The following is a 56,568-nucleotide window of genomic DNA, read 5'->3' as shown; positions in this document are numbered from 1 at the left end:
CGGCAAACACGATAACCTGAGGCGCACTGATCTGTGGACGGGCGTCCCCCCGCCATCCTGCATACCAGACTGCAAGATCCTCAAGCCGACCAAGCGCGCCGGGGGGTTTGGTCAATTGTCCATTTCGCTCGGCCGCGCCCTGCACCGCTGCGGCATCTGGGCCCGGAGCTCCCGCCAGGACAGCACGGAACGTGTTCAAATCATTCAGTTCAGGCAGCATGAAAGCCTCATTGCATCAGAGTGGTCCTGCGTGTTTAACCGAAGGATCGAAACCAACAAGACCCCGAAAGGCACGGGCGTGCATAAAAACGACACCAAACCGTTTTCCCTGTGGGATGTTCCGCTGGCCCTGGTGCTGTTGACCCGCCTGCCCCTGCCCCGTTTGCCCAAAGCCGTTTTTGCCCGGCAGGCACAATCGGTATGGGCGTTTCCACTGGTTGGGCTGGTCGTTGGCGGGTTGGCATGCCTGACCGGTTGGCTGGCGATGGGGCTTCAACTGCCCCCGTTTGTGGCGGCTTCATTACTGGTTTCAGCGCTGATCCTGATGACCGGGGCAATGCACGAAGATGGTCTGGCTGATACGTTCGACGGGCTTTGGGGCGGTTTCACCGCTGAACGGCGGCTGGAGATCATGAAGGACAGCCAGATTGGAACTTACGGCGTGCTCGCTTTGGTGATGTCGCAGCTTTTACGAGTATCCGCGATTTCTACCATACTTGTCACTGGTCCGATCTGGATGGTGGTTGCGGCTTGTGTATTTTCCCGCGCATTGATGCCAGCACTGATGGTACTTCTTCCAAACGCCAGAACGTCGGGCCTGAGCCATTCGGTTGGTACCCCCGGCGCAGGATCAGCCTGTATCGCTGTGGGCATCGCGATTCTGGTCGCTTTCAGCTTGTGCGGAAGTCTGGCGCTTAACGCGATAGTCTTCGCGACTTTGGTCGTTGCCGTTTTGGGGCTCGTCGCGAAAACCAAGATCGGCGGTCAAACCGGAGATATTCTGGGAGCGTCGCAGCAATTGGCGGAAATCACGTTTCTGCTTACACTCAGCGCCCAGACCTAACGCGACCCCCCTGTTTCAATTCGCAACGTATCGCCGCAATGTTTGCAATGCACGGCGTCTGGGTCGTGCCGGTACAGCCCGCAGCTGGGGCATTTGTGACGGACCTTCTGTGGCGCGAAAATTGCTTGCGCCAGCCGGACGAACAGTGCCACGCCAACGACCATAATGAAGACAGAAAACAGCTTGCCACCCGGTGTGACCAAAGTGATGTCGCCAAACCCGGTCGTCGTGAGCGTCGCCATGGTAAAATACAGCGCATCTACGTAGGGCGTTTGCGCGTCTTCTGGTATAAAAAACACCAAAACGGCCGTCGAGGTGGCAAAGACAAAGACCAGCAGGTTGATCGCTGCGATAACAGCGTCCTCGTGCGTGCGGAAAAAACGGCTGTCGCGCCGCAAATCCCAGAGCAGGTGATATGAATGGATCAGACGCAGGGCGCGTAATATCCGCAGGAAAGCCAGGTTGCCTGTCAAAAACGGATCAAGCACCAGCGAGAGGACGACTACGATATCCGCCACGGTGTAAATCTGGCGCAACAGCTTCCAGCGGTCTTTTGAAATCCAGAGCCGCGCAGAGAAATCCAGAAAAATCAGCACGCCGACCAGTTGACTTGCAACGGTCAAACCTGACCCATGCGGGATGTGGGCCGTCGCGACAAAGAAAATGATTGTCGCCACGTCGAATAGGATCAGCGCATACCTAAACCAAACCGAAACAGGGTCGTGCCCGATATACAGGTATTTCACAGTCTGCTTCATGTCTGTCCGGTAATCCGCTGCGTACACAGTGAAATTAGCGCCACTTGAACAAATCACCAAGCCACGAAAAAGGCCGCCCCAAATTCGGAGCGGCCCGTTTTGTCAAAGTACCTTCGATCAGGCAGCGCGTGAGGTCAGAACTTCGTCCACCTGCTTGGCGGCAGACACCTCGCCAGCGCCTGAAACAGCCGCGACCTCACGGGTCAGACGTTCCAAAGCGGCTTCGTACAGCTGACGCTCGGAATAGCTCTGCTCGCGTTGATCATCGGTGCGGTGCAGGTCACGGACAACTTCGGCGATCGAGATCAGATCGCCCGAGTTGATCTTCTGTTCATATTCCTGCGCGCGACGGGACCACATGGCGCGCTTAACCTTGGCTTTGCCCTTCAGCGTTTTCATCGCCTGGCTGATCACATCGGGCGAGCTGAGCGACCGCAGACCGGATTCGGTCGCCTTGTTAGTCGGCACGCGCAACGTCATCTTGTCTTTCTCAAATGAGATGACGAACAGCTCGAGCGTGAATCCCGCGACATCCTGTTCCTCGATCGAAATAATCTGACCCACGCCATGGGCGGGGTAGACAACATAGTCGTTCGGGCGGAACTCGAGCTTTTTCGACTTTGTCATTCAGTTTTTTCCTTGCTTGCGGACGGGACACGGACAACAAAAACACCACATGCGGGGACTGTCTCAGCCCCGTCAGGCGGCGATATTGTCACAAATTCAATACTCCAAAGTGAGCATACTTACGGAGCGCATCCCAATCTCGGTCATCATGTGGGGTGGAGTATATCACAAAATTACGACTCCCGAAAGTTTACCTTACGGGAATTTTTCATATTTAACCTGCGTTCAACAGGTTGTGCCGTGATCTTTATGTCAAAACAGGCCGTGTGGAACGAATCACTCAGCCGCCTTCTCCGGGCGCTTCCGAGAAATACTTCTCCATTTTACCCTCTTCACCGTCACGCTCCTCTGCGTCGGGCAGCGGGTCTTTCTTGGTGACGATCACCGGCCATTGTTCGGAATACTTGCGATTGAACTCGACCCACTCCTCCATACCCGGCTCGGTATCGGGGCGGATTGCATCGGCGGGGCACTCGGGCTCGCACACTCCGCAGTCAATGCATTCGTCAGGATGAATGACCAGCGTGTTTTCACCTTCGTAGAAACAGTCCACCGGACACACTTCGACACAGTCGGTGTATTTGCAGGCGATACAGTTTTCGGTGACTACATAGGTCATGGTCGGATTCCTGTTTGCGGTTTGAGCGACTAGCTAATTCAGTCTGGCCCGCTCTTCAAGACAGGATCAGTGATCTTCCGGGCGAGAAAGATCAATAGCGCGTCGATCTTTCTTGGTTGGCCAACCTTTTCCCTCGAAACCTGGATTTACAAGAGGCGCTTCCTGCTTTTCGGTCATATCAAAGTACAGAGTTTGCGCCTCGGGCGCCGGACCGCGGCGTTCCCCCAGTTTTTCCACACGTATGACGCGGACGATGCGACCCTGCGAGAAGGTCAGAACGTCACCGGGGGCCACGGCCTGCGCCGGTTTCAGCACCCGGTTTCCATTCAGCCGGACATGGCCGCCACTGACCTGTTTGGCGGCAAGGCTGCGGGTCTTGAAGAACCGCGCCTGCCACAACCATTTATCGATCCGCAGTTTGGCCTCGGCCATCTTGCGTCAATTACCGTCCTTCAGACCCATAAGCGCTGCGGCGAACGGGTTGTCGGGATCAATGGCCTTTTCTTTTTTCGGTGGCCGTGACGAGAAGGTCTTGGCCCCTTGCGGCTTTCCGCCCTTCTTGCCGTGCGGTTTGCCACGGCCCTCCTGCGGTTTGCCCCGCGGTTTCCCCTTGCCCTGCCCCGGCTCGCGGCGCGGACCACGGTTCGGCTGACGCTGACGACCCCAGGTGAAGGTGTAAAACACTTCGACCTCGGGTTCATCCGACGCAGGTTCCGCGACCTGACCTTCTGCGACAGCCTCGGCTGCCGTCTCGGTGCTTTCGGTGGCCTCGGCTGCCTCCTCTGCGGGCGCGGCGACCTCTTCTGATGCCGCGTCAGGTGCTGGCGTCTCGTCGATAACGGCTTGTTCAGCCGCCTCTGTCACAGGCTGCTCAACCGGTTCCGGTTTGACCTTGCCACGCTCGCCGCGTTCGGCTTTGTAACCCAGCCCTTGCATCAGGTCAGCAAACTGTTCAAGCGTCATACCAGTGATCGACAGCATATCCGGCTTGGCTTCGAACCCGCCACGGCTGTCTTCCGCACGAAGCATATCGGCCAGACGTTCCAGCATGTCGATACGGATCGATCGGTCGCCCGCATCGCGGTAGCCGCACATGGTGTCGTAACCCTGCGGTGCATCCTTGGCGACCGGCACAGTCACCAACCCAGGAGGCGGTGCTTCGGGGAATTCCTGCAAACCGCCATACAGCGCCCACAGCACCAGACGCAGACGCGTCGGTGCGGGCTTCAGCAAGAGCGGCATGAAGATGGTGAACTGGCCAAACCGGATACCATGCTTGCGTAATGCGCCACGTGCGTCCTGATCCAGATCCTTGACCTCTTGCGCGACGCCGGCGCGCGGCAGTACGCCCAGCGCCTCGACCATGCGGAAGGCAAACCCTTTCGCCAGCCCGTTGAGCTCCTCGTCGCGCGACAGATTCAGCAGCGGCTCGAACAGCGCAGCGATCTTGCGGTCGATGAAATGCTGCAACCGGCGCCGCACCTTCTGTTCGACATCCGGACCGGCGGCCTCGTCCACAAAAACCTCGACCACAGGCTTGAGAGGTTCGGACCCGGCAACCAGTTTGCCAACGGCATACTCGCCCCACATCAGGCCGCCCTGATCGGTGAAATCAATTTCGGTATCGGGCGCATTGTAGAAGCGATCGGCACGCAGATGGAATTGCGGCGCGAGTGCTTGCAGGGATGCCGATTTGAGCGCTTTCGCCTCGGTTCCTTGCGCGCTTTTGTCCGGACTAAACCGGAACCCTTCCAGACGACCGACGAATTCTCCTTCGACGGTCACTTCACCCTTGTCATTTACTTCGGCCAAAAGGGCCTCCTTCTGTTTGAGCCGCCGCAACAAAACCGATGTACGCCGGTCCACAAATCTTTGAGTCAGACGCTCATGAAGTGCGTCAGACAGTCTGTCTTCTACAGTGCGCGTTTCGTCACGCCAATGTGATTCGTCACGCACCCAACCGTTTCGTTGCGCAACATATGTCCAGGTGCGAATATATGCCAACCTTTTGGATAACGCATCGATATCCCCATGGGTTTGGTCAATCCGCCGTATCTGCCGGGCCATGAAATCATCGGGAATACTGCCGCGTTCGTGCAGGTGGCCATAGATCACTTCCAACAGGCTTGCGTGCTCTGCATGGCTGATGCCGCGAAAATCAGGGATTCTGCACACATCCCACAGCAATCGAATGGATGGACCGTCACTTGCGCGGGCGACAATCTCGGCCTGTTGTGACAGCGATTTCAACACATTCAGGTCATCAGCAGGGCGGGCTTTGATCAGGTGTTCGTCATTTGGACTGACTTCAAGCGAGTTGATCAGTGCGTCAATCGAACCAAACCGGAGAGCGGCATTCCGCCAGTTCAGCTTTTTCATCGGCGTGAACCGGCTGTCCATGATCGCCTGCGCGACACCTTCGTCCAGCGGCGGTGCCTCTCCGGTCACGCCAAAGGTGCCGTCCGACATCCCGCGCCCGGCCCGACCGGCGATCTGGGCCAGCTCATTTGGGGCCAGCGGACGCATCCGCCGCCCGTCGAATTTGGTCAGGGATGAAAAGGCAACGTGGTTAACATCCAGGTTCAGGCCCATGCCGATAGCATCTGTGGCGACCAGGTAATCAACCTCACCATTTTGATAAAGCTCCACCTGAGCATTCCGCGTCCGCGGGCTGAGGGCACCCATGACCACCGCCGCGCCACCTTTCAGGCGGCGCAGAAGCTCCGCGATGGCATACACATTTTCGACCGAAAATCCGACAATAGCGCTGCGGGGCGGCATCCGGCTGAGTTTCTTCGAACCGGAATAGACCAGCTGCGACATCCGTTCGCGCCGGACAAACTGCGCCTCGGGCACCAGCGCGGCAATCGGGCCACGCATGGTGTCAGAGCCAAGAAAAAGCGTCTCGTTTGTTCCGCGCGACCGAAGCAGGCGATCCGTGAAGACATGGCCGCGCTCGGGATCGGCACACAGCTGGATTTCATCAATCGCCACGAAATCCGCACCCATACCTTCGGGCATCGCCTCGACCGTGCAGACCCAATACTGGGTCCGGGGGGGTACGATCCGCTCTTCACCGGTGACAAGCGCAACAATCGACGGCCCGCGGATGGCGACGATCTTATCGTAGACCTCGCGCGCAAGCAGACGCAGCGGCAGACCGATGACACCTGTTCGGTATCCCAGCATCCGTTCGATTGCATAGTGGGTTTTACCTGTGTTCGTAGGGCCCAGAACGGCCACTATTCGGGATGACCCGCTCACCTTTGCCCCCTGCCCGGACCTTATAGCGCTGCGCCGTCGATCTGCGGCTTCAGTCGATTCACCGCATTGGTTACTTCTTCGTGGTGGGGATGTATAGCCAATGCTCGTGAATAGGCGTCGTAGGCTTTGTCAGGTTGTCCGATAACCTCAAAGATCAGGCCCAGACCATAGATTGCCTCGTAATTGTTGGGGTTCAGGGTCAGGGCATGTTCCAGATCGGCTGCGGCCATGCCAAACCGTTCGATCCCGAAAAGGGCCGAAGCGCGCAGGTGCCAGCCTTCAGCGAATTCGGGCGCATGATCCGTCAGGGCGGTCAGGTGTTCCAATGCCGCACCTACGTCGCCGTCATCCAGCGCTTCACGGCCACGCTCTAGCAGCAGATCAGCCGATGCTGAACCGGACTGCGCCCACAGGGCTTGCAACTGCCGATCCAAAGCGATGGCCTGATCGGGCGTCGATTGGGCAAGTTGTTGCAGCAATTCGCCCTCGTTCCGCGAATCCGCCTGTTGCGCGAGGCAAGTGGAGGAAATCGTGACTAGGACAAAAAGTGCCGCGACGATACCTTTGAGATTGTGGATTGCAATGCTCATAACAATAATCAGTGTAGCGTTGCGACCGGGGATGTCCATTCACGGCGCACTAACAATATGAGGAAAAACATGAGCGAGATACTTGAAAAGGCAGCTGCCGCGCTGAATGAAAAACTGGAAGGCGGCGCGTTTGATGCCTCGGCCAAGTTTGATATCGCCGATTTGGGTGCCATTGTCCTGGATTCCAACGGCGCGCGGGTCAGCGACGATGACGCTGATGTCACCCTAAGCGCTGATGCCGACACGTTCGAACAAATCCTCAGCGGTGAATTGAACCCGACAGGTGCGTTCATGTCCGGCAAGCTGAGCATTGATGGCGACATGGGTGTTGCCATGAAACTTGCATCGGTACTGGCCTGATGGAGTTCTCGCCGGCCCCTTTGTTTGAAGACGTGGCCGGCGGCCCCGCCGGTGGAAAGGCCCACTGGTTGATAACGTCGGATCAAAAACGCATTCGCGTTGCTCACTGGCTTCCGGACGGAAAGGTACATGGCACTGTCATGATGTTTCCTGGACGCACGGAATACATTGAGAAATACGGCACTACTGCCAGCGAATTCACCGAGCGTGGGTTCGCCATGCTGGCCGTCGACTGGCGCGGTCAGGGTCTTGCAGATCGATTGCTGGACGATGCTCGGGTCGGACATGTCGATCATTTCACCGATTACCAGCAGGACGTTCAGGTCACTCTGAAACTTGCAAGCGCGCTGGATCTGCCAAAACCATGGTACGTGGTCGGGCATTCGATGGGCGGTGCAATCGGGTTGCGTGCCGTCATCGAGAAAGGATGTTTTGCCGCTTGCGCGTTCACGGGCCCAATGTGGGGAATTTTCTTCACTCCGGTCATGAAACCCCTAAGCCGCGTTACGGCCTATTGGGGCACAGCGCTTGGCCTGGGCGAACGAACGCCCCCCACCACAACACTCAAAAGCTATGTCCTGTCGCAACCTTTCGAGGGAAACATGCTGACCCGCGACCCGGACATGTACCGGATGATGCAGGATCAGTTGAATGCACACCCAGAACTCGCGCTTGGTGCCCCTTCAAATCTGTGGCTGCGCGAGTCGCTGGATGAATGTGCTTGGTTAATGGAGCAGACCGCCCCTCAGACACCCTGCCTGACATTTCTGGGCAGCCATGAGCAAATCGTTGACCGCAAGGCAATTCGTGCGCGCATGGCCAATTGGCCCAACGGAACGCTGATCGAAATTCCGGATGGTGAACACGAGGTACTAATGGAAGCACCCGAGGTTCGGGGGCCGGTGCTGGACAAGATTGCGGCGCATTTTCTGGCCAATCAGGCCAATGGCGCACCCGAGCTGGTTTCCTCGTAAACCCTTTCACCTTTGGGATTGGCCGCTTGTGATCCGGGCGCGCCAGCCCTAGATGTTTGCAAAAGCAGTCTACTAAAGGTGATCCATGCGCGACCTTCCTTACCCTGTCCGTGACGCGAACGCAATCGGTGGCTCCGGCAATCTGGGCAATCTTCCGGAATGGGATCTGAGCGATCTCTACACCTCGGAAAACGCACCCGAATTAGCGCGCGATCTGGATTGGCTGGAAGGCGAATGTGCCGCATTTGCTGCCGATTACGAAGGCAAGCTGGCCGATCTGGAGGCCGCAGACCTGCTGACCTGTGTGCATCGCAACGAAAAGATCAACGCCATCGCCGGGCGTGTCATGTCCTTTGCAGGTCTGCGCTACTACCAACTGACCACAGACGCAGAGCGCGCCAAATTCCTGTCGGATATGCAGGAAAAGATCACGATCTTCACCACTCCGCTTGTGTTCTTCACGCTCGAGATCAACCGGATCGAAGACGATGTTCTGAAAGCTCATTTTGCGGCCAACACGGATCTCGCCCGCTACGAACCTGTGTTCCGTCGCATCCGTGCAATGAAGCCCTACCAACTGTCTGACGAGCTGGAAAAATTCCTTCATGATCTGGGGGTTATCGGCGACGCGTGGGAACGTCTGTTCGACGAAACGATTGCCGGACTGGCATTTCATGTCGACGGTGAAGAACTGAACATCGAAGGCACCCTGAATCTGCTGACGGAACAGGACCGCGCGAAACGTGAGGCCGCGGCGCGTGAACTGGCATCGGTTTTTCAGGACAACATCAAAACCTTCGCCCGCGTTCACAACACGCAGGCCAAAGAGAAAGAAATCGTTGATCGCTGGCGCAAGATGCCGACCGCTCAGACCGGGCGTCACCTGTCGAACGATGTCGAGCCAGAAGTGGTCGAGGCCCTGCGTGAGGCGGTCGTGGCCGCCTATCCCAAACTCAGCCATCGCTATTATGAGCTGAAGCGCAAGTGGCTTGGACTGGACGTCATGCAGGTCTGGGACCGCAACGCGCCCCTGCCCATGGAAGACACGCGTATCGTGAATTGGGAAGAGGCCAAAAAGACGGTGATGAACGCGTATGATGCCTTTGATCCCCGCATGGGCGAAATCGCGGCGCCTTTCTTCTCAAAAGGATGGATCGACGCGGCGGTGAAACCGGGCAAAGCGCCGGGGGCCTTCGCCCATCCGACAGTTACGGATGTCCACCCCTATGTGATGCTCAACTATCTGGGCAAGCCGCGCGATGTGATGACGCTTGCTCATGAACTGGGTCACGGCGTCCATCAGGTGCTGGCCGCAGGCCAGGGCGAGATGCTGTCATCCACCCCGCTGACGCTGGCGGAAACCGCCTCGGTCTTTGGTGAGATGCTGACCTTCCGCAAGATGCTGGAACAGGCCGAAACCCCGGAACAGCGAAAGGTTCTGCTGGCTGGCAAAGTCGAAGATATGATCAACACGGTGGTCCGACAAATCGCCTTCTACGACTTTGAATGCAAGCTGCACGCTGCCCGACGTGAGGGCGAGCTGACCCCGGATGACATCAACGCCCTTTGGATGAGTGTACAGGCCGAAAGCCTTGGCCCCGCATTTGAATTCATGGACGGGTACGAGACCTTCTGGGCATACATCCCGCACTTCGTTCACTCGCCCTTTTACGTCTATGCCTATGCCTTCGGCGACGGCCTCGTGAATGCGCTTTATTCTGTTTACGAAAGCGGCGCGGATGGGTTTGAGGACAAGTATTTCGACATGCTGCGCGCTGGTGGTTCGATGCACCACAAGGAACTGCTGGCCCCGTTCGGTCTGGACGCCAGCGACCCCAAGTTCTGGGACAAGGGCCTGTCGATGATCTCAGGCTTTATCGACGAGTTGGAGGCGATGGAGGGCTGAGACGCCCTCGACAGAGGGCGGCGACATCTGCCTTGCGGAAAAAACCTGCCATGCCCGGCAATGTCGCGCCCAAGGAGCTCCTGAATGCCCGCTAAGCGGAGACAGCCGCTCTTCACTGAAATCAGATGAAGGCCCGCTTCGCAGGGAACCGATGCACGTCCCAGCTTGACGTCATGTTGTTTTGCTTAGCAAGTGGCATGATAAATAGGGCGAAGAGCAGATGGAAAGCACGATAACCACTTCAACCAATGGAAACAGTTGGGAGATTGTTCCGGCCAACACCTTTGCAGGAATTATACTTGGGGTGTTGTTCATCTACTTGTTTTTTCGCCACCTCATGTTCGTACTCATGTTAATGGATTTAATTCTGGGTTGGCTGCGAAAGTTCAACTGGTTCCCAAAGAAAGGGAAGCGCGGGAAGACATTCATTCATTGGGTCATCGCGTTGGCGCTGTTTTTGGGATTATTGTCAGTGGCAGGTTCTGCAGGTTGGTTGGAGTTCATTCCTCAATAGCTGCCATTCATACGCAGCGCGGCATCGGTAACTCTGGGCTCTTAGAAGCCAAACCCGAACTCACTTCAACTGGCTGTCTTTTGACCCACGCCGATTGACGCCGCCACGCGCTTTGAACGCGCCATCGCGTTCCTGCTGGCACTCAAGGCACAGCTTCACGCCCGGCAAAGCAACGCGGCGTTTTTCAGGGATCGGCTCTTCGCATTCGGCGCAATGAGTCAGGCTTTCACCTACAGGCCGCTTTTGCGCCTGCATCCGCGCCAGCTCATCCGAAATCGACGCTTCGATCTGTTCGTTTACTGCGCCGTCGCGCGCCCAGCCTCCGGCCATGGGTCTTCTCCTGCTAAACGTACGCAAAAGGATAGCCGAGCCCGCGCAAAGGGCAAGTTACAGCGAAACTGCACCCGCGAACACACGATCAATCACCTCTTGCGTCCCCCGAGAAAACTCCAGCGGACAGGGATACTCTACCCCTTCCCTGACCGAGCGGCAGAAGGCCTCGACCTGAAGCTTGTAATGGTCCGCTCCGGGGAACCGGGTAACCAGTACCTCAAGCCCCGGGCGATGCAACTCGACCCGGGCTTCACCAAACACACGCGCATTAAACGGTGTTGTCAGGCGGATCAGGCCATTGTCCCCGTGAAACACCATTTCCTGATGGGGATGCATCCGAATGGACACGTAGCTTGAGTAGGTAAAACTGGGGAACTGCGCGCGAATTTCGGTGAAGATGTCGATTTCATCCTGCCAACGGATGGCTGACTGTATCGCCACAGGTTCCTGCCCCGTAGCAAACCGGGCGCCGCCGATCACGTAAACACCGATGTCACGCAATCCGCCGCCGCCCGTTTCAGCACGGTTTCGAATATTCTGGGTATCTGCCCGATTGTCGAAGCTGAACGCCCCGGTTACATGCACCAGATTTCCGATTGCGCCATCCGCAATCAGTTTGCGTGCCAATTGCCATTGGGGGTGGTGCACGATCATATACGCCTCGGCAGCAAGCAGGCCGCTTTCGTCGCGCTTTTGGATCAATGCGTCAAACTCATCCGCCTTCATTGTCATCGGCTTTTCGCAGAGCACATGTTTGCCGGCATCCAGCGCTTTCAGGCTCCATTCCACATGAAGGTGGTTCGGCAGTGGAATGTAGACCGCGTCGATACCGGGGTCTGCCAACAGCGCATCATAGCTGTCGAACATGTTCAGGTCGGGACAGAAAGACAAAAAAGGTTCAGCCTTTACCGCATCCGACGTCGCCAGCGCAGCCAATCGCGCCCCGTTGGAGGCATGTATCGCCGGTGCCATGTATTCACGCGCGAATTTCGCGGCTCCCAACACGCCAAACTGAACCGGTTTTTGCATAACGCTCTCCATAGATATTCGAACCCCAAAGGGTTCGTTCCCCTGCGAGGTCCGCAGGATCGACCTGTCACACCGTCATCGAAATGAAACGCGTCTTTGCCCTACCATAGCTTTGACCCTGCGGCCATTCTTTTGGCTTCACAGTCAGGATAGCGGCCTCAGACGATCAACTGGTAATGAGTCGTCAGGATGCGCCGGGCATGTGCGCGTAGAGGAGGTTTCTTCGCACAAATGCAAAAAACCAGCCCGCAGCTATTGCAGCAGGCTGGTATCGTGGTCAGCTGACACCCAGCATCCCTTTTTCACGCGCAAGATCCCGCATTTTCCTTTGCAGTTTCTCGAACGCGCGAACTTCGATCTGTCGGATCCGCTCGCGGCTGACATTATATTGGGCGCTGAGGTCTTCCAGCGTCACCGGCTGATCCAGCAACCTGCGCTGAGTCAGGATATCCTTTTCACGGTCGTTCAACACGTCAAGCGCCGCAGCCAGCAACTCGCGACGCGCTTCCAGCTCATCGCGCGCCTCATAATCTCCGGCCTGGTCGGCATCTTCATCCTCAAGCCAATCCTGCCATTGCATCGTGCCTTCGCCTTCGGACCCGACCGTGGCGTTCAGAGACGCGTCCCCGCCGGACATGCGGCGGTTCATGCTGATCACTTCCTCTTCGGTCACACCCAGATCATTGGCGATTTGCGCGACATTTTCCGGACGCAAGTCGCCCTCTTCCAGGGCGCCGATGCGCGCTTTGGCTTTGCGCAGGTTAAAGAACAGCTTTTTCTGCGCCGAGGTTGTGCCCAGTTTAACCAGCGACCACGACCGCAGGATATATTCCTGAATCGAGGCGCGAATCCACCACATGGCATATGTGGCCAGACGGAAGCCTTTTTCAGGGTCAAAACGTTTGACCGCCTGCATCAGGCCCACATTGGCTTCGGAAATCACTTCGGCTTGCGGCAAACCGTAGCCGCGATATCCCATGGCAATCTTGGCCGCCAGCCGCAGGTGCGATGTCACCATCTTATGCGCGGCTTCTGTGTCCTGCTCTTCGACCCAGCGCTTGGCCAGCATATATTCTTCTTCCGGCTCAAGCAGGGGGAACTTGCGAATCTCCTGCATATAGCGGTTCAGGCCGCCCTCGGGCGTCGGCGCGGGGAGATTTGCGTAATTTGCCATTATGATGTCCCTCCGACAAATGTTTAAGTCTTTAACATAGGATATGGGTAAAGAACCCATCCTGTTCAAGAGGTGCTGCTAACAGTCTGAAATTAATCTTTCATGAAGGAAAGATAAGAAACTCTTACTCACAGGACTTTGCTTATTGTGTCAGCGGCGCGCGAAGCGCGGCAATCAGGTTCTCCATGTCTTGCGGCAGTTCGGCCTCAAACCGCAGGTGTTCGCCCGTCACCGGGTGCTCGAACCCCAATACGGCGGCGTGAAGCGCCTGCCGGGGAAAGTCGTACACGCATTCGGCAGCGGCGGGCGTAAACGCCCTGGTGGCCAGTTTCCGCTTGCCACCATAGATCGGATCCCCGACAAGCCCATGCCCGGCATGGGTCATATGAACACGGATCTGGTGCGTTCGCCCGGTCTCGAGCCAGCATTCGATCAGAGCAAGACCAGCAGGCGTGCCAAATGTTTCAACTACCCGCGTGCGTGTCACCGCGTGACGCCCGCCATGAAACAACACCGCCTGCCTTTGACGGTCGGTCTTGTGCCGCGCAAGCTGGGTGGTCACACGCATGATGTTTCCCGGCTCAAAGCTCACCCCTTTGACGCCTCGCAGACGGGGATCACTTGCATCCGGAACCCCGTAACACACAGCGCGGTAATAGCGTTCGACACTATGTGCTGCGAAATGTTCGGCCAGCCCGTGATGTGCGGCGTCTGATTTGGCGACCACCAGAAGACCGCTGGTTTCCTTGTCGATCCGGTGAACGATACCGGGGCGTTTCACCCCCCCAACACCTGACAAAGCCTCACCGCAATGGTGTAGCAAAGCGTTGACCAGCGTACCCCCGGGCGAGCCCGGCGCGGGGTGCACCACCATGCCTGCTGGCTTGTTGACGACGATCACGTCTGCGTCTTCGAAAACAACTTCAAGCGGGATGTCTTCTGCGCCGATGTGGCTGTCTTCAGCCTCGGCCACAGTTATGACGACCTGCGCCCCTTCGGACACTTTGGCCTTTGGGTCCTGCATCCGGGTTCCGTCGATCCGAACTGCGCCATCCTCGATCAGGCGCGCCAGCCGCGTGCGCGACAGGTTTTCACCGTCTGGCACATCCCGCGAAAGCGCCTTATCAAGGCGAGGCGGCGGATCGGCCGCGATCTGAAACTCAATCTGGCGGGTGCCCATGACTGTCCCTTCCGAACCCCAAGAACCGCAGGAAACCCCGCAGCTGCGATTGCTGCGGCGGATGGTCATGCTGCTGACCGCGGTGATGATTGGCGGGGTTCTAGTGACATTCGCCCTGATTGTCATCCGCCTATCGGACCGCACACCCACCTTGCCGGATCAGATCGACTTACCCGATGGTGCGCGGGCACAGGCCCTGACCATCGGGTCCAACTGGTATGCGGTCGTGACCGACGACAACCGCGTCCTGATCTTTGACAAGACGACAGGAAAGCTGCGTCAGGAAATCGCCGTCGAGTAACCGGATCAGTTCGGGAACAGACGGGTACCGACCCAGGCCTCACCCATCTGCACATCCAGTTCGGGCGTACGCATCTTACGTTTTCCGCCAAACGGGCAGAGCGTGATTTCGCCCAGATAAATCTTGTCGCCAATTACATAGAGGTCCACCCGCGCAAATTCGACACGTTGCCCGACGGCTTCGGCGATTGCGACCATATCGTCAAACACCTTTGGCTTGGGCTCGGTGTCATCGCTTGTCTGGAAATACAGCTCTTTCGGGATGAAGTTGAAATCCCGGTCGTGGATCATCTGCACATGTCCCCGAGAGCGGTCCCGGTCGACCTGAACAATCTGGACCTTTCCGGCGACAACCCAGAATTTCCAATCGATGTTGTCCTGACCTTCAGCCGCCAGATCCTCTTCAAGGAAATAGCGCGTTTCGATCGTGGAATACCACCATTCTGCCGCCCAAAACCCGTGGGGAATGGGTTTATTGTTCCAATTGGCAAGCTTTTCCTGGGCCAGGTTGCGGTCTTCTGTGTTCATGGGCCAGGTGACCCTATGGTTTTGCCCCTGCCCGTTATTGCATTTGAGCCAATAGCTGCCCGGCTCGAGGTCGAGGTCTTCCGGCAACTCAGGCGAAGATGAGACCCAATAGCGCTTCACCGGTGTAACAAGGTTCCTGGCTGGTTCCGGGATATAGTTCTCCGCCGTCAATCTGTCTGCCGGCGACACTTCAGGCATCTCGCCAAACATCTTCATGACCAGGAGTTTTTCTGTAAGCGTCTTCGGCGCACTCAAGTCTGGCAAACGGCGGTGCGCTTCAGAAAACTTAAAGATAGATAGCATCAGCGCATTCAGACGCGCCGGGTCGTTGGCAAAGTGGTCCCAACCACGCAGAAAGCCGTCGCGCGACTGATCCTGTGCTCTGTAAAGACCAAGATTTTGGATTTTATCCAACTCGAGCTGCGCGAATTTGAGGTACTCTTCGCGTTCGGATAACAAAGCAACGGACATCAATCCGCCAGTCGCTGCACTGATCTCTTCTTTCGTCGTCGTTAAGTCAGGAAGCACATCGGGGAAACTAACAGGCTTCGGCGCCCTTCTGCCGCCACGTGGCAGTGGTGCGTCGGTGGGTCTGATCCCCAAGCTGCGCAGCCTGCGGTCCAGGAATGAATAACGTTTTACACCCTTTGCAATCCACCAACGCATCCGCCGCCCCCATAGATGGACGGCTAGCGTTTCATCCTTGAGGTACTTATCGCGAAATTCCCGTGCATGAATGTCGTTCGCCTGACCCGTTTGCCGAAACGGCAAAGGGTAAAAGACCGGAGGTGGACTGGCATGCCCTATCTCGCCATGATGCTGTAAAAACCATGTCATGACCTCTGGTCCATAAACACTGTGCGCCTGATCCGAGGCATGAGGCAACTCACCAGCCTTTTTCAGGCGTTCCAGCTTTTCGCGTTCCTCACCTTCTACCCACGGGCGGATCGGGAATGGATCAAGGCTGTATTCCGTATATGCCTTCAAAGCAGGGCTATCGGATGGCAACCGCATGATCGCGTTGCAAATCGTGGTGCGATTGAAGAAACCAAACACGTGATCCGCTTTCGGGATAGGCTTCAAAGCAACGACATCTGTGTCGCACCAGAGGAAATCGGTTTTTTGCATCAGTTGCAGCCTGAATATGTCAGACTGCGGGACCGGTGTTTTGAACTGGTTGTTCATGATGAACTGCTGCGGTTCGTGAATCTCGTTCGCCGAAACCAGTTCGATACCTTCGGGTACGTTTTCGACCTCGCCATAGTGGAACAGCACGACCCTGTGTCCGTTCGCAACAAAGGACAAAAGGCACATCTGTTCCAGAAAACTGAGAGGACCTTCCAACCAGAGCATTCCGATTGTAGGAAGAGTGCTTTCCGCAGCCATATGCTGTTTCTCCGAAGGCAAGTCTTTCAGGACTCGGGCAGATTTTCGCTAGAGGACGGTTGAGTGTCCGCCGAAAGGCGCGCGTGCAATCCGCGGTCTTTTGCAACAAATTCAACAGCCGGCTTATTAAGAAGCGTCTGGTAAAGCGCATTGTACTCTGGCTGTTTGAGAAGGTCTTCGATCAACGCCTTGTGCCACAGGAATGCTTTTCGGTGCAGCCGTGCAAGCCGTTCGTCGGACTGAAATTCTGCCATAACCGCGTCAACGTCCTCCTTGTACCTGAGGATCGTCTCATCCGTCGCGCCACCCCGGTTCCAGCGGTCCCAGTATTCCGTTCCCAGCGTCTGCGAGGAGTGGTTGGCCCGCCCACGGCTGCGCTTGGCCAAATAGGCTTGTGTGGAGCGGACCGCGTAGTGATTGATCTGTGCAATCTCAAATCCAAAAGGCGGTGCAACATGGTTCCCAAAGGGTGCGGGTTCTTTCGCGTGCCCCCCGGGAACAGACCGGAATACACCTGCCTGAAACTCGGACTTGGGATGCGGGTTGTGCAACCCATAGCGGAGATAGACGTCGCCCTGCCGGAAAAGCGATTTGACGAACCGGCGCCCCGCCCCGCCCTGTTCATACTCCAACTCACCATCGAAAAAACGCTGCGTCACCGGCGCGTCGCGCAGAACATGGCGACCGCTGTTTGAGAATATCTTCCATGGTATGGAAATGACATCCACGCCCGGCGTCGCCTCGATCAGGTCGTCCACTTTGTGGTTTCCGACGTGAATATTCAGAAACTCATCCGCATCGCAGACATAGACCCATTTGGCTTCTTTCACGACGGGCAGACGGCGGGCCTGTCGCAGTGCTGATCTGTGAATCCCGCCTGTGCCCACGCGGTTCCTGTGAAACTCAACATGACCCAGGGCCTCAAGGCGGCGCAGAATTTGGTTCGTACCGTCCGTGCAATCGTTGGTGTAAACGATGATCCTGTCGAAACCCAACACCTTATGATGAGCCACCCATTCCAGAATATATGGGCCCTCATTTTTCATCGCTGAGATGAGGATTTTTTCAGGCTTGTTCATCGCTGCCATTCACCCCAGACGCTCAGTCGCCCTGTTTCTTGCTGTCATCTTGTGGAGTGATTTTTTCTATGGCGATCTGCGCACCGGCAATTGCCCGGATACGCAATTCACGAGGGTGTTTGCCCAGAAACTCGTTGACGGCGCGGATCACTCCGTCGCCCCACCACCCCCGGCGGTGGTAATCATCAAACGCCATGATCCCACCCGATTTGATCTTGGGAAACAACGCCTCCAGGTCAGCAGTAACACCTTCGTAAGAATGATCCCCATCGACATAGGCAAATGAAATGCTCTCATCGTCAAAAAGCTTTAATGCTGGCACCGAGAAATCGCGTATAATGCCAACCTTGCCCTCCTCGATCTCTTTTTCGAAGGACGTGACGACCTTCTGGAAGATGGCTTCCATCTTTTGGTCTTCGGTCCTGCCAACAAACGCCGTTGTATGCGATTCCTCGCCAATATGTTTCCAGGGGTCGATCAGAAACAACTGACTGGGTTCAAGCAATTTCAGGATTGTCGGAGAAAACTCGCCCTGCCAGACACCGATCTCAACAGCCACCCCCCCCTTGGGAAGGCGCGTCAGGAATGTACGGCGGATCGCGTCTTTTGTATTCTTGCGTTTGGTTGCCTTGTCTGCGTTCGGTTTATTCTGGCTGCCGGGAAGAGCACCGATCACTCTGGGTTCGTTTGACATCTCGACCTCACTTGCAGACGGGTATTGATTTCTCGCGAAACCCGTTTTGTTTATTGGGCAATGGCTAACATGTCGTTGCTTCAAGAACCAGAAGCTATGTGTCGTTTTTGGAAAGTGGTGGCAACTTGTCGATACCAAGCCACGGACGCTCGAGGCTTGTAACCCGATAGTCACTCGCTTTACTCGCAAGAAAACGGTTGATAGCCGAAGACATGCCGGAATAAGACCCTTTGCCCCGCCTGTAGGATGTAAAGGCGATGCTCCCGCCCGGAGCCAGAACCCTGTCGATCCGGTTCAACAGCTGCAACATGACACGCTCGGCCCGAACCCCGCGTATGATCACGACACCAACGCTTTGATCTTCAAACAGCTTCAGCATCAAAGGCGGCAGCGCCCGGTAGACCCTCAGACGCCCAGCGACGATCGGTTCTCGGAAGTACTCCAGCAATGCATAGAAGGTGCGATCCAGGGCCTGAAGTTTAGGATCTTGCGTTGTATCCTTGCAGGCGAACGTATCCCACGACAGCCCCCATGGCCCGATGATCGTCAATTGCGCAACTGCATCCAATGCAAGTATTTCTTCTACGATTTCGGTCTCGACATGCCCGATCAAAACCCAGTTCTTCTTGCCACTGATTGACCGCAAGAACCGCTGTCGCTGCTCTTTCGTTCTTTCAACCTCCGGAGACACTGGCGGCAGGAAAGATGAGTCCTTCGGATCGAACGGCAAGTCCACCTGTTTTGCATCAGTGATTAATGCATGCTGCGCCGCCGCTTCTTCGTACTCCATGGCCGTTCCCAGGGAATCCAGCCGGGTAAACCAGGGGTAGTTATTGGGTCTTGAGTTTTCAGATTTGGACATCTTGCCCAAACGCGTCCATTTCGCAACTTGCGCGAAAGAAACTTCGGGGTCTTTGTAGGTCTCCGCAACAAAGGAAAGATCGCCTTCTTCCATCACGCCCAGATCCAGCGCCTTTATATATCGCCCCCCGGCAAAATTCTTGTACCGAGTTATGAATCCCTGTGCGGCCTCTGTTTCACGTATCTCCGAGATACGGCGCTTGTGATAAGCAACAGCTTTTTCGTGCAAGTCTCCCAGAACACGATCCGCACGTAGTTCATCATACGATTTTCCAAGGCGGTCCAATTTGGAAAGGATCGATAATTCTTCAACTTTGTTGAAGCAATGCATGTGCCAATAGGCTTGTCCCGTTGCCTCCATCTTGGGATGAAACGCGGTTGTGTTTACATCCCCCCGCAGCCGCTTCATCAGATAACTCTCGATGGATCGGACGGCATAGTGGTTCATCCTGAAAAACTGCTGCCCAAAGGCCGCGCCAGTAGTGGAATGGGACCAACCATTTCGCCGCATTGCAGGTGGCAAGGGATCTCCGTCACCATCAATCCATGCAAAGCTTTCGGCCTTACCGGCGATTGGGCCACGCGGACGGTGTGTGTTGATTGCCCGATAAGACCCGTTGTTTCTGACAAGCGATTTGAAGGCACGCACATTCTGCGGCGTCACCACCCCCAACTCTGCTGCAGATGTGAATTGTTCGATCACAAACTTGTCTTCAAACTCGACAATCCCATTGTGTCCGAACATCTGCCATATCGCGGCAAAGCCATCTGCATGTGGAAAGGTGCGAAACAGATCGTCCAGCGTACCGTCCCCAACACGGATATCGAGAAATTCGTCGACATCACAAACCAGAATCCACTCGGCTTCAGCGTACCAGGGATGTTCCATAGCGTTCGCATAGGCCGACGCCTGCGGCCCATGCTTCCAGGGACCGGGGTTATCGATATGCGCCAGAAAACCCAGTTCCTCGCATCTTTTCAAAATCGCGTCAGTGCCGTCGGAGCAGTCATTCGAGTTAACGATGAAATGCTTAAACCCGATCGAAAGGTAATACGCGATCCATTCAAGGATGAACGGCCCCTCGTCTTTCATCGTTGATATGACAAGTCTCATCGCACCTACCCGCAACTACGGCCCGCAAATTCAGGACGAAGGGAAAATTCGCATCATTGCAGAGGCATGGCGCGCTTCCCGACACCTGGCTTAGTTACGGGCCACGGATTTGCAATGCAAGTGAACAGACAAGAACGGCAAAGTCAGCTTCGCTATGCTGATCCGCGCTTCACAGGATACGAAAAGATTTGGTGCGGTCGAGAAGACTCGAACTTCCACGGGTGTTACCCCACAGCGACCTCAACGCTGCGCGTCTACCAATTCCGCCACGACCGCACTGCCAGTGACTTGGTAGAGCGGCGTATAGACGTTGGCGCACGCGATGTGAAGAGGCAAAAACACACTGGTTTAAAAACCTTCGCGGCAGCCTTATCTAAGCCGGTGATCAACACAGTTTCGATCTGACAGGAGCCGCAGATGACCTCGCCCGATACCCGCCCCATCATCCAAGTCGATATCGTGTCAGACGTCGTGTGCCCATGGTGTATAGTCGGGTTTCGCCAGCTTGACGTGGCATTGAAACAGCAGGGCATCCAGGCCCAAATTCGCTGGCACCCGTTCGAATTGAATTCGAACATGCCGCCTGAAGGGCAGAACCTGCGGCAACACATCACGGAGAAATATGGCTCGACCCCCGAACAGAGCCAGCAGGCACGTGACAGGCTAACGGCGATCGGCGCAGAACTGGGGTTCACCTTCAACTTTCACGAAGACAGTCGGATCGTGAATACATTCAAGGCGCATCAGTTGCTGGATTGGGCCGAAAGTCAGGGCCAGCAACACCAATTGAAGCTTGCGCTTTTCGACGCATATTTCACACGGCAACAGGATGTGTCCGACGTTGAGGCTCTGTTGCAGGCCGTCACGTCTGCCGGGCTGAACTCTGATGCCGCACGTCAGGTGCTTGAGACCGGCGAACACATCGCCTTGGTGCGAGAGAAACAGCAATTCTGGACCAGCAGGGGTATTTCAGGTGTGCCGTCCATGGTGTTTGGCGGAAAATACCTGCTGACCGGCGCGCAAGGGGTCGATACCTATTCCCGGGTGCTGCAACAGTGTTTGACCGAAGCGGCCTGACCCCTCTTCCCCTGCCCGCTACGGACGGATATGAGGCCGCCATGGAATGGAAAATCACCGATGGTCTGACCAGTTATGACGAAGCGACCGCCTTTATGGAGGCACGCGTCGCCGGGATTGCACGCGGCGAAGCGGAGGAGTGCATCTGGTTACTGGAACACCCGCCGCTTTATACGGCAGGCACGTCAGCTAAGGTAGAAGACCTGACCGATCCTGACCGCTTTCCGGTTTATGCAAGCAAACGGGGCGGCGAGTACACCTATCACGGCCCCGGTCAGCGTGTGGCCTATGTCATGCTGGATCTGAACAAGCGCGGGCGCGACGTGCGCCAATTCGTGAAGCAGTTGGAAAACTGGGTGATATCGGCACTTGCGGAATTCAACGTGCATGGCGAAATACGCGACGGGCGCGTTGGTGTCTGGGTGCGGCGCGACGACAAACCGCTGACGGTGACCGGCAAACCGGCAGAGGACAAGATCGCGGCAATTGGCCTGCGTTTACGCAAATGGGTTAGCTTTCACGGTATTTCGATCAATGTCGAACCGGATCTGGAGCATTTCTCGGGCATTGTTCCCTGCGGGATCAGCGAATATGGCGTGACTTCATTGGTGGATCTGGGGCTTCCGGTCACCATGAATGATCTCGATGCGGCCTTGAAGAAAACCTTCGAGGGCGTGTTTGGTGCCTCTGATTTCTGATTCTGCCTTGGCAGAGAATCAGCTTCCGCTGCGCTTGGATACAACAATATGCATGTGCGGAAGGCTCTGTTTCCGAAACACGTCGCAATTTACCAAGAACCATTCAGTTTTACGTTATTCTTTAGGCAAGTTTTAATTCTCTAGGATACACCGGTGTTGTTAACGAGTAATATGAAACTGCCAATCAAGAGTGAGTGGTATGTTAAACCGGTGATCAAGGGCTCGCCCTCGAAATCCGAGAAGTGTTTGGTTACGAGTCTGCCGTTCCGACCCCAAATCGGAACGGCAATTCATTTCCCCCCTTCACGCTGAAACCCGTGCTCAAGCCGCAATGGTCGGGGGCAGGCGATTTCTGCGTTGTCCAGCTGTGGAGTCACATGGCCTGTCCCAAGGAGGGGTTTCGGGTTTTCTTGCCTGCGGTCGCGGCGACATGCGTGGGCGGATGCGGGTAATTGTCCGGATTGGCACCTCACAAACAGACATGAAAACATTGATTACAAAGAGATTTTTATCCTTTCAGCATGTTCGGCAATCAGGTCGAAATCACCCATCTTACCAGGTGGGCGCATCGACACCCCGTCATGACGCGGCAGGACGTGAAAATGCAGGTGGAAAACCTCTTGCCCGCCTGCGGTTTCGTTGAATTGTTGAATGGTTACACCGTCCGCGTCGAAGGCTTTCATCACTGCACGAGCCATCTTTTGAACGGTGTTCATGACCGCCGCCAGTTGGTCGGGCGTGGCATCCAGCACATTGCGGCAGGGCGTTTTGGGGATCACCAGCAAATGCCCATCCGCGCGCGGCATGATGTCCATGAAGGCCAATGTTTCGACGTCTTCGTAAACTTTTGACGAGGGTATCTCGCCGCGCAGAATTTTGGCGAAGATGTTGTCGGGATCATAATCCATGGTTGGCCATCCGTTCCTTGAGGGGCTTTTGACCGAGTTGTGGTCCACCCGCCCTGCGGGGTCAAGTCGGGGGATTGAAGGGGGAAATGTACAAATTGTACCGGGTTTTCAGAGGCCGTTGTTCGTTTTGTACAATTGGATTTGGCTTGAGATCGCATAGATCGAGACAGATGCAGGACGTTCCCGACAGGTGATGTCCGCCTACGCAGCAGAGTACAGGTTTCGCATTTCTTAATGAGACGAAAACTGGTTAAGTTCTTCAATACTTCATCAAGCTCAAGTCAAAGGTTCGCATTGCGAGTATTTGCGGTCAACTGAGTGTTCCCGAGTGTTGGTGTTTGCTGCCCGCTGACCGTTAGGCAAGACAGTGGTTTCGTCTCTGCATGATTGATATTCTAGGCGGGGTGAAAATTTGGAGAAGAACATGCTTTCCAGACGGGATTTTCTTGGCTCAACAGCGGCGAGCCTCATGTTCGCGACAGCCGGCAACCGAGCTGCGGCGCAGGTTTCGGAATTTCGGCAAGTTCTGTTGACTACGGACGGGCTCGGCCTTGCGGCACTGGTCAAGTCCGGAGACATAACGCCATCAGAGCTTTGCGACGCTGCCGTCGAAGCCGCCTTGGCGCTTGATCAGAGTCTCAATGCGATCACAACGCCGATGTACGAAGAGGCGAGAGACAAGGCCGTGGACATGCGACGGCAAGGACCGTTTGCCGGGGTTCCGTTTGTGGTGAAGGATAACCTCGATATTGCAGGGCAATACACGACCCATGGCTCGCGCGTATATCGCGACAATCACCGACCAAGGTCCGCGCCGCTGGCACTGGCCCAAGAGGCAGCCGGGCTGAACCTGATCGGAAAGAGCAATATGCCAGAGGTCGGAGCACTTCCGGTCACGGAAGGTCAACTGCTCGGACCGTGCCGCAACCCGTGGAACCTCGATCACTCCTCCGGAGGCTCAAGCGGAGGGTCCGCGGCTGCGGTCGCGGCAGGTATCGTACCGCTCGCCCATGCCAGCGACGGCGGCGGGTCCATCCGTATTCCTGCATCCTGTTGTGGTGTCTTCGGATTGAAGCCAAGCCGTCACCGTATGTTGTGGGGATCGAGTGATCAGACCACCTATGCTGCCGACAATTGCGTCAGCCGCTCCGTGCGAGACAGCGCGGTGCTTTTCGCCTTGGGGCAGGACCGGTCACCGAATGCACCGCACAGACCAATCCCGTTGATTTCTGGCCCGTCCACCAACCGGCTGAAAATCGGATTTGACCTCCGCAATTATTACGGCGACCTGCCAGATCCCGAGGTGCAGCGCGTCATCGAAGAAATGGCGCAACTCTGCGAAGACCTTGGTCATAGCGTGATTGAAACGCAAAGCCCGGTGGACGATGAGTTCGAGCTTCGCTTCAACCAGATCTTCGGGTTCCGCATGGTGGGCCTCGCCGACGCGGCGACGGCCAAGGCAGGCCGACCGCCGGAGGAAACGGGACTGCTTGACGCGTTCGTCCGCGACTGGGCCGCCTTCGCGCGCAACTTCACTCATGAAGATCAGGAAGCAGCCAGCGCATATATGCTGGATCTGGGCACCAGATATGGCGCATGGCTGTCCGCGTTTGATGTGTTTCTGTCACCGGTTACCCCGGGCACAGCACCGGTGATTGGCACGCTATTCGATGAAAGTGTCCCATTCGAGGAGATGTTCGCGCGTGTTGCGAGGTTCACGTCCTACACCCCGATTCAGAACGCGCTTGGATTGCCAGGAATGTCCGTGCCCGCAGGCCTGACCCGTGAAGGTCTGCCTATTGGCAGCCATTTCGTTGCACCCGCCGGTCGCGAAGACACACTTTTCGAACTGGCCTACGAAATCGAACAGGCGAAACCATGGTGGGCCGACTGGGCGCCTGTGTCGGTGGCCAGTCTCTAGAGCTCCATGCAATAGCAATAAGTACGTTGAAATCGAGAACGCCCAAGGAGGCAGCGACCCCTTTGTGTTCTTAAGCTACCCTTCCCTGTCCTCGATCCTGCGGAGTGGGCCGACGGCAGGCGTTCACTCCTTTCCGGTCGGCTTTGAGCGCCGGTCCCATTGCGGGCGGCATGATGACAGGTACCAGATCCGCTGTATCGCCACCACCCGAACGCTCAGATCCCAGCCTCTTGATCGTTCCTTTTCAAGGGGGGTGCGGCCATTTATCTTGATCCAGATCAAACTCGGCCATTGAAGGTCGCCCCTACGCATTCTAAAACCAGCAGGAATCCCGCGCGTTGGAGAGGTCCGGCTGCGCGGTGTAGTTGCAACAGGAGGCACCTATAATGGCAGACGCAGCCATTCATGGTCACGACCATGAAGACCAGCGCAGCTTTTTCCAGCGCTGGTTCATGTCGACCAACCACAAGGACATCGGGATTCTGTACCTGATCGTTTCGGCTCTGGCCGGTCTGATCTCGGTTCTGATGACCGTTTACATGCGGCTCGAGCTGATGCACCCCGGTGTTCAGTACATGTGCCTTGAAGGCTTCATGGCCGACCCGTGTACGCCCAACGGGCATCTGTGGAACGTGATGATCACCTATCACGGTGTTCTGATGATGTTCTTTGTTGTCATCCCTGCCCTGTTCGGCGGATTTGGCAACTATTTCATGCCGTTGCAGATCGGCGCGCCGGATATGGCGTTCCCGCGGATGAACAACCTGTCCTTCTGGCTTTATGTCGCCGGTACCTCGTTGGGTGTGGCCTCGCTGCTGAGCCCCGGTGGGAACGATCAGATGGGTTCGGGCGTGGGCTGGGTTCTGTACCCGCCGCTGTCCACGACCGAGGGCGGCATGTCCATGGACCTTGCGATCTTTGCCGTACACGTATCGGGCGCCTCCTCGATCCTCGGCGCGATCAACATGATCACCACCTTCCTGAACATGCGTGCCCCGGGCATGACCCTGTTCAAGGTGCCGCTGTTCAGCTGGTCGATCTTCGTCACCTCGTGGCTGATTCTGCTGTCGCTGCCGGTTCTGGCGGGCGCAATCACCATGTTGCTGATGGACCGCAACTTTGGCTTTACCTTCTTTGATCCGGCCGGTGGCGGCGATCCGATCCTGTATCAGCACATCCTGTGGTTCTTTGGCCACCCGGAAGTGTATATCGTGATCCTGCCCGGTTTCGGCATCATCAGCCATGTCATCGCGACCTTCTCGCGCAAGCCGATCTTTGGCTATCTGCCGATGGTCTGGGCGATTATCGCGATCGGTGTTCTGGGCTTTGTCGTGTGGGCGCACCACATGTACACCGTCGGCATGTCGCTGCGTCAGCAGGCCTATTTCATGCTGGCCACGATGGTCATCGCGGTTCCGACGGGCGTTAAGGTCTTCTCGTGGATCGCGACCATGTGGGGCGGTTCCATCGAGTTCAAGACACCGATGCTGTTTGCCTTCGGCTTCCTGTTCCTGTTCACCGTTGGCGGTGTGACCGGTGTGGTTCTGTCGCAGGCAGGCGTGGACCGTGCCTATCACGACACCTACTATGTGGTTGCGCATTTCCACTATGTGATGAGCTTGGGTGCCGTCTTTGCGATCTTTGCGGGGATGTATTTCTACTTCGCGAAAATGACCGGTCGCCAATATTCCGAGTTCTGGGGCAAGGTTCACTTCTGGATGTTCTTCATCGGCGCCAACCTGACCTTCTTCCCGCAGCACTTCCTGGGTCGTCAGGGCATGCCGCGCCGCTACATCGACTATCCCGAAGCGTTCGCGCAGTGGAACTATGTTTCGTCGATTGGCGCGTTCATCTCGTTCGCCTCGTTCCTGCTGTTCTTCGGCATCGTGATCTACGCCCTGTTGCGTGGCGCGCGCGAGACCCGGCCCAACTACTGGAACGAGTATGCGGATACGCTGGAATGGACCCTGCCCACGCCGCCGCCCGAACACACGTTCGAGCAGCTGCCCAAGCAGGAAGACTGGGACAAGGGCCACGCGCACTGATCCCGATCTGATCCAAAGAAACCCCGCCCAGGTGGCGGGGTTTTTCTTTGCCCTCACCTCGCGTTCGCCAAGTGCCCCGAAATCAGCTATGATGTGCGGACGGAACAGTCGGAGGGTCGGCAATGCCCGAGATCGACTTTTGGTATTCCATTGGCAGCACGTACAGCTTCCTGACCGTGATGCGTCTGGACGAATGGTGCGCCCAGCATGACGCCACGGTGAACTGGCGCCCGTTCAACGTGCGTACGGTGATGTCGGCCCAGCAGAATCTTCCTTTTGCCGGAAAGCCTGTGAAATCGGCTTATATGTGGCGCGACATCGAACGCCGCTGTGCCAAGTACCACATCCACGCCAACCTGCCCGCGCCCTATCCGATTTCCAATCTGCCGCTGGCCAATCAGGTTGCGGTGCTTGGAATGATGGACGGCTGGGGCGTGACGTTCACCCAGACGCTTTATCGCATCTGGTTCGAAGAAGGGGTGGAAGCCGGTAGCGAAAGTGCACTGTCCGAGGCGCTTTTGCGGTGTCAGCAGGACCCCCGACTGACCCTGGCGCGCGCGCAAGGCGACGACATCGTCGCGGCCCTTGAGGCCGAGACGGAAACCGCCGTCAAACTGGGTGTTTTCGGCGCCCCCAGCTTTGTTGTCCGGCAAGAGGTGTTCTGGGGTGACGATCGTCTGGATGACGCCCTATCCTGGTCTCGGGTCGGCCACGTCGTCTGATCAAAACCCGTCGACATGAGGCCGCGCTGCGTTATGTTCGCGGTATGCCCTACACGTGGAATCAGACCTCGGAAACCGAACAGGAACTGCGGCTTTGGCCGCATAACTCGCTGCCTCCGCGAGGGGCGATGATCACGATATTGTCGGTGTTCCTGTTTGGCCTGATCCCATTGCTGGCCACGCTTGGTTCCGTGATCCTGTGGGGGCTGCTGCCGTTTCTGCTGATCACTGTGCTGGGGCTGTGGCTGGCCATCAAGACCAACTACCGCGCCCGCAGTGTTTTCGAGGTTCTGACCCTGTCGGGCACACATGCGCGGCTGGTGCACCACACCCCCGGCAAAGAGCAGCACGAATGGTCTTGCAACCGCTATTGGGCGCGACCGGCGATGCACGAGAAAGGCGGCCCGGTGCCGCATTATGTCACCCTTGTCGGAGACGGGCGCGAGGTCGAAATCGGGGCGTTTCTGTCCGAAGATGAACGGATCACGCTTTATGACGAGCTGGTCCTAAGACTGCGCGAGCCGGTCGCGCAGTAGCAATTCACAGGGCCTAGTGCCTCAGCAATCGCCGTTTGAGGCTGCGCACAGGTGATCCTTGACCATCGGGCCGACCTTGCCGAAATCCATCCGGCCGGTATAGCGCGTCTTCAACTCGCCTATCACCTTGCCCATATCGCGGATCGAACCCGCGCCGGTTGCCGTGATGGCGGTTTGAATGGCCCTGCTGACCTCATCGTCATCCAGCTGTTTGGGTAGAAATTCCTCGATCACCTCGACTTCGCGAATCTCGCGTTCGGCCAGATCCAGGCGACCGCCCTCTTCGTAGGCGCGTGCGCTTTCCTTGCGCTGCTTGGTCATTTTTCCAAGGATTTCAAGAACCTCTGCGTCGCTGCATCCCTTTGCTTCTTCATTGTCGGACGCACGTGCCGCGATGTCGCGGTCTTTGATGGCGGCGTTGATCAACCGCAGCGTCGACAGACGCTCGGCTGCTTTGTCTTTCATTGCTTGCTTCAGGGCTGCATTCACCCGTGATCGCATATCCATTTAGCTTGTCCATCCCCATGACAAAGGAACCCCGACCATATCGAAACAAAAAGCCTGACACAACCGGGGGTGAATACAGTTAACCCATTGAAAAACAACAATAGCCTAAAAATTGAACAGACTTGACCCAGACGCGCAACCCCCTTAGGTATGCGCCGATTTACCCTACAGGAGAGTCGCGCCATGGCCCCGAATGCCCCGTCCAAGCCCACCGCATGTCTGGCTTTGGCCGATGGAACCCTGTTTTACGGCGCAGGCTTCGGTGCGACCGGGCAAACTGTGGCCGAGCTGTGCTTTAACACGGCGATGACCGGATATCAGGAGATCATGACCGACCCGTCTTATGCCGGGCAGATCGTGACCTTTACATTCCCTCATATCGGCAATGTCGGTGTGAACCCCGAGGATGACGAAACCGGTGATCCGGTCGCGGCAGGCATGGTTGTGAAATGGGATCCGACCGAGCCATCAAACTGGCGCTCGACCGAGGAACTCAAGGGCTGGCTGGCGCGCCGAGGGCGCATCGCCATCGGTGGTGTCGATACCCGCCGCCTGACCCGTGCCATCCGGCAGCAGGGCGCCCCGCATGTGGCGCTGGCCCATGATCCCGAGGGAAACTTCGACATTGGGGCGCTGGTGGCTGCCGCGCGCGGCTTTGCCGGGCTGGAGGGCATGGACCTGGCCAAGGATGTCACCTGCGCACAAAGCTATCGCTGGGATGAGATGCGGTGGGCCTGGCCGGATGGGTACCAGCGTCAGAAGGCCCCCGCCCACAAGGTTGTTGCCATTGACTATGGCGCCAAGCGCAACATCCTGCGCTGCCTTGCATCCGCTGGATGTGACGTTACCGTTCTGCCCGCGACTGCGACCGCAGCCGACGTGCTGGCACATCAGCCTGACGGTGTGTTCCTGTCGAACGGTCCCGGCGATCCGGCAGCAACAGGCGAATACGCTGTTCCAATGATCAAAGAGATTCTGGAGACGACAGACCTGCCTGTGTTCGGCATCTGCCTTGGACACCAGATGCTGGCGCTGGCGCTGGGTGGTCAGACGGTCAAGATGAACCACGGCCACCATGGCGCGAACCACCCGGTCAAGGATCTGGACACCGGCAGGGTCGAGATCACCTCGATGAACCACGGTTTTGCCGTCGATGCGCAATCCCTGCCCGATGGCGTCGTGGAAACTCACCGGTCGCTGTTTGACGGCTCGAACTGCGGTATCCGCATGGCGGACCGGCCGGTCTATTCGGTGCAGTACCACCCCGAGGCATCGCCCGGACCGCAGGACAGTTTCTATCTGTTCGAGCGCTTCGCCGAGGCGATGGAAAAGAAAAAAATACAGGCATAACTGCTTGTCTGTGCAGTGTTAACCGGGCGTTAACCTTGTTCGAACAACCCTGAGCGCAGGTAACTGCGCCAGGGTTTTGTTATGGCTGAGCTTGATCTTCTGGATTTCACGTCCGCCGCACCGATCCCTGCGCCCGGGTATCGGAAACCACTGGGCACCTGCCTGCTGGAAACCGGAACCATCACCCGATCCCAGCTGGACCATGCGCTAAGCCAGCAAACCAGACAGAACGCTCCGCTGGGAGAGATACTGGTCGGCGAAGGCTATGCCACCCGGCAGGACGTGTTGAGCGCGCTGTCCGCGCAATCCGGCTGGCAGATTGCAGATCTTGAACAAATCCCGCCGATGCCGGAACTGAGCGGGCTGATGCCGGTCGACTTCTGGCTGCAACACAATGTCATCCCCTGGATGCGGATTGGCCCCCTTGTTCTGGTGGCCACGGCCCGGCCCGACCGGTTCGCAACCGTGACCGCCGAAATGCGCGAATGCGATTATGCCGTGATCCCGGTGCTGGCGGCCCCTGATCAGATCGACCGCACGATTGCGCGGCAGTTTTCGGGGTCTTTGGCCAGATCGGCGGAAACGCGGGTTGATCCCGCGCAAAGCTGCCGCAACTGGACCCTTAGGTCGCGCGTAGGGCCGTCGGTGGCCCTGTTGTGTGTGCTGGGGCTGTTTGCCTTGTTCCCGGCGTTTGGCCTGCTGGCGATGCTGGGCATGGCTGTGGGAACTCTGGTGCTTTTTGCAGTCTTTCGGACGGTTGGCACGCTGGCTTATCTTTGGCATCGTCTGAGAACGCAGCCGGACCACACCGAAGCTGCCATCACATTGCGGCAGCCCTGCGTGTCGATCATGGTGCCATTGTACAAGGAGCGCGAGATTGCAAACGCTCTGGTGCACAGGCTACAGCGGCTGACCTATCCCAAGGCGTTGCTGGATGTCATCCTTGTGCTTGAGGAAAAGGATGACGTGACGCGCAATGCCCTTGCGCAGGTGAGCCTGCCCAGTTGGATGCGCATCGTCGAGGCGCCCGAGCTGAACGGGCTGACCACCAAGCCGCGCGCCATGAATTACGCGCTGGATTTCTGCCGGGGCGACTTCGTCGGCGTCTGGGACGCGGAAGACGCCCCACAACCGGATCAGATTGAGCGTGTGGTGGCGCATTTCACCCAGGCCGCGCCGGATGTTGTGTGCCTGCAAGGGGTTCTGGATTACTACAACCCGCGCAGCAACTGGCGGTCGCGCTGCTTTACCATCGAATACAACAGCTGGTTCCGCGTGATCCTGCCGGGGATCGCCCGCATGCGGCTGGTGGTGCCGCTTGGGGGCACCACGTTCTTTTTCCGTCGCGACAAACTGTTGGAACTGGGCGGCTGGGATGCCCACAATGTCACCGAGGACGCTGATCTGGGCGTAAGGCTGTGCCGGGCCGGGTACCGGACCGAAATGGTGGATACCACAACATATGAGGAGGCGAATTTCCGGGCCTGGCCCTGGGTCAAACAGCGCTCGCGCTGGCTCAAGGGGTTCATGGTCACGTATCTGGTGCATATGCGCAGCCCGCGAAAACTGTGGCGTGACCTTGGTGCCGTTAAATTTCTGGGCCTTCAGGCGTTCTTTTTGGGCACGTTGGGGCAATTTCTGCTGGCACCCATTCTCTGGGTATTCTGGCTGTCAAGCCTGGGGTTGGCCAATCCGATGGGGAATATTCTGCCGCATTCCATCTCAACCGCGCTGATCGGGCTGTTTCTGGTGGCAGAGGGGCTGAGTATCGGTGTTGGTCTGATCGCCGTATCCGCGCGTGAGCGGCGGTTTCTTTTGCCTTGGGTTCCGACGATGTTTCTGTATTTCCCGCTAGGCGTGATTGCCGGTTACAAGGCGTTGTGGGAATTGGCGACCAACCCGTTTTTCTGGGACAAGACCCAGCACGGACAGGCCAGCGAAGACGAGCCGCTGACCTGATAATCACTTGTCGCGGCGACTTGCGTCCTGTTTCAGGCGCGTCATGAACGCGATCGAGATATGATCCTTGAGCGCCCGCCCCGCCGCCTCTTCATCGCGCGCGGCAATGGCTTCGACGATGCCTTTATGTTCGCTCTGGGCAATCTCTCCGCGCCCCTGCACGGCCAGCGACGTGGTCGCCATCAAGGCCATAGTCCGGTGCACCAGATCAAGCTGCTGGACAAGGTAGCGGTTGTGCGAGGCCAGATGGATCTGTTCGTGAAAGCGCCGGTTGGCACGTGACAGCGCCATCGGATCGCCCACCAGCTTGTCATCTTCGAGAACCATGTCCTGAAGAACCCTGATCTCTTCTTCGGTGGCGTGTTTGGCAGCCAGCCGCGCGGCGAGCCCTTCCAGTTCGCGGCGCACGATATAAAGCTCGGCCATCTGGTTGTGGTCCAGCGACGCCACGATCAGTGACCGACCGTCCCGTTCCAGCAGAGACTGGGTTTCCAGGCGTTGCAACGCTTCGCGGATCGGGGTGCGCGACACCCCGAACCGTTCTGCCAGCTCGCTTTCCACCAGACGATCGCCGGGCTTGTAGACGCCGACATCAATGGCTTCGAGTATCAGGCTATAGGCATCCTTGGTGGGGGATCGGGTCTGGCTCATGGGGTATTCTGTCTCCTCGTTCGGACATGTCTATCCGTCTCTGGGGGCAGCAATCAAGTACGGCATTGAAATCACCCGGCCCGCGCCCTAAACCCAAGCCATGGTCAAACCGTCCTTCAGTCATGTCACGCAATGGGTGTTCGATCTGGACAACACCCTGTATCCGCCGCATATGCAGCTGTTCGATCAGATCGAAGTTCTGATGACGGATTATGTGGTGCAAGCCATCGGCGTGGACCGGGCCGAGGCCGACAGGCTGCGCGGGCAATACTGGCGCCAATACGGCACCACGCTGGCCGGGTTGATGGCCGAACATGATCTGGACCCCGAGCCCTATCTGCACGCGGTGCATCAGGTGGACATGAGCCATATGGACCCGGATGCAGAGCTGGCCGATCACATTCGCGCCCTGCCCGGACGGCGCATCGTCTACACCAATGGCAGCGCGCCCTACGCCGAGCGGGTCTTGCAGGCGCGCGGGCTTTCGGGGCTGTTTGATGCAATCTATGGCGTCGAACATGCCGGTTATCGGCCCAAGCCCGAGAAAGCCGCCTTTGAAGCCATCTTTGCACAGGATGGCATTCAGGCTGACAAGGCCGCGATGTTCGAGGACGACCCGCGTAATCTGGCCGCCCCGCATGAGATGGGAATGCGCACGGTTCATGTCGCCCCGGACCCGCATGAGGCCGATCACATCCACCATCACACGGACGATCTGACCGCATTTCTGGCCCGCCTGCGGTAGCCTGTCACACTGCGACGATCCGTACGTTCTGCACCTGCATGCGCAGCCCTATATGCGCTGGAGCGACGAACAGAACGGAGAAGCCCCATGAGCGCGATCGATATGCCCGGACGCCTGCCGGTTTGGCAGCGCCTTTTCTTTGCAATTCCGGTTTTCGGGTGGCTGGCCCGCGACGCGGCCAACGGCAAGGCGGAGGACCTGTATTACACCGTCGGCGCGGTCCTCAGCATGTGGGGCTGTTCCGCCATGGTGTTTGGTCTTCCCGGCCTTTACATCCCTGCCCTGATGATGGTGCCGGTGATGTTCCTGGTCCTGATCCTGATCTCGCGCGGCTGAGATACGGGACAGGATGTCACTTGGCGCAGGGGGTGGAACCGAACTAGGGTCTGCCCGAGATGATGAGAGGCGCCATGACTGACAGTTGTGACATCCTGATTTCCGGCGGTGGAATCGCCGGTCTGACCGCAGCGGCGGCGTTTGGAACCGCCGGGTTTGACGTGGTGTGCGTAGATCCCGCGCCACCGATCACCGAACGGGATGTGGACGGGTCCGACCTGCGCACCACCGCCTTTCTGCAACCTGCGCGCGGCCTGCTGGAGCAATGCGGCCTGTGGGCGCGGCTGGATGCCCATGCGGCCCCCTTGCAGATCATGCGTATTGTCGATGCCGGGGGGGACGTGCCCGAACCCCGCGTCGTACGCGATTTCAACGCCGCTGACATTTCCGAGCAACCGTTTGGCTGGAACCTGCCCAACTGGCTGTTGCGCCGGGAAATGGTCGCGCGGCTGGCAGAGCTGCCGAATGTCGATTTCCGCCCCGGCACCGGCACCGTCAGCCTGTTCACCCGCACTGCCGAAGCCCGCGTTGGCCTGAGCGACGGCAGCCGCATCCGCTGCAAGCTGGTGCTGGCCGCAGATGGGCGCAACTCTCCCATGCGCGCGGCCGCCGGTATCAAAGTGCATACAACGCGGTATGGGCAGAAAGCGCTGGCGTTCGCGGTGACGCATCCCGTACCGCACGAGAATGTCTCGACCGAGATACACAGGTCTGGCGGGCCGTTCACATTGGTTCCGCTGCCCGATTGGCAGGGGCAGCCCTCGTCCGCCATTGTCTGGATGGAACGCGGGCCAAATGCCGTTGACCTTTTGACCCTTGATGCCGAAGCGTTTGAGACTGCGATGACAGAACGGTCCTGTGGCCTGTTTGGCCCCTTGAAGCTGGCATCGCGCCGGACCATCTGGCCGATCATCAGCCAGTCCGCGGAACGGCTGGCGGGTGAGCGCATTGCCCTGATGGCCGAGGCCGCGCATGTGGTGCCGCCGATCGGCGCGCAGGGGCTGAACATGTCATTGGGCGATCTGCGCTGCCTGCTGGATCTGGCGCAATCCCAGCCCGAAGGTCTGGGCGACGCGCAGATGCTGGACGCATATCACAAGGCGCGCCACACCGAGATCGAGATGCGGGTCAAAGGGATCGACCTGCTGAACCGCGCCTCGATGATCGAGGCGCGCCCGCTGCGGGATGCGCGCGCAATGGGGCTGAGCGCGCTTTATTCTCTGCCCCCTGTGCGCAAGACGCTGATGCAGATGGGCCTTGGCGTTCGCTAAGGCCCGGCCTGTTTACAGAACCTGATCCAGCACGCGTTTCAGGCGCGCGATGGTGGCGTCTACATCATAAAGCTTGTCCAATCCGAACAGGCCCAGACGGAAGGTGCTGAAGCCTTCGGGTTCGTCACATTGCAGCGGCACCCCGGCGGCAATCTGCATCCCCAGAGCGGCAAATTTCTTGCCGTTCTGGATTTCGGGGTCCGAGGTGTAGCTGACCACAACGCCGGGTGCGCCGAAACCGTCAGCCGCCACCGAGACAATGCCATACTCCTTCAACATCGCCCGCACGCCGTCGCCCAATGCCCATTGCGCCTTGCGCAGCTTTTCGAACCCGTATCCCCTAGTTTCTGCCATGGTGTCGCGGAAAGCCAGCAGCGCATCGGTGGGCATCGTGGCGTGATAGGCGTGACCGCCATTTTCATAGGCCTGCATGATCTGGCGCCACTTTTTCAGGTCGATGGCGAAACTGTCCGAGCTTGTCTGTTCCAGACGCGCCTCGCCCCGTTCGGACAGCATGACCAGACCGGCACAAGGCGATGCGCTCCAGCCCTTTTGCGGGGCCGAGATCAGGACGTCGACGCCGGTGGCTTTCATATCCACCCAGGCACACCCGGATGCGATGCAATCCAGTACCATCAACGCACCCACCTCATGCGCCGCGCTGGCCAGGGCGGTCACATAGTCATCCGGCAGGATGACACCTGCCGCCGTTTCAACATGCGGTGCGAACACAACACCGGGTTTCTGTTCGCGAATCGTTGCGACGACCTCGTCAATCGGTGCGGGCGCAAAGGGGGACGGGCTGGTATTGCCGGTCTCGCGCGCCTTCATCACGGTGGTCGAGCTGGTCAGGGCGCCGCTTTCGATGATCTGGCTCCAGCGGTATGAAAACCACCCGTTCCGAACCACAAGAACATCCGCCCCGCGCGCGAATTGCCGGGCGACCGCCTCCATCGCATAGGTACCGCCGCCCGGAATGACGGCCACCCCGTCTGCCTTGTACACCTCTTTCAGCATGGCAGAGATGTCGCGCATTACCCCCTGAAACTTTTGGGACATATGGTTCAGCGAGCGATCGGTGAATACGACCGAGAATTCTTCGAGCCCGTTCGGGTCAACGTTTTTCAGCAAGGCAGGCATATGGCGTCCTTTCAATATCGTCAGTGCAGTCTTGGTCTCTTTACCTTGGCCAGTAAAGCCATTTCGCGACAAATAGTGACGCCACGGAATGCGGGTAAAATCGGCCTGTTTGGTGCTGTAGGACGCTGGGAACACAAGAAAATGACGCCAACCAGTGTCACTTCCCCTTTACACTTCTGCTTGCTTCTGAACAGATGCGCACACTTTTTACTAGAAGGGAAATTTTTCCTGTGACGATTCATAAGCGTATTAACTTCCAGTCCGTTCGAGATGAAGTAAAACGACGTATTGAAAGCCGCGTGTGGCCTCAGGGATCTTTGCTACCGACCGAAACGCAACTGGCGGAAGAATTCAATTGCGCCCGCGCGACGGTGAACCGCGCCCTCAGGGAACTGGCCGATCAGGGTTTCATCGAACGCAAGCGCAAAAGCGGTACGCGGGTCAAGAAAGAACCCAGCAAACACGCCAAGCTGGAATTCTCGCTGGCGCGACAGATGGTCGAAAGCCAGAATGCCGCCTATCGCTATGCGCTGGTGGAACGGACTGTCGAGGCCTGCCCCCGCTGGCTGTCCTCTCAGCTTGATGTCCCCGCCGAGACGCGGGTTCTGCATGTCGTTTGCATGCATTACGCGGACAACCGCCCGTTCCAGCTTGAAGAGCGCTGGATCAATATCGGAACCGTCCCCGATGTGGAAAAGGCCGACCTGACCCAGCAAGGACCGCATAAGTGGCTGTTGAATGCCGCTCCGTTCAACGATGCCGAGGTTGCGTTCTGCGCGATTTCCGCTGATGCAAGGCTGGCGGAATTCATGGGAACCACGGCGGGCGCGCCGATGATCCAGATGGAGCGCACCACATGGAAAGAAGACAAACCGATTACATTTGCCCGCCTGACCCATCATCCCGGATATTACATCCGCACCAGATACTAAGGCAGGTCACCCAATCGGTCCGGGCAGCCGTTCCTCGCTCAGCAGAACATTCGCTTCGACATCGCCTGCGCCGGGCAGCGTCATGATCCGGCGCCGCAACACGCGTTCGAAATCGGACAGGTCCCGCGCCACGACGCGCAAACGGTAGTCGTACAGACCCAGAACATGCTCGACAGTCTGAACTTCAGGGATGGCGCTGACGGCGCGTTCGAAATCCTCAAGGCTGATCTGGCCCTTGCGCGCCAGCTTGACCCCCAGAAACACGGTCACGCCAAAGCCGAGCGCCTCGGCATTCAGGCGCAACCTGCGGCCCTTGATGATCCCGGCGTCCTCCAACCTGCGGATACGCCGCCAGGTGGCGGGTTGAGACAGATTGAACCTCCGACCCAGGGCACCCGCGCTTTGGGTGGCGTCCTGTTGCAGCGCACGCAGCAGACGGCGGTCAATCTCGTCCAACTCGATCATACCGGCAACACCTCGTCCCGCTTGACCCGCGCGATATGCATCAGCGCTTCGATATCGGCGATATGCGGCAGGGTCAGGATCCGGTCCCGATAAAGCTGCTGATAGTGCTTCATATCCCGCGCTATGACCGACAGGCGGACATCCACCCGGCCCAGAAAGGTCTGGATTTCGATCACCTCGGCCACGTTGCGGGCCTCTTCCATAAACTCGTCAAAGGCGCGGGCCTGTGTCTTGTCCAAGGTGATCCGAAGCGACACTTCGACAGCATAGCCCATTGCGGCCCAGTCGATCACCGCCTCCTGCCCTTCGATGATCCCGGCCGCCTGCATCTTTTCCAGCCTGCGCCAACAGACGCCAGCACTGATCCGGCACAGATCGGCAAGTTCCGCGGTGGTCAGGCTGGGGTTCGCCTGAAAGTGACGCAAAATGCGCCGGTCGATATCGTCAAGCATGATTATTTCAGTATTTTCCATTTTCAAGAATTATTCTTCATCTTTTTTACAAATACTCAAGCCCAACCCTATCGCCAATCCGACGTACGGCAGGTAGAACCGCCCCAACCAAACCAGAAAGGACCGGCAAAATGCGCGTCTATTACGATCGCGATTGCGACATCAACCTGATCAAAGACAAGAAAGTGGCTATCCTGGGCTATGGCAGCCAGGGTCACGCCCACGCGCTGAACCTGCGCGACTCGGGTGCCAAGAACCTGGTCATCGCCCTGCGCGAAGGCTCGCCCTCGGCCAAGAAAGCCGAAGCAGAAGGTCTGGAAGTGATGGGCATTGCCGAAGCGGCTGCCTGGTGCGACGTCATCATGTTCACCATGCCCGACGAATTGCAGGCCGAAACCTACAAGAAATACGTTCATGACAACATCAAGCCGGGCGCGGCCATCGCCTTTGCCCACGGCCTGAACGTCCATTTCGGCCTGATCGAGCCGAAGGACGGCGTTGACGTCATCATGATGGCCCCCAAAGGCCCCGGTCACACCGTGCGTGGCGAATACACCAAAGGCGGCGGCGTGCCCTGCCTGGTCGCGGTTCACAACGATGCAACCGGCAAGGCGCTGGAAATCGGCCTGTCCTACTGTTCGGCCATCGGTGGCGGCCGTTCGGGCATCATCGAGACCAACTTCCGCGAAGAATGTGAAACCGACCTGTTCGGTGAACAGGCCGTTCTGTGCGGTGGTCTGGTCGAACTGATCCGCTGCGGCTTTGAAACTCTGGTCGAGGCCGGTTACGCACCCGAGATGGCCTATTTCGAGTGTCTGCACGAAGTGAAGCTGATCGTTGACCTGATCTATGAAGGCGGCATCGCCAACATGGATTACTCGATCTCGAACACGGCCGAGTATGGCCAGTATGTCACCGGTCCGCGCATCCTGAAATACGACGAGACCAAAGCCCGCATGAAAGCGGTTCTGGACGACATCCAGCAGGGCAAATTCGTCCGTGACTTCATGCTGGAAAACGCCGTTGGCCAGCCGACCATCAAAGCGTCGCGCCGCGCCAATGACGAGCATATGATCGAAGAGACCGGCGCCAAGCTGCGCGGCATGATGCCGTGGATCTCGGCCGGCAAGATGGTCGACAAAGAAAAGAACTAAGTCTGACCGATGTCAGGCAAAGGGCGGCCCAGGCGGTCGCCCTTTTTCAGTTTCAGACCGCTTTGGCAAAGCATTTGCCCAGCACGAAATCCCATCCCGTATCGTAGCCGCCGCGCTTTTCGGGCGCTTCCCCTGCCCAGACGTCCCAGCCGGAATGCGTCAGGGTGACTTTGGCCTGCCCCGAACCGTAATCCTCAATACGCACATCGACGCGCGTTGGAGACTCCCTGCTGGTGCCCGGATGCCAGGTGAATGCCACGGATTGGCCGGGATCAATTGCCAGCACCTGACCCCAGTCGGCACGGGTTCCGTCGAACATGACCTCATAGACCGCGCCACCGATCCGGGGTTCAATAACCACGTCCCTTGCCGGTTGTCCCTGCGATGCGGAAACCGCGTGGCTGTCCAGCGGCCACCATGTCCCGATGCGGTTGACGAAGATGTCGAAAGCGCGCGCAGCAGAGGCACTTACGACAATTGTCTTGACTATCGGGTCTGTCATGGCCTCTCTCCCGCTCTGGACACCTCATCTGCAAAGCTGTTCATCACGTCGCTCCAGTAACGGTCGAGCCATCTGCGCAGCTCTGCCAACCCCTCGGGGCGCACCGCATAGATCCGGCGCGTCCCTTTCGCGTGGCATGTCACCAGCCCAGCATCAGACAGCACCTTGAGATGTTGTGAGACGGCCGGTCGGCTTACCGGCAGCTTTGACGCAAGTTCGCCCACTGCCTGAGGCTGGCTGGCGACGGCTTCGAACACCTGCCTGCGGGTCGCATCGCCCAAAGCTGAAAATGTCATATCGTAAGTCATTGCTTACGGTAAGTGGAAACTAACATAAAGTCAAGATCAGCCCGTGACACCGGCGCGCACGCGGGATAAGGGGATGGAATGGTTGAACAACCCACGAAGCAGGACTGGAGCGGCGTTTTCACGCTGGGGCTTATTTGGGGCGGCACATTCATGGTCGTCGCGATGGCTTTGGAAGGCTATGGCCCGATTACCGTGGCGACATCGCGCACCACTTTGGGTGCGGTGACGTTGCTTGTCCTGATGCGGATCACCGGTCGCCGCATGCCGGTTTTGACACCCGCGCTGACAACGTCAATCCTGCTGATTGGCGTGTTGTCGACTGCGGTGCCTTTCATGCTGCTCAGCTGGGGGCAGCAATATGTGCCCTCGGCCTTTGCAGGGCTGTCCATGGCCGCAATTCCGCTGATGGTGCTGCCGCTGGCGCATTTCTTTTCCGATGAGCCGCTGAACCTGCGTCGGTTTCTGGGCGTGTGCCTTGGGTTTTCCGGCGCATTGGTCCTGATCGGACCCGGTCTGGCAAAGCTGGGTCAAGGGACCGAGCCGCTGGCGCAACTGGCCTGTATCTCGGCTGCCCTCTGCTATGCCTCGACATCGATCCTGACGCGGCGCTGCCCGCCGGTCGAGCCGCTGGCGTTGGCCGCGCTGACCCTGCTGGTCGGCGCTGTTCTGCTGGTGCCCATCATGCTGCTGGTCGAAGGTGTCCCTACTTGGCAGGGCAACCGCCCATCGCTGGCCCTGATTGTCCTTGGGCTGATCCCCACTGCTTTCGCCAATTTGCTGCGGGTTTCGATCACCCGCAGCGCCGGATCGGTGTTTTTGACGCTGGTGAATTATCAGGTGCCGATCTGGTCGATGGTGTTCGGGGCCTGGATCCTGTCCGAGGCCCTGCCCCTGCGATTCTACGTCGCCCTGGCCCTGATCCTGACGGGCATGGCCATCAGCCAGTGGTTCAGCCTGCGCAGGGTTCTGTTCGGGCGCTAGCCTGCGGCGGCTTCGACCTCGGCCACGATACTGTCGACGACCTGTAACAGCAGCGCGTCATCCTCGCATTCGGCCATAACGCGGATCAGCGGCTCGGTGCCGGATTTGCGGATCAGCAACCGGCCCTGCCCGTTCAGCCGCGCCTCGGCATCGGCAATGGCAGCTTTAACGCTTTGAACTTCAAGCGGAGTTTGACCGTTGGCATAGCGGACGTTCTTCAACAGCTGCGGCACGGTTTCGAACTGCTTGGACAGGTCCGAGGCTTTGCGACCGGACAGAACCATCTCGGCTAGGAAATGCAAGCCGGCCATCAGGCCATCGCCGGTGGTGGCATAATCGCTCATCACGATATGACCGGATTGTTCACCGCCCAGGTTGAAGCCGCCTTCGCGCATGCGCTCGACCACATAGCGGTCGCCGACAGCCGTGCGTTCCAGTCGCATGCCGTGTGACGAGAGGTGCCGTTCGAGCCCCAGATTGGACATCACCGTGGCCACAAGGGCATCGCCTTTCAACTGCCCGGATTTTTTCCAGGCCGTCGCCAGCAGCGCCATAAGCTGATCGCCATCGGCGATCTGACCGGTCTCGTCGACGATAACAACCCGATCCGCGTCGCCGTCCAGACAGACACCAACGTCAGCGCCATGCGCCACGACGGTTTCGGCGGCCAGTTGCGGCTTGGTCGATCCGCAGTTGAGGTTGATGTTCTTCCCGTTGGGCGAAATCCCGATCGGGATCACGTCTGCACCCAGTTCCCAAAGAACCTCGGGCGCGGTGCGGTGGGCGGCGCCATTGGCACAGTCGATCACCACCTTGAGGCCATCCAGACGCACATCGCGCGGCAGCGAGGATTTCACACGCTCGCCATATCTGAACCGGGCGTCATCAACACGACGCGCCCGTCCGATATTCTGGGCCTGAGCAGGCCGGACACCTTCGTCGATCAGCTTTTCGATGTCGATCTCGGCCTGATCGGACAGTTTATAACCGTCGGGGCCAAAGAACTTGATGCCGTTGTCCTCTGCCGGGTTGTGGCTGGCCGAGATCATGACACCCAGATCGGCCCGCATCGACCGCGTCATCAGGCCCACCGCAGGCGTCGGAACCGGTCCTAACAACAGCACATTCATTCCCGTTGACGTCAGACCGGCGGTCAGCGCGTTTTCCAGCATATAGCCGGACAGGCGTGTGTCCTTGCCGATGACGACCCGGTGCACACCGGTCGCATCACGCCGGAAATAGCGCCCCACCGCAGCCCCGATGCGCAACGCCATTTCCGCCGTCATCGGATGCGTGTTGGCCGTGCCCCGCACCCCGTCGGTTCCGAACAGCTTGCGCATTGGTGTCACTCCGTGATTTTCCGTGAGACCGGATTACCGGACAGCGGCCCATAGGCGCAAGGCCTGAGCGGTCTCGGCGACGTCGTGAACGCGAATGATCTGCACGCCCTGAGACAATCCGGCCAAAGCCACAGCAATTGAACCCGGCGCGCGGGCAGTCTTGTCAGGCTCCCGTCCAATTGTTCCGATAAAGCCCTTGCGGGACACGCCCAGCAGGATCGGGCAGCCAAGCCCGTGAAACAGGCTGAGATTGCGCAGCAAGGTCAGGTTGTGATCCTCGGTCTTGCCGAAACCGATACCTGGATCGACGATGATCAGGTCGCGCCGAAGCCCCAAGTTTTCCAGCAGAGCGATCTGGGTTTCGAGGAAGTCATAAACATCCAGCAACACGTTGTCGTAGCTGGGGTTTTCCTGCATCGTGGCTGGATCACCCTGCATATGCATGACGCAGACCGGTGTGCCCTTGTCAGCGCAAAACGGTGCCAATTCGGGATCGAACGTGAACCCCGAGACATCGTTGACCAGCCCCGCGCCCGCCGCACACGCCGCTTTGGCGACGCTGGCTTTGCGGGTGTCGATTGAAATCAGGGCATCCGTTTGTGCGCGAATCGCCTCGATCACCGGGCGGGTGCGGGCAATTTCCTGATCTGCCGGAATGAAATCCGCGCCCGGGCGCGTTGATTCCCCGCCAATATCCAGAATGGTGGCTCCATGCGCCACCATCCTTGCAGCGGCATCGCGGGCGGCCTCGACGGAACTGTGAACACCCCCGTCCGAGAAACTGTCAGGCGTGGTGTTGAGAATGCCCATGATGTGCGGCACCTGCATATCCAGCCTGGCGATGGGTGCGCGCGGGCGGGTCAACCGCTCCAGCGCCCCACCGGGAATATCCGATGCTGCCATGATCTGCGGTGCGGTATCGCGCCCAAGCGCTTCGACATGGGTAAACCACAGGGGCTGACCGGCCAGAGAATACGCGCCAGCGGGCCGGGTCTGGCCGTGCTGAACCAGCGGTCTGAAATAGATGCTCACAATTCGGCCTGATCCACGGCCACAGCCCGCAGGGGGGTTTTGGGCGTTTTCGGCAATTCGCCGCCGATGACCATCATTTCGCTGGCTTCAAAGGTCGCCGCAAACCATGCGGCCAAAGCCACGGCGTCGGAGGGCGCGGCGGACGGACCATCCACCGCGTCCAGCACGATCTTGGACGGGGCCCAGACACAGATCTGGCCGTTCTTCATGGCCCAGTCCAGTTCCGTCCGGGTTGAAACCACCTTGCAGCGGTGATCGCGCGCGGCCAGAACCCACGCGTTCTGCTCGATCGCCAGCAGGTCAATCCGGCGCTGTGTCATTGCGTGGCCGGTTTGCGGCGCAGCCAGGTCTGACGCCCCCACACACAGGATCAGCGGGCGCTGTCGGTTCTGCAATTGGTCGATCCACCCGGTCAGATTGTCCGAGGCGATGGCGTCATTCGACAAGTAGACCAGACGGGGATGCGGGCGATCTTCCTCGGTCACATCATGATGAACCGAGTCTTTCCCACGCACGATCTCGACCCCGAGAGCGCCCGGACCGCGGTCCAGTTTTTCGATGCGAACAAAGACCCTTACAGCCTGTGGTTCATGCAAGATACGTTCGGCTACACGCTCGGCCAGGGTTTCAAGCAGGTTCAGACGCTCGGCCGCGAGTTCATAGGCAATGGATTCCGTCACCCGGTCATAAGACAGGATGCGATCCACATCGTCGTCAATCGGGTCGGTCAGGGGCCGGACTTCGACGACGATATTGAAACAGATCCGCTGGGTTGTTCCCCGCTCGGCCTGAAACGCACCGATTTCAACCTCGACAATATGGTCGCGCAGGGAAATGCGATCCAGCGGCCCTCGGGGCGAGGTCGCCTCGGACCGTTCGGTCGGGTGCGCAAATGCCAGTCGGATTTCAGAACTCATGGGTCCGGCCTTTTCGGCTTGTTGCAGGGCTTGCCCTCTATAGGCGTTGCAAGGGCCTATAACATTCAAACAAACGCCATTCCAACCGCCGAATGCGGCGTCAGGTAACGCGAAACCAGCTCATCATACCCGAAGCGGCATGTCCCAGCATATGGCAATGCAACAGCCAGTCCCCCGGATTATCCGCGACCAGAGCGATCTGGCGGGTTTGTCCGCGATCAACCAAAACAGTATCGCGCCACGGGCCAAGCGATCCGTCCGGCTGGATCAGTCGGAAGTGGTGACCGTGCAAATGCATGGCATGTGGAAAGACTGTTTCATTGACGAACTCGATCCTGTGAAGACCCCCGGTCCGGGCATCCAGAAACGGGTCGGACGGGCGTTCCGCATAACCGTTCAGGGCCCAGAACCGGCCCAACTGCGCCAGTTCCTGGCCTGGCAATTCTGTGTCCCCGATCCGGGCGCTATCCAGCCAGCGCATCGCCCCGCCTTGCAGGGACATCCGGTGCAATGGTGCGGATGAGACATCCTCGATGACTGGCAAAGGGTTGGGCGGCAACGCTGACACGCCTTGTCGCGGCGCAGGTGCGAGAGGTTCGTCAACATCAAACCGAACGATGCCAAAGGCACCATCGCGCTCAACACTCACCAGACTTGCCGTATCGCCCGCAGCCACGACATCCACAACAAGATCGATGCGTTGTGCGGGGGCGATTGGGAAAGCCCCAGACAATGGGATCGGCTTTTCCAGTGGCATACCGTCAAGAGCGACGATCCAACCAGACAACCCGTCAAGATTCAGGTCAAAAATCCGCGCGTTGGAGGCGTTGATCAGGCGTAGCCGGAGACGGTCGTTCTGTCGCGCCTCAACGCGCGGGTCAAGGGATCCGTTGACAGTGATGATATTCCCCAGCCGACCAGCATGGCTGAGATCATGGCCATTGTCGAAATCATCCGTGATCTGAGCGGTTTCCGGATCAAGCCGCCAGTCGTCCAGCATCAATACCAGATCCTGATCCACATCGGGGGCAGCAGTTTCTTCGACGATCAGCGGCCCGTAAAGCCCGCGCGCAACCTGTTCCATCGACTGGTTATGCGCATGGTACCAATAAGTCCCTGCGTCTGGAACGACGAAGGAGTAATCAAAGCTTGCGCCCGTCTCGACTGCGTCCTGCGTCAGGCCGGGCACGCCGTCCATGGCGTTTTCGATGCGAATTCCGTGCCAATGGACCGACGTGGCTTGCGGAAGCTGGTTCATCAGGGTGCGCTGGATGCGGTCGCCCTGCCTGACACGCAGTTCAACGCCCGGGACAGACCCGTCATATGTCCAGACTTCCGTTTCAGGATAACTTGCTGGCGCGATCGGGTGTTTGGCTACACGCGCATTAAGCGGTGCAAAACCCGCGCTGGCCACACGCGGCATCAGCAATGCTGCGGCGGCGGATTGCAAAAGGTGTCTGCGGTTCAAAATCATCACGGGCCTCCTGGCCCGCAATATAGGGTGCAACCTGCCCCACGCCAGCAAGCTTCCAGCGCGGGTGCGTCAATCAGTTGCTCGCTGTCCGGTAGTTGTGACGGTAAAAAACATGCACGCCGATTTTCGCGGTCTGTTTATAGACCCGCGACCAGGACGGGCGCACCGACGTCGTGTGATAGTGTGTTGCCCCTTCGGTCAACTCATCCGCCACGCCATCAATGGCTGCCCGCGCGACTTTCGCCACACGCTCATACGCCTTTTTCTCGTGGATGACTTCCTTGCGGCCATCGCAGGTATACGTGAACTGGCACTGGTATTTCTTGCCGGTCCCCTGATGGATCACCCCGCACAGGGAATCCGGGAAACGGCTGCTTTTGACCCGGTTCAGGATCACCTCGGCAACCGCGAACTGGCCGCGCACGCTTTCGCCGCGCGCCTCGAAGTACAAGGCTTCGGACAGGCATCTCCAGTTTTCACCACCGGAGGCCTTTGGTTGCTGGTCAAGCCAGTCTTTGGAGAAGGACACTTCGACAGGTTCAGCCGCCTTGCGGGGCTGGAACAGCTTGAAATAGTCCCGAAAACTTTGCGCTGGCAACTCGCTGCGGGCGACAAGTTCTTGTTTTGCAGTATCAGTCGCTTCCTTCTCAGCGAAGGATGCACTCGGCAGAACGGTTGCCGCCACTGCGGCAACAGCCAATATGTAACGTAGCATCAGATAACCTCGCACAGGCACATCACGCGCCTTACCCTCCCCCGGCGGGCGCGACGAGGCTGATACCCCAGACTGATGCAAAGGTCCAGTATCTTGAAAAAAGCAAGTGGAAAATCGCCCGTAGCGAAAATATTTTTCGCCTACGAGTGACCGTATAAACCACTATTCCTTGGGGTCCGGCGCGGTGTCAACCCCCAAGTCTGGAGGAAATCGCCAGTTGAGCGGCAGCCAGCCGAGCGACCGGAACCCGGAACGGTGAGCATGACACATAGTCGAATCCAAGATCGCGGCAAATGGCGATTGATTCGGGGTTCCCGCCGTGTTCGCCACAGACCGAAAGGGTCACATCCGGCTTCGCGGCACGCCCGCGTTCCGCCCCGAGTTTCAGCAGCTCGCCCACCCCGTCCGGATCAAGGACATGGAACGGATCTTCGGTAAAGACCCCCTGCCGCACGTAAGCGGACATGAAACGACCGGCATCGTCGCGGGAAAGGCCGTAGGTCATCTGCGTCAGGTCGTTCGTTCCAAAACTCATGAAAGCAGTCTGTGGCGCGATCTCTTCCGCGCGCAGACAGGCGCGTGGCGTTTCGACCATGACGCCCAGCCGATATTCGAACTTCTGCCCGCGTTCCGATTCAACGGCGGCGGCGACCGAGTCGATGCGGGATTTGACCAGTTCAACTTCGCGCTTGGCGGATACCAGCGGGATCATCACTTCGGGCACCACCGGAGCACCGTTTTTTCGGGCGTCAAGCGTGGCTTCAAAAATCGCGCGCGCCTGCATGTCGTAGATCTCGGGTACGGTGACACCCAGACGAACGCCGCGCAGGCCCAGCATGGGGTTGTATTCGGTCATCGCCTCAACCCGGCGTTCGACGTCGGACACGGGCAGATCCAGCGCCTCGGCCAACTCCCGTTGCCCGGTGCGCGTTGTCGGTAGAAATTCATGCAAGGGTGGATCGAACAGGCGGATGCAGACAGGCTGACCTTCCATGATCCTGAACAGCTGAACGAAATCCTCGCGCTGCATCGGAAGCAGGCGTTCCAGCACCGCCGCCCTGCCCGCCGAGGTTTGCGCAAAGATCATTTCGCGCATCACGATCAGACGGCCGGGGTCAAAGAACATGTGTTCGGTCCGGCACAGACCGATCCCCTGGGCCTGAAAGTTCCGGGCAGTCTGCGCATCAGCCGGTGTGTCGGCATTGGCGCGGATTTCGATGTCACGCTCGGCATCGGCCCAGCCCATCAGCGTCTGGAAACAGTCATCCAACGCGGCCTCGAGCATGGCGGGCTGACCGGCCAGCACCTGACCCGAGCTGCCATCAATGGTGACAATATCGCCGGTTTTGAATACCCGGCCATCCGGTGCGGTCAGCATCTTGTCTTTCGTCTGAAACCGCATTTCCGAGGCCCCGACGATACAGGGCAGACCCAATCCGCGCCCGATCACGGCCGCGTGGCTGGTCATGCCGCCTTTTTCCGTCAGAACCGCAACGGCGGCGTGCATCCCGCGCACATCCTCGGGCGAGGTTTCCCGGCGCACCAGAACACATGCCTCGCCACGGGCGGCACTGGCCTGTGCTTCGGCCGAAGTAAACACGATCTTGCCGGTCGAGGCACCGGGGCTGGCACCAATGGCCGTGGTCAGCACATCGCGTTGCGCATCGGGGTGGACCTGACGGTGCAGTAGTTCGTTCAGCGCGTGCGGGTCGACACGCATCACCGCCTCTTGCGGCGGTATGATACCGTCTTCGGCAAGACGTACGGCAATGCGCATGGCCGCGCGGGCCGATCGCTGCACCCGGACACCATCGAGAATATGCACGGTGCTGTCCTGAATGACGAATTCGACCTGCATCTCTTCGCGCAGTTTCTCGCGCATCAGCGCGGCCTGAGCCTTGACCTCGGCGAAAGCATCTGGTGCGACCTCTTCCAGCGAGGGGCCGCGCGGGTCTTTTTCCAGAAACAGGGCTGCCACATCTTCACCCAGCGCATCGCGCCCCTGACTTTGGCTTAGATAGCGGCCGGTGATTTGTGGCATTCCGGTTGTGGAATCAACCAGTTGCAGAACGCCAGATCCGCATTCGCCTTTCCCGACGCCGGGGATCATCTCTTGGATGACCAACCCAAGCCCGGCATCTGCGGGTGCCCCCTTGGCCTGCCGCAGCAAGCGCGCGGACGTCCCGTCCCATGCACGCGCCATCGAGCGCAGAACACCGATCAGCTGTTCGCCCCTGTCCTGCGGAAAGACTTCGTCGGTTTCATCCTCGTAGGCGCGCAGCGAGTGGCGCAACCCCTCGCGGCCATCAGCTTCGATGTCATCGAACACATCCGCATCCAGCCGTGCCACGTGGATCGCATAGCTTTGAACGAACCGCAGATACAGAGCTGCGGCGGCCTCGGCGCCCATGGTGTCGGACAGGTCGACATAGCGCGCGTCGTTCATTCCGATATTGAGAACCGCGCCGGGGCCGCCCCAATCGGGATCTTCGGAACTGGGTCGGACGCATAGCAACGAGGTCGGGTCGAACTGTTCGAGGATCGCCGCAATATCCGGGATCGCCCCTTCTGCAATCTGGTGAACGGCATCAAATGACAGCGCAACGGTTCGGGGCACCGGCAGGTCCAGCCGGACCAGACGTTGCAGACATTTGGCCCGCCCGCCATGTGTATGGGCGGTGACAGGCGCGTCGGATGTAATGAGCGTTGTATTCGGATTATTCTGCACTGCAGCACCTTTTGGTTTGTCTGCAGCATAGGCGCTTGCGCCCTTCACGCAAGTGCGTTGTGGGCGCGCCTGCCAGTGCGCCCAGTCGTTTACCCTTCGATCCGGGTCAGATCGGCCACGCTGGAGCAGATCTGCCGGATCTGGCTGAGAAGGTTCAGCCGGTTGCGGCGAACAATGTCATTGTCGGTGTTGACCTGCACATCCTCAAAGAACGCATCCACCGGCCCGCGCAGCCCGGCCATGGCGGCCATGGCCGTGGGGAAATCTTCTGATTTCAGCGCGGGCTCGATTTGCGCCTGTGCTGCATCCAAAGCGGCAAACAATGCCTTTTCGCTGTCGGTTTCGGCGAATTTCACATCCGCACCGTAGGAATATTCCACCCCGTCCTTTTCTTCGGCCTGGGTCAGGATGTTGTTGGCGCGCTTGAAGCCCTGCACGAGGTTCTCGCCATCCTCGGTCGCGATCACCGCGTTCAGCGCGCGGGCGCGTTTCACCAACAGATTGAGGTCATCATTGCCGTCCATCGCGATACAGGCATCGATGACGTCGTGGCGGATGCCTTCGTCGCGGAGGAAGACCTTGAGGCGGTCGTGGAAGAAGGAAAGGAGATCGTCGGATGCGTCGGGGATCTTCTTTTCAAGGCTCAGGAAATCGGCGCCCAACACTTCGCCCAGCCTTTCCTTGACAGTCTGGAAGGCTGCGCCAAACACGCCGTGATCTGCGATTTCATCCAAAAGTTCGTCAACGTTTTCCGCCGCCAGCGCCTCGTTTGCAGCGCTTTCAGCACGCAGCAGCTGTCCGTCGAAAAACCGATCCAGACGCAGACGCAGGTCATTGTCGAGCACCAACCGGGTAACCCCCAGCGCTGCCCGGCGCAGGGCAAACGGGTCTTTCGAACCGGTAGGCTTTTCATTAATCGCCCAGAACCCCGCCAGCGCGTCCAGCTTGTCGGCCAATGCGACGGTCACCGACAGCGGAGCAGTGGGGACATCATCCGACGGCCCCAAAGGCGAGTAGTGCTCTTGCGCGACGGCGGCCACGGCGGCATCTTCACCTGCCGCTTCGATGTAATACCGCCCCATAAGTCCCTGGAGTTCGGGGAATTCGTAGACCATTTCCGAGCTGAGGTCGGCCTTGGCCAGGCGCGCGGCTTTTTCAGCCTGATCGGCATCGGCTCCGGTCACTGGGGCCAGTTCGCGGGCCAGGGCGGCGATGCGCCCGATCCGATCGGCCTGCGTTCCCAGTTTGTTGTGGAAGGTGACGTTTTCCAGCGCGCGGGTCCATTGTGCAATGTCCGATTTGGCGATGCGCAGGTCATTTTCCCAAAAGAACTTGGCATCGGCAAGACGGGCTGAGAGCACTTTCTGATTGCCCGCCAGAATGGTCGCGCCATTGTCAGCGGTTTCGCGGTTCGCAACAGTGACGAACCGTTCAATCCGGCCCGTTTTGGGATTGCGGACCGAGAAGAACTTCTGGTGTTCTTTCATCGAGGTTTGCAGCACCTCGGGCGGCAGGTCGAGGAATTCGTCGTCGATCCGCCCCATCAGGACAACCGGCCATTCGACCAGCCCGGCGACCTCGGCCAGCAGGCCCTTGTCTTCGACCAGTTCAAGACCGGCGGCAAAGGCCATGTTCTGGGCGTCGTTCCAGATGTGCTGGGCGCGTTCCTCGGGGGACAGGACGACAAAAGCCCGCTTCAGCTTGGCCGCGTAATCGTCGAAAGACGTGACCGAAAAGCGGTTGGGCGCCATAAAGCGGTGGCCTGCTGTGGTGTCGCCGGACGAAATGCCGTCGACATCCATTGGAACCACCTGCGCCCCGGCCTCATCCGTCAGAATGCACAGGATCGAATGCAGCGGACGCACCCAGCGCAAGCTGCCACTGCCCCAGCGCATGGACTTCGGCCAAGGGAAATTGCGGATGGTGGTTTCGAGCACTTCGGCAATGATCTCTGCCGCGGGGCGACCCGCCCTTTCGATGGTGGCAAAATAGATGGCCCCCTTGGGCGTTTCGCGTTCTTCCAGCTGATCACGGGTCAGGCCCGCGCCGCGCAGGAACCCTTCGATTGCCTTGTCGGGTGCGCCGACCTTTGGGCCCTTGCGTTCTTCCCGGATGGTGGGGCTTTTCGCCAGCAGCCCCTCGACCGCCAGCGTCAGGCGGCGGGGCGTGGTCAGGGCGGCTGCGCTTGCATAGGTCAGACCGGCCTCGACCAGACCATCGGTAATCCGCTTTTTCAGATCCTCGCCGGCACGGGCTTGCATCCGTGCGGGGATCTCTTCGGAGAACAGTTCGATCAGCAGGTCGGGCATTGTCGGTCCTTAGAAATTGACGATCGTCTGAATGACGATGGCATTGGCGATATCCACAAAGAAGGCGGATACAAGGGGCAGCACGATAAAGGCAATAGGCGATGGGCCATATCGCTTGGTCACGGCTGTCATATTTGCGATAGCGGTGGGTGTGGCCCCCAACGCAAAGCCGCCAAACCCGGCGGCCAGTACAGCGGCGCGATAGTTGGACCCCATGACCGGGAACAGCACCCAGAGGACGAAGAGCACCGCGAACACCGTCTGCGCTGTCATGATCACGGCAATGGCCATGCCCAGCTGCGCGATGGTCCAGAGTTGCAAGCTCATCAGCGACATTGCAAGAAACGCGCCCAGCGCAAATTCCGAAATCAGCGCCAGCGACGGTGTGCGCGACACTTTCGGAGCGCCGGGAAACAGCGCGTCCCGCAGATTGGCGATCACGATGCCCATGATCAGGCAGGGCACGAACAGCGGCAGCTTCAGCCCGGCGGCGGCAATTGATTCATTCAGCGCATACCCCGAGATGATCGCCAGGTTCAGGTGCAGCAGGACGCGCATGACGGTCAGATGATCGATGCTTGCGGAGTGCCCGTCATGCTCATCCGGCAATCCGACGCTGGGTTCTTCGTCAGGGCGGTCAGGCGTCAGGCCGCGCCGTTCGACCAACAGGCGCGCAATCGGTCCGCCAACCAGCGCAGCAAGGACCAATCCAAGGGTGGCGACTGCCACACCCAGTTCGGTCGCGCCGTCAAGGCCCGTTGCCTGCGCCACATCCGGCGCCCATGCAATTGCCGTTCCGTGCCCACCGATCAGGGCAGCCGATCCGAACAACACACCGGCCTGTGCGGGATAGCCGAAGATCGCCGCCCCAGCCGCGCCGATCACATTCTGAAAGACAATCGTCGCCAGAGTAAGAATCAAAAGCAAGATTAACGGCTTACCACCCGCAATGAGGTCAGACAGGCGGGCGTTCAGGCCGATCCCGGCAAAAAACAGGACCAGCAGGAAATCGCGGGCTGTCAGGCCAAAGGACAGTTCGATCCCGAATACCAGATAGAGCATCAGAACCACCAGCGAGGCCAGCAGGCCTCCTGTTACGGGTTCGGGGATGTTGAAATTGCGCAGGGTTGTCACACGTGCGTTGATCTCGGCCCCGATCAGATAGACCGCAAACCCCAGAGTGGCCGTCAGGAAATCGGGGATTTCTATGACATGGCCCACGATCTGCTCCTTCAGTTTTCCGGGCGCGGCGGGCATTCCTCGCCCACGACGGTACCGTCATAGGCTTTTTCACCACAATTGTTCAACGCGTGCCAGACATAGCCCTTGCCATCCGCGGTGATCGCCACAATCCGGTCGACGCCGAAATGGATGTTCTTCACCCCCATGAACGCCCGCGCCTGCCCGGATTCAAGCGCATCCGCCAAAGACACCGCATCGTAGCATTCAAACCATCCCGGTGCGGTCAGGGGTTCGGAGTTTTCGACAGGCACGTATCCAGCCATCTGGTCCGGCGACAATTCGGTTTCGAAGCAGGCACGATACCGGATCGGCGAACTGTCGGCGTCGATTGCCTGAAACCCGGAATAGGCGATGGGCTCGGGCACACCGCCCGCATCCGTCATCAGGGCAACGTCCTGCCCCGGTTGCGGTTCGACCTCATAATAATAGCCGTAGACCTGTAGATAATACATGCCGACGCCTGCCACGATGGCCGACAGCAGCAGAAGAATTGTCAGCAGTTTTCCCGTCATCTTTCAGGCCGCCTCTTTCAAGTTCTTGTAAAATAGGACAGGTTTCATCCGGGGACAGGCAGAAACGAGGTCAACGCGATGGAATCCACCCTTGCCGTCGGATTTTTCGGCGCATTGTTTGCGATCATGAACCCGGTCACCAACCTGCCGGTGTTTCTGAGCGTCACTCAGGACCTGTCCGCCGCCGAACAACGCAAGATTGCGGTCAAAACAGCGGTTTACTGCCTGATCCTTGGCGGCGCCTTTGCCTTGGTCGGTAGTCAGGCGCTTGGCCTTTTTGGCATCAGTGTCAATCATCTGCGCGTCGCCGGTGGTCTGGTTGTCATGATGATCGGCCTTAACATGCTGAACGGACACGAAAGCACCTCTCATCACGGGACGAAGGGGGAAAAGGACGCTTACCCCGAACCGGATACCGTCGCCTTTTATCCGCTGGCCTTTCCCGTTTTGGTCGGCCCCGGCACGATCACCACGCTGATCCTGTATGCACACCAGATCAAGAAGCCCGTAGAAGCCATTGTTTATGCTGGTGTATTCCTTGCCATTGTTGGCCTGCTTCTGATCACGTTCTGGAACGCGGCCTGGCTGGCCCAACGCCTTTCCGACACCGCGCGCGTGATCATGAGCCGCTTTATGGGGATGATTCTGGCGGCTATCGCCGTCAGCATGATCGCGGACGGCCTGAAAGCCCTGTTGCCGGGGCTGGCCTGATCGCCTCATCCGGCGCTGAACCCGGCGGCCTCGGTCTGCACAAAGGCATCCGCGCATTGCTTGGCCAGCGCCCGCACGCGCCCGATATAGGCCTGCCGTTCGGTGACCGAGATCACGCCCCGTGCATCCAGCAGATTGAAGATGTGTGACGCCTTGATGCATTGGTCATAGGCCGGATGCGCCATGATGATACGCTTGCCGGTTTTCGGGTCGTCATGTGCCTGCGCCAGGATAGTGGCGCATTCAGCCTCGGCCTCTTCGAAATGGCGCAGCAGAACCTCGGTATTGGCCACGTCAAAGTTCCAGCGGGCGTATTCCTCTTCCGTCTGTTTGAAGATGTCGCCGTATTTCAGTGGGCTGGGCGATTGCGGATCGTTGAACGGCATGTCCATCACGTGGTCGATGCCCAGCACATACATCGCCAGACGCTCGAGCCCATAAGTCAGCTCGCCCGAGACAGGCGTGCAGTCATGGCCGCCGACCTGCTGGAAATAGGTGAACTGGCTGACTTCCATTCCGTCACACCAGACTTCCCAGCCAAGCCCCCAAGCGCCCAGCGTGGGGCTTTCCCAGTCGTCTTCGACAAAGCGGATATCATGCAGGTCCATGTCGATGCCGATGGCCTGAAGGCTGCCCAGATACAGCTCCTGCAAATCCGGAGGGCTGGGTTTGATCAGCACCTGATACTGGTAGTAATGCTGAAGCCGGTTGGGGTTTTCGCCATAGCGCCCATCCGTGGGACGGCGCGACGGTTGAACATAGGCTGCGGCCCATGCCTTGGACCCCAGCGCCCGCAAAGTGGTAGCGGGATGGAACGTCCCTGCCCCGACCTCCATGTCATAGGGTTGCAGAATCGCGCAGCCTTTCGAGGCCCAGTAGGACTGAAGCCTAAGGATGATTTCCTGAAATGAACGCGGTGCACTGGTCGGTTCGGTCATGACATTTCCTCTGGGCGCCCCGTGCGCCCGGTTCCGGTCGGTTTGGCCCTTCCTATGCAAGGGGCCGAGGGGCGTCAACGGGGCTTTGGGCTGTGGCTGTATCTGCGCGGCCACACCACAAATTCCCCGCATTCACAGCATGGTATTTGGCAAATGAAATCGCGTATTCTGCACCTCAGTACAAACACCGCATAACACGGGCAGACTATGACACGCGTATTTTCAGCAATTCTTTTGTTTCTTCTGGTCGGCCTGCGCGCCGCGACCGCACAACAAGACCTCGGCGTCTGGGTTCAGGTCGAGGCGCAGCCGTCGCTGCGCGAAGCGCAGGACCGGGCGCAAGCCTATGCCAGCACCCTGCCCGATGTGAACGGGTTTCGGCTGAACAGCGGCTGGTATGCCATCGTCATTGGCCCCTATTCGCGCGGCGATGCCGAGCAGGTTTTGCGCGTATACCGGGCCGAGGGGCAGATCCCGCGTGACAGCTTTGTCGCGTTTTCAAGCGCGTTGGGGCAACAGTTCTGGCCGGTCGGCGAAAACGCGGTGAACCGCGACGTTGTTAGCGTGCTGACAGAACCGGCAGCACAGGCGGAAGAACCCGTGGCGGTTACGACCGCACAGGATTCGGATGAAACCCGCGAACAGGCGTTGCAATCCGAGCGCCTTTTGACGGCGCAGGAACGGAAAGACCTGCAAACAGCCCTGCAAGCGGCGGGTTTCTATAATTCGACTATCGATGGCGCTTTCGGTCAGGGAACCCGCCGGTCGATGGGCGATTGGCAGCGCTTCAATGGTTATGAGGCGACGGGCGTTCTGACCACGGTGCAACGCAAGGCCCTGATGGATGAATACAACGCGCCGCTGATCTCGGCCGGGATGGAACGGTATTCCGATGACGCAGCCGGAATTGCGCTGGACATGCCGTTGGGTACAGTCAGCTTTGATCGCTATGAGGCACCGTTCGTGCATTTCAAAAGCGCCTCGGATCTGAACGCCCAGGCCCTTTTGATCAGTCAGGAGGGTGACAAGAACACTCTGCGCGCCCTTTACGAGGTGATGCAGTCGCTTGAGATTGTTCCGCTGAACGGCCCGCGCGAGCTGGGTCGCGACCAGTTTACCCTTGAAGGGCGCGGCAATGGGATCGTGTCATTCACGCAGGCGCGGCTGGATGATGGAAAGATCAAGGGCTTTACACTCGTCTGGCCCGAAGGGGACGAAGCGCGCCGCCTGCGTGTGCAGGCTGCGATGGCGACCAGCCTGAGCACAACCGGCGCGGTTCTGGATGCCGCCGCCGGTGCGGATGCGGAACAGCGCATCGATCTGGTCTCGGGTCTTCAGATCCGCAAGCCCCGGTTGTCGCGGTCGGGCTTTTTCGCTGGCGCGGACGGCACGGTTCTGACGGTGTCCGAAGCCGCCGAAAGCTGCACCCGGATCACACTGGAAGGGGATCAGGAGGTGCAACTGGCGCTGACGGACCCGGAGCTTGGTGTTTCGGTCTTGCGCCCTGCAAAAGCTCTTGCCCCCATGAGTGTTGCTGCTTTCAGCACCACCCAACCGCGCATCCAGTCCGAAGTGGCCGTATCCGGCTTTTCCTACCAGGGGGCTTTGGGCGCACCGACGCTGACCTACGGCCAAAT

At 58.6% G+C, this 56,568-nt stretch carries 55 protein-coding genes and 1 tRNA gene (2 of these 56 only partly in view); 22 read left to right on the top strand and 34 right to left on the bottom strand.

Annotation, left to right across the window (positions count from 1 at the left end):
- Window positions 1-220: the 5' portion of a nicotinate-nucleotide--dimethylbenzimidazole phosphoribosyltransferase gene (gene cobT, locus ACR0ID_RS05320; RefSeq protein ID WP_480537630.1), read on the bottom strand. Its footprint begins 791 nt before the window's first position; only the first 220 of its 1,011 coding nucleotides appear in the window; its start codon is at window positions 218-220; its stop codon lies off the left edge, out of view.
- A gap of 78 nt (window positions 221-298) precedes the next feature.
- On the opposite strand from cobT, the gene cobS reads away from it, so the two are divergent.
- Window positions 299-1,063, top strand: coding sequence for an adenosylcobinamide-GDP ribazoletransferase (gene cobS, locus ACR0ID_RS05315; protein ID WP_480604227.1), 765 nt, complete (start codon window positions 299-301; stop codon window positions 1,061-1,063).
- Here cobS and ACR0ID_RS05310 read toward each other — a convergent pair.
- The 6 genes from ACR0ID_RS05310 to ACR0ID_RS05285 all read right to left on the bottom strand — a co-directional run bounded on the left by ACR0ID_RS05310 (window position 1,060) and on the right by ACR0ID_RS05285 (window position 6,921).
- A complete protein-coding gene (locus ACR0ID_RS05310; protein ID WP_480604225.1) occupies window positions 1,060-1,821 on the bottom strand; it encodes a potassium channel family protein in 762 nt (253 codons plus the stop codon). The two genes, cobS and ACR0ID_RS05310, sit on opposite strands and share 4 nt — an antisense overlap.
- Before the next feature lie 117 nt (window positions 1,822-1,938).
- Window positions 1,939-2,448 (bottom strand): CarD family transcriptional regulator, encoded by a 510-nt coding sequence (locus ACR0ID_RS05305; RefSeq protein ID WP_050603638.1) that lies wholly within the window; start codon window positions 2,446-2,448, stop codon window positions 1,939-1,941.
- 280 nt (window positions 2,449-2,728) lie between these two features.
- Window positions 2,729-3,067, bottom strand: coding sequence for a ferredoxin FdxA (fdxA, locus tag ACR0ID_RS05300; protein WP_170616129.1), 339 nt, complete (start codon window positions 3,065-3,067; stop codon window positions 2,729-2,731).
- Window positions 3,068-3,133: 66 nt separating this feature from the next.
- On the bottom strand, window positions 3,134-3,499 hold the full coding sequence (locus tag ACR0ID_RS05295; RefSeq protein ID WP_480604223.1) for an RNA-binding S4 domain-containing protein: 366 nt from the start codon (window positions 3,497-3,499) through the stop codon (window positions 3,134-3,136).
- A 6-nt stretch (window positions 3,500-3,505) separates the two neighbouring features.
- Window positions 3,506-6,331, bottom strand: coding sequence for a helicase-related protein (locus ACR0ID_RS05290; RefSeq protein ID WP_480604221.1), 2,826 nt, complete (start codon window positions 6,329-6,331; stop codon window positions 3,506-3,508).
- A 20-nt stretch (window positions 6,332-6,351) separates the two neighbouring features.
- Window positions 6,352-6,921 (bottom strand): tetratricopeptide repeat protein, encoded by a 570-nt coding sequence (locus ACR0ID_RS05285; protein WP_480604219.1) that lies wholly within the window; start codon window positions 6,919-6,921, stop codon window positions 6,352-6,354.
- 69 nt (window positions 6,922-6,990) lie between these two features.
- Between ACR0ID_RS05285 and ACR0ID_RS05280 the strand changes: the two genes are divergently transcribed.
- The 4 genes from ACR0ID_RS05280 to ACR0ID_RS05265 all read left to right on the top strand — a co-directional run bounded on the left by ACR0ID_RS05280 (window position 6,991) and on the right by ACR0ID_RS05265 (window position 10,675).
- Entirely contained in the window at window positions 6,991-7,281 is a 291-nt protein-coding gene (locus tag ACR0ID_RS05280; RefSeq protein ID WP_480516666.1) for an SCP2 sterol-binding domain-containing protein, read from the top strand.
- Window positions 7,281-8,255: an alpha/beta hydrolase gene (locus ACR0ID_RS05275; protein ID WP_480604217.1), complete on the top strand. Its 975-nt coding sequence runs from the start codon at window positions 7,281-7,283 to the stop codon at window positions 8,253-8,255. The genes ACR0ID_RS05280 and ACR0ID_RS05275 overlap by 1 nt, the downstream gene beginning before the upstream one ends.
- Before the next feature lie 85 nt (window positions 8,256-8,340).
- Window positions 8,341-10,161 carry a M3 family oligoendopeptidase gene (locus tag ACR0ID_RS05270; protein WP_480604215.1) on the top strand — a complete coding sequence of 607 codons (1,821 nt, stop codon included), beginning with the start codon at window positions 8,341-8,343 and terminating at the stop codon, window positions 10,159-10,161.
- A gap of 220 nt (window positions 10,162-10,381) precedes the next feature.
- A complete protein-coding gene (locus tag ACR0ID_RS05265; protein ID WP_480604213.1) occupies window positions 10,382-10,675 on the top strand; it encodes a hypothetical protein in 294 nt (97 codons plus the stop codon).
- A gap of 60 nt (window positions 10,676-10,735) precedes the next feature.
- Here the strand turns inward: ACR0ID_RS05265 and ACR0ID_RS05260 are convergent, their stop codons facing one another.
- From ACR0ID_RS05260 to ACR0ID_RS05245, 4 genes are all read right to left on the bottom strand, one after another.
- The gene (locus tag ACR0ID_RS05260; protein WP_480493401.1) at window positions 10,736-11,005 is read right to left on the bottom strand and encodes a DksA/TraR family C4-type zinc finger protein; all 270 of its coding nucleotides are present in this window, start codon (window positions 11,003-11,005) and stop codon (window positions 10,736-10,738) included.
- 57 nt (window positions 11,006-11,062) lie between these two features.
- Window positions 11,063-12,037 (bottom strand): Gfo/Idh/MocA family protein, encoded by a 975-nt coding sequence (locus ACR0ID_RS05255; RefSeq protein ID WP_480604211.1) that lies wholly within the window; start codon window positions 12,035-12,037, stop codon window positions 11,063-11,065.
- Between the two features lie 277 nt (window positions 12,038-12,314).
- Window positions 12,315-13,211, bottom strand: a complete 897-nt coding sequence (gene rpoH, locus ACR0ID_RS05250) for an RNA polymerase sigma factor RpoH (RefSeq protein WP_480476596.1) — start codon at window positions 13,209-13,211, stop codon at window positions 12,315-12,317.
- A 142-nt stretch (window positions 13,212-13,353) separates the two neighbouring features.
- Window positions 13,354-14,391, bottom strand: coding sequence for an RluA family pseudouridine synthase (locus ACR0ID_RS05245; RefSeq protein ID WP_480604209.1), 1,038 nt, complete (start codon window positions 14,389-14,391; stop codon window positions 13,354-13,356).
- On the opposite strand from ACR0ID_RS05245, the gene ACR0ID_RS05240 reads away from it, so the two are divergent.
- Window positions 14,390-14,692: a DUF6476 family protein gene (locus tag ACR0ID_RS05240; protein ID WP_480493405.1), complete on the top strand. Its 303-nt coding sequence runs from the start codon at window positions 14,390-14,392 to the stop codon at window positions 14,690-14,692. The genes ACR0ID_RS05245 and ACR0ID_RS05240 overlap by 2 nt on opposite strands.
- A 5-nt stretch (window positions 14,693-14,697) precedes the next feature.
- Here the strand turns inward: ACR0ID_RS05240 and ACR0ID_RS05235 are convergent, their stop codons facing one another.
- From ACR0ID_RS05235 to ACR0ID_RS05215, 5 genes are all read right to left on the bottom strand, one after another.
- A complete protein-coding gene (locus ACR0ID_RS05235; protein ID WP_480604207.1) occupies window positions 14,698-16,605 on the bottom strand; it encodes an ATP-grasp fold amidoligase family protein in 1,908 nt (635 codons plus the stop codon).
- A gap of 26 nt (window positions 16,606-16,631) precedes the next feature.
- A complete protein-coding gene (locus ACR0ID_RS05230; protein ID WP_480604205.1) occupies window positions 16,632-17,684 on the bottom strand; it encodes a glycosyltransferase family 2 protein in 1,053 nt (350 codons plus the stop codon).
- 22 nt (window positions 17,685-17,706) lie between these two features.
- Window positions 17,707-18,378, bottom strand: coding sequence for a class I SAM-dependent methyltransferase (locus ACR0ID_RS05225; RefSeq protein WP_480604203.1), 672 nt, complete (start codon window positions 18,376-18,378; stop codon window positions 17,707-17,709).
- Between the two features lie 94 nt (window positions 18,379-18,472).
- Complete coding sequence (locus ACR0ID_RS05220) at window positions 18,473-20,353, bottom strand: glycosyltransferase family 2 protein (RefSeq protein WP_480604201.1); 1,881 nt, start codon at window positions 20,351-20,353, stop codon at window positions 18,473-18,475.
- Window positions 20,354-20,542: 189 nt separating this feature from the next.
- Window positions 20,543-20,629 (bottom strand) — tRNA-Leu (locus ACR0ID_RS05215).
- A 141-nt stretch (window positions 20,630-20,770) separates the two neighbouring features.
- Between ACR0ID_RS05215 and ACR0ID_RS05210 the strand changes: the two genes are divergently transcribed.
- Both ACR0ID_RS05210 and lipB read left to right on the top strand, forming a co-directional pair.
- Entirely contained in the window at window positions 20,771-21,430 is a 660-nt protein-coding gene (locus tag ACR0ID_RS05210; RefSeq protein ID WP_480604199.1) for a DsbA family oxidoreductase, read from the top strand.
- A gap of 41 nt (window positions 21,431-21,471) precedes the next feature.
- Window positions 21,472-22,128: a lipoyl(octanoyl) transferase LipB gene (gene lipB, locus ACR0ID_RS05205; RefSeq protein WP_480604197.1), complete on the top strand. Its 657-nt coding sequence runs from the start codon at window positions 21,472-21,474 to the stop codon at window positions 22,126-22,128.
- Between the two features lie 494 nt (window positions 22,129-22,622).
- On the opposite strand, the gene ACR0ID_RS05200 is transcribed toward lipB, so the two are convergent.
- Window positions 22,623-23,036: an HIT family protein gene (locus ACR0ID_RS05200; RefSeq protein ID WP_480604195.1), complete on the bottom strand. Its 414-nt coding sequence runs from the start codon at window positions 23,034-23,036 to the stop codon at window positions 22,623-22,625.
- 469 nt (window positions 23,037-23,505) lie between these two features.
- On the opposite strand from ACR0ID_RS05200, the gene ACR0ID_RS05195 reads away from it, so the two are divergent.
- The 4 genes from ACR0ID_RS05195 to ACR0ID_RS05180 all read left to right on the top strand — a co-directional run bounded on the left by ACR0ID_RS05195 (window position 23,506) and on the right by ACR0ID_RS05180 (window position 28,260).
- Window positions 23,506-24,957, top strand: coding sequence for an amidase family protein (locus tag ACR0ID_RS05195; RefSeq protein WP_480554704.1), 1,452 nt, complete (start codon window positions 23,506-23,508; stop codon window positions 24,955-24,957).
- 386 nt (window positions 24,958-25,343) lie between these two features.
- Window positions 25,344-27,002, top strand: coding sequence for a cytochrome c oxidase subunit I (ctaD, locus tag ACR0ID_RS05190; RefSeq protein ID WP_267366169.1), 1,659 nt, complete (start codon window positions 25,344-25,346; stop codon window positions 27,000-27,002).
- A 122-nt stretch (window positions 27,003-27,124) separates the two neighbouring features.
- Window positions 27,125-27,724, top strand: coding sequence for a DsbA family protein (locus ACR0ID_RS05185; protein ID WP_480604193.1), 600 nt, complete (start codon window positions 27,125-27,127; stop codon window positions 27,722-27,724).
- A 44-nt stretch (window positions 27,725-27,768) separates the two neighbouring features.
- Window positions 27,769-28,260 (top strand): DUF2244 domain-containing protein, encoded by a 492-nt coding sequence (locus tag ACR0ID_RS05180; RefSeq protein ID WP_209504230.1) that lies wholly within the window; start codon window positions 27,769-27,771, stop codon window positions 28,258-28,260.
- A gap of 21 nt (window positions 28,261-28,281) precedes the next feature.
- On the opposite strand, the gene ACR0ID_RS05175 is transcribed toward ACR0ID_RS05180, so the two are convergent.
- The gene (locus tag ACR0ID_RS05175) at window positions 28,282-28,767 is read right to left on the bottom strand and encodes a GatB/YqeY domain-containing protein (protein WP_480604191.1); all 486 of its coding nucleotides are present in this window, start codon (window positions 28,765-28,767) and stop codon (window positions 28,282-28,284) included.
- A 183-nt stretch (window positions 28,768-28,950) separates the two neighbouring features.
- Between ACR0ID_RS05175 and carA the strand changes: the two genes are divergently transcribed.
- Window positions 28,951-30,117, top strand: a complete 1,167-nt coding sequence (gene carA / locus ACR0ID_RS05170; protein ID WP_480476568.1) for a glutamine-hydrolyzing carbamoyl-phosphate synthase small subunit — start codon at window positions 28,951-28,953, stop codon at window positions 30,115-30,117.
- A gap of 81 nt (window positions 30,118-30,198) precedes the next feature.
- Window positions 30,199-32,076, top strand: a complete 1,878-nt coding sequence (locus ACR0ID_RS05165) for a glycosyltransferase (RefSeq protein ID WP_480604188.1) — start codon at window positions 30,199-30,201, stop codon at window positions 32,074-32,076.
- A 3-nt stretch (window positions 32,077-32,079) separates the two neighbouring features.
- On the opposite strand, the gene ACR0ID_RS05160 is transcribed toward ACR0ID_RS05165, so the two are convergent.
- Window positions 32,080-32,727, bottom strand: a complete 648-nt coding sequence (locus tag ACR0ID_RS05160; protein WP_267363400.1) for a GntR family transcriptional regulator — start codon at window positions 32,725-32,727, stop codon at window positions 32,080-32,082.
- Window positions 32,728-32,827: 100 nt separating this feature from the next.
- Here ACR0ID_RS05160 and ACR0ID_RS05155 point away from each other — a divergent pair, with 100 nt between their 5' ends.
- The 3 genes from ACR0ID_RS05155 (at window position 32,828) to ACR0ID_RS05145 (ending at window position 35,079) form a co-directional block, all read left to right on the top strand.
- Window positions 32,828-33,472 (top strand): pyrimidine 5'-nucleotidase, encoded by a 645-nt coding sequence (locus tag ACR0ID_RS05155; RefSeq protein ID WP_480476564.1) that lies wholly within the window; start codon window positions 32,828-32,830, stop codon window positions 33,470-33,472.
- 87 nt (window positions 33,473-33,559) lie between these two features.
- Window positions 33,560-33,808 carry a hypothetical protein gene (locus ACR0ID_RS05150; RefSeq protein WP_480554699.1) on the top strand — a complete coding sequence of 83 codons (249 nt, stop codon included), beginning with the start codon at window positions 33,560-33,562 and terminating at the stop codon, window positions 33,806-33,808.
- Window positions 33,809-33,882: 74 nt separating this feature from the next.
- Complete coding sequence (locus tag ACR0ID_RS05145) at window positions 33,883-35,079, top strand: UbiH/UbiF family hydroxylase (protein ID WP_480604186.1); 1,197 nt, start codon at window positions 33,883-33,885, stop codon at window positions 35,077-35,079.
- 12 nt (window positions 35,080-35,091) lie between these two features.
- Here ACR0ID_RS05145 and ACR0ID_RS05140 read toward each other — a convergent pair whose 3' ends face one another.
- Window positions 35,092-36,219: an aminotransferase class V-fold PLP-dependent enzyme gene (locus ACR0ID_RS05140; RefSeq protein WP_480476558.1), complete on the bottom strand. Its 1,128-nt coding sequence runs from the start codon at window positions 36,217-36,219 to the stop codon at window positions 35,092-35,094.
- A gap of 317 nt (window positions 36,220-36,536) precedes the next feature.
- Between ACR0ID_RS05140 and ACR0ID_RS05135 the strand changes: the two genes are divergently transcribed.
- Window positions 36,537-37,151, top strand: coding sequence for a GntR family transcriptional regulator (locus tag ACR0ID_RS05135; protein WP_480604184.1), 615 nt, complete (start codon window positions 36,537-36,539; stop codon window positions 37,149-37,151).
- A 6-nt stretch (window positions 37,152-37,157) separates the two neighbouring features.
- Here ACR0ID_RS05135 and ACR0ID_RS05130 read toward each other — a convergent pair whose 3' ends face one another.
- Complete coding sequence (locus tag ACR0ID_RS05130) at window positions 37,158-37,616, bottom strand: Lrp/AsnC family transcriptional regulator (RefSeq protein ID WP_209504239.1); 459 nt, start codon at window positions 37,614-37,616, stop codon at window positions 37,158-37,160.
- Window positions 37,613-38,068, bottom strand: a complete 456-nt coding sequence (locus tag ACR0ID_RS05125) for an Lrp/AsnC family transcriptional regulator (protein WP_480476554.1) — start codon at window positions 38,066-38,068, stop codon at window positions 37,613-37,615. The genes ACR0ID_RS05130 and ACR0ID_RS05125 overlap by 4 nt, the downstream gene beginning before the upstream one ends.
- Window positions 38,069-38,199: 131 nt before the next feature.
- Here ACR0ID_RS05125 and ilvC point away from each other — a divergent pair, with 131 nt between their 5' ends.
- Entirely contained in the window at window positions 38,200-39,222 is a 1,023-nt protein-coding gene (ilvC, locus tag ACR0ID_RS05120; RefSeq protein WP_480476552.1) for a ketol-acid reductoisomerase, read from the top strand.
- Window positions 39,223-39,274: 52 nt separating this feature from the next.
- Here ilvC and ACR0ID_RS05115 read toward each other — a convergent pair whose 3' ends face one another.
- Both ACR0ID_RS05115 and ACR0ID_RS05110 read right to left on the bottom strand, forming a co-directional pair.
- Window positions 39,275-39,724 carry an SRPBCC domain-containing protein gene (locus ACR0ID_RS05115; protein ID WP_480604181.1) on the bottom strand — a complete coding sequence of 150 codons (450 nt, stop codon included), beginning with the start codon at window positions 39,722-39,724 and terminating at the stop codon, window positions 39,275-39,277.
- Window positions 39,721-40,020 (bottom strand): ArsR/SmtB family transcription factor, encoded by a 300-nt coding sequence (locus ACR0ID_RS05110; protein ID WP_480604179.1) that lies wholly within the window; start codon window positions 40,018-40,020, stop codon window positions 39,721-39,723. Before ACR0ID_RS05110 ends, ACR0ID_RS05115 begins: the two co-directional genes overlap by 4 nt.
- Window positions 40,021-40,110: 90 nt before the next feature.
- On the opposite strand from ACR0ID_RS05110, the gene ACR0ID_RS05105 reads away from it, so the two are divergent.
- A complete protein-coding gene (locus ACR0ID_RS05105; RefSeq protein WP_267363378.1) occupies window positions 40,111-41,013 on the top strand; it encodes a DMT family transporter in 903 nt (300 codons plus the stop codon).
- Here the strand turns inward: ACR0ID_RS05105 and glmM are convergent.
- The 9 genes from glmM to ACR0ID_RS05060 form a co-directional block, all read right to left on the bottom strand.
- On the bottom strand, window positions 41,010-42,353 hold the full coding sequence (gene glmM, locus ACR0ID_RS05100) for a phosphoglucosamine mutase (RefSeq protein ID WP_480516638.1): 1,344 nt from the start codon (window positions 42,351-42,353) through the stop codon (window positions 41,010-41,012). The two genes, ACR0ID_RS05105 and glmM, sit on opposite strands and share 4 nt — an antisense overlap.
- A 33-nt stretch (window positions 42,354-42,386) precedes the next feature.
- The gene (gene folP / locus ACR0ID_RS05095) at window positions 42,387-43,385 is read right to left on the bottom strand and encodes a dihydropteroate synthase (protein WP_480604178.1); all 999 of its coding nucleotides are present in this window, start codon (window positions 43,383-43,385) and stop codon (window positions 42,387-42,389) included.
- Window positions 43,382-44,302, bottom strand: a complete 921-nt coding sequence (locus ACR0ID_RS05090; RefSeq protein ID WP_480476542.1) for a dihydroneopterin aldolase — start codon at window positions 44,300-44,302, stop codon at window positions 43,382-43,384. Before ACR0ID_RS05090 ends, folP begins: the two co-directional genes overlap by 4 nt.
- Window positions 44,303-44,402: 100 nt before the next feature.
- Window positions 44,403-45,776, bottom strand: coding sequence for a multicopper oxidase family protein (locus ACR0ID_RS05085; RefSeq protein WP_480554688.1), 1,374 nt, complete (start codon window positions 45,774-45,776; stop codon window positions 44,403-44,405).
- Between the two features lie 73 nt (window positions 45,777-45,849).
- A complete protein-coding gene (locus tag ACR0ID_RS05080) occupies window positions 45,850-46,491 on the bottom strand; it encodes a cell wall hydrolase (protein ID WP_480604176.1) in 642 nt (213 codons plus the stop codon).
- Window positions 46,492-46,678: 187 nt separating this feature from the next.
- Window positions 46,679-49,219, bottom strand: coding sequence for a putative PEP-binding protein (locus ACR0ID_RS05075; protein WP_480604174.1), 2,541 nt, complete (start codon window positions 49,217-49,219; stop codon window positions 46,679-46,681).
- Between the two features lie 89 nt (window positions 49,220-49,308).
- Entirely contained in the window at window positions 49,309-51,528 is a 2,220-nt protein-coding gene (gene glyS, locus ACR0ID_RS05070) for a glycine--tRNA ligase subunit beta (RefSeq protein ID WP_480604172.1), read from the bottom strand.
- Between the two features lie 9 nt (window positions 51,529-51,537).
- Entirely contained in the window at window positions 51,538-52,785 is a 1,248-nt protein-coding gene (gene gltS, locus ACR0ID_RS05065) for a sodium/glutamate symporter (protein WP_480604170.1), read from the bottom strand.
- Complete coding sequence (locus ACR0ID_RS05060; RefSeq protein ID WP_480604169.1) at window positions 52,761-53,282, bottom strand: DUF6446 family protein; 522 nt, start codon at window positions 53,280-53,282, stop codon at window positions 52,761-52,763. Before ACR0ID_RS05060 ends, gltS begins: the two co-directional genes overlap by 25 nt.
- A gap of 78 nt (window positions 53,283-53,360) precedes the next feature.
- Here ACR0ID_RS05060 and ACR0ID_RS05055 point away from each other — a divergent pair, with 78 nt between their 5' ends.
- A complete protein-coding gene (locus ACR0ID_RS05055; protein ID WP_480476530.1) occupies window positions 53,361-53,993 on the top strand; it encodes a MarC family protein in 633 nt (210 codons plus the stop codon).
- A gap of 5 nt (window positions 53,994-53,998) precedes the next feature.
- Here the strand turns inward: ACR0ID_RS05055 and ACR0ID_RS05050 are convergent, their stop codons facing one another.
- Complete coding sequence (locus ACR0ID_RS05050) at window positions 53,999-54,931, bottom strand: glycine--tRNA ligase subunit alpha (RefSeq protein ID WP_267363360.1); 933 nt, start codon at window positions 54,929-54,931, stop codon at window positions 53,999-54,001.
- Between the two features lie 207 nt (window positions 54,932-55,138).
- On the opposite strand from ACR0ID_RS05050, the gene ACR0ID_RS05045 reads away from it, so the two are divergent.
- Window positions 55,139-56,568 carry the 5' portion of a serine protease gene (locus ACR0ID_RS05045; protein WP_480604167.1) on the top strand. It continues 310 nt past the right edge of the window, so the window shows 1,430 of its 1,740 coding nt (coding positions 1-1,430); the start codon lies at window positions 55,139-55,141; its stop codon lies off the right edge, out of view.

The sequence above is a fragment of the Ruegeria sp. AL2 genome (genome assembly GCF_056540845.1).
Note: the sequence above shows the minus strand (reverse complement) of the source record. Positions and strands in the feature narration are given on the sequence as shown.

Coding starts and splice junctions, on each gene's coding strand:
- ACR0ID_RS05175 (WP_480604191.1), bottom strand. CDS start 28,767: ATGGATATGCGATCACGGGTGAATGCAGCCCTGAAGCAAGCAATGAAA.
- ACR0ID_RS05285 (WP_480604219.1), bottom strand. CDS start 6,921: ATGAGCATTGCAATCCACAATCTCAAAGGTATCGTCGCGGCACTTTTT.
- ACR0ID_RS05155 (WP_480476564.1), top strand. CDS start 32,828: ATGGTCAAACCGTCCTTCAGTCATGTCACGCAATGGGTGTTCGATCTG.
- ACR0ID_RS05235 (WP_480604207.1), bottom strand. CDS start 16,605: ATGGCTGCGGAAAGCACTCTTCCTACAATCGGAATGCTCTGGTTGGAA.
- ACR0ID_RS05150 (WP_480554699.1), top strand. CDS start 33,560: ATGAGCGCGATCGATATGCCCGGACGCCTGCCGGTTTGGCAGCGCCTT.
- ACR0ID_RS05145 (WP_480604186.1), top strand. CDS start 33,883: ATGACTGACAGTTGTGACATCCTGATTTCCGGCGGTGGAATCGCCGGT.
- ACR0ID_RS05270 (WP_480604215.1), top strand. CDS start 8,341: ATGCGCGACCTTCCTTACCCTGTCCGTGACGCGAACGCAATCGGTGGC.
- ACR0ID_RS05050 (WP_267363360.1), bottom strand. CDS start 54,931: ATGACCGAACCGACCAGTGCACCGCGTTCATTTCAGGAAATCATCCTT.
- ACR0ID_RS05275 (WP_480604217.1), top strand. CDS start 7,281: ATGGAGTTCTCGCCGGCCCCTTTGTTTGAAGACGTGGCCGGCGGCCCC.
- ilvC (WP_480476552.1), top strand. CDS start 38,200: ATGCGCGTCTATTACGATCGCGATTGCGACATCAACCTGATCAAAGAC.
- ACR0ID_RS05080 (WP_480604176.1), bottom strand. CDS start 46,491: ATGCTACGTTACATATTGGCTGTTGCCGCAGTGGCGGCAACCGTTCTG.
- ACR0ID_RS05195 (WP_480554704.1), top strand. CDS start 23,506: ATGTTCGCGACAGCCGGCAACCGAGCTGCGGCGCAGGTTTCGGAATTT.
- ACR0ID_RS05255 (WP_480604211.1), bottom strand. CDS start 12,037: ATGCAAAAACCGGTTCAGTTTGGCGTGTTGGGAGCCGCGAAATTCGCG.
- ACR0ID_RS05060 (WP_480604169.1), bottom strand. CDS start 53,282: ATGACGGGAAAACTGCTGACAATTCTTCTGCTGCTGTCGGCCATCGTG.
- ACR0ID_RS05130 (WP_209504239.1), bottom strand. CDS start 37,616: ATGATCGAGTTGGACGAGATTGACCGCCGTCTGCTGCGTGCGCTGCAA.
- ACR0ID_RS05160 (WP_267363400.1), bottom strand. CDS start 32,727: ATGAGCCAGACCCGATCCCCCACCAAGGATGCCTATAGCCTGATACTC.
- ACR0ID_RS05125 (WP_480476554.1), bottom strand. CDS start 38,068: ATGCTTGACGATATCGACCGGCGCATTTTGCGTCACTTTCAGGCGAAC.
- ACR0ID_RS05140 (WP_480476558.1), bottom strand. CDS start 36,219: ATGCCTGCCTTGCTGAAAAACGTTGACCCGAACGGGCTCGAAGAATTC.
- ACR0ID_RS05305 (WP_050603638.1), bottom strand. CDS start 2,448: ATGACAAAGTCGAAAAAGCTCGAGTTCCGCCCGAACGACTATGTTGTC.
- ACR0ID_RS05110 (WP_480604179.1), bottom strand. CDS start 40,020: ATGACATTTTCAGCTTTGGGCGATGCGACCCGCAGGCAGGTGTTCGAA.
- glyS (WP_480604172.1), bottom strand. CDS start 51,528: ATGCCCGACCTGCTGATCGAACTGTTCTCCGAAGAGATCCCCGCACGG.
- ACR0ID_RS05230 (WP_480604205.1), bottom strand. CDS start 17,684: ATGAACAAGCCTGAAAAAATCCTCATCTCAGCGATGAAAAATGAGGGC.
- ACR0ID_RS05055 (WP_480476530.1), top strand. CDS start 53,361: ATGGAATCCACCCTTGCCGTCGGATTTTTCGGCGCATTGTTTGCGATC.
- ACR0ID_RS05310 (WP_480604225.1), bottom strand. CDS start 1,821: ATGAAGCAGACTGTGAAATACCTGTATATCGGGCACGACCCTGTTTCG.
- ACR0ID_RS05105 (WP_267363378.1), top strand. CDS start 40,111: ATGGTTGAACAACCCACGAAGCAGGACTGGAGCGGCGTTTTCACGCTG.
- ACR0ID_RS05165 (WP_480604188.1), top strand. CDS start 30,199: ATGGCTGAGCTTGATCTTCTGGATTTCACGTCCGCCGCACCGATCCCT.
- ACR0ID_RS05180 (WP_209504230.1), top strand. CDS start 27,769: ATGCCCTACACGTGGAATCAGACCTCGGAAACCGAACAGGAACTGCGG.
- ACR0ID_RS05115 (WP_480604181.1), bottom strand. CDS start 39,724: ATGACAGACCCGATAGTCAAGACAATTGTCGTAAGTGCCTCTGCTGCG.
- glmM (WP_480516638.1), bottom strand. CDS start 42,353: ATGCGCAAGCTGTTCGGAACCGACGGGGTGCGGGGCACGGCCAACACG.
- ACR0ID_RS05240 (WP_480493405.1), top strand. CDS start 14,390: ATGACTGTCCCTTCCGAACCCCAAGAACCGCAGGAAACCCCGCAGCTG.
- ACR0ID_RS05200 (WP_480604195.1), bottom strand. CDS start 23,036: ATGGATTATGATCCCGACAACATCTTCGCCAAAATTCTGCGCGGCGAG.
- ctaD (WP_267366169.1), top strand. CDS start 25,344: ATGGCAGACGCAGCCATTCATGGTCACGACCATGAAGACCAGCGCAGC.
- ACR0ID_RS05280 (WP_480516666.1), top strand. CDS start 6,991: ATGAGCGAGATACTTGAAAAGGCAGCTGCCGCGCTGAATGAAAAACTG.
- rpoH (WP_480476596.1), bottom strand. CDS start 13,211: ATGGCAAATTACGCAAATCTCCCCGCGCCGACGCCCGAGGGCGGCCTG.
- carA (WP_480476568.1), top strand. CDS start 28,951: ATGGCCCCGAATGCCCCGTCCAAGCCCACCGCATGTCTGGCTTTGGCC.
- ACR0ID_RS05265 (WP_480604213.1), top strand. CDS start 10,382: ATGGAAAGCACGATAACCACTTCAACCAATGGAAACAGTTGGGAGATT.
- ACR0ID_RS05260 (WP_480493401.1), bottom strand. CDS start 11,005: ATGGCCGGAGGCTGGGCGCGCGACGGCGCAGTAAACGAACAGATCGAA.
- ACR0ID_RS05185 (WP_480604193.1), top strand. CDS start 27,125: ATGCCCGAGATCGACTTTTGGTATTCCATTGGCAGCACGTACAGCTTC.
- ACR0ID_RS05295 (WP_480604223.1), bottom strand. CDS start 3,499: ATGGCCGAGGCCAAACTGCGGATCGATAAATGGTTGTGGCAGGCGCGG.
- ACR0ID_RS05210 (WP_480604199.1), top strand. CDS start 20,771: ATGACCTCGCCCGATACCCGCCCCATCATCCAAGTCGATATCGTGTCA.
- lipB (WP_480604197.1), top strand. CDS start 21,472: ATGGAATGGAAAATCACCGATGGTCTGACCAGTTATGACGAAGCGACC.
- ACR0ID_RS05220 (WP_480604201.1), bottom strand. CDS start 20,353: ATGAGACTTGTCATATCAACGATGAAAGACGAGGGGCCGTTCATCCTT.
- gltS (WP_480604170.1), bottom strand. CDS start 52,785: ATGCCCGCCGCGCCCGGAAAACTGAAGGAGCAGATCGTGGGCCATGTC.
- ACR0ID_RS05225 (WP_480604203.1), bottom strand. CDS start 18,378: ATGTCAAACGAACCCAGAGTGATCGGTGCTCTTCCCGGCAGCCAGAAT.
- ACR0ID_RS05245 (WP_480604209.1), bottom strand. CDS start 14,391: ATGGGCACCCGCCAGATTGAGTTTCAGATCGCGGCCGATCCGCCGCCT.
- ACR0ID_RS05090 (WP_480476542.1), bottom strand. CDS start 44,302: ATGAGTTCTGAAATCCGACTGGCATTTGCGCACCCGACCGAACGGTCC.
- fdxA (WP_170616129.1), bottom strand. CDS start 3,067: ATGACCTATGTAGTCACCGAAAACTGTATCGCCTGCAAATACACCGAC.
- ACR0ID_RS05085 (WP_480554688.1), bottom strand. CDS start 45,776: ATGATTTTGAACCGCAGACACCTTTTGCAATCCGCCGCCGCAGCATTG.